The sequence below is a fragment of the Paenibacillus septentrionalis genome, assembly GCF_042659865.1.
Taxonomy (GTDB): domain Bacteria; phylum Bacillota; class Bacilli; order Paenibacillales; family Paenibacillaceae; genus Pristimantibacillus; species Pristimantibacillus septentrionalis.
Window position 1 is genome coordinate 1 of record NZ_JBHSTE010000002.1, and the last position, 57,671, is coordinate 57,671.

Below are 57,671 nucleotides of genomic sequence, written 5' to 3' on the forward strand. Positions count from 1 at the left end.
ACTGGGTTATCTAACACCCATTCAGTTCAAACAGATCCCCTCATAAAAAGTGTCCAACTTGCTGTTGACGATCCACTATGTATCTCAATCCGAATATATCTACAAGGTATCTTGATAGATCAACTTTCTTTTCGTCACTAATTTGTTCTGGAACTCCTCCGAGTACAGAATACCTATGATCAATCGCTTCAAATCCGTAGTTTATGTCTCGCATATTCCAATGAATCCAATCAAAGGATTTGTGATTTTTTACAAAATTATAGAAATCGCTCAACATCTCTTTCTCAAGTGAATTGTATTCCTTCTCAATGTCTTCGAACGGGACATTCTGTAATTCTGCTACCTTATGAATTGAGAATGATTTAGTTTGCCCAGTCGCCAAGTACCGGACAGCTATTGATGTTATTCTTGGTGTCCTACCATTTGGTATATTATAAAAACTTTCACATGAATAGTGGATTACAAGTGCATGTGATGCATTGTCTACCATAGCAATAATCTTTTCAAACGCTTTTTTTCGTCTTTTTGCTTTATTTAGTGTAGCCATACATCTACTCCTCATATTAGTTATTTTTTCATTATTGTTCTCGCTGATATTTAACCTAGCGTCTTATTTATGAATTTTGTGGTTTTTCATCACTAATGAGAGTTATTTGTATTATAACAAAAAATTCTATTTTTGGTTGGTAAACTAACTGAAATACTAATAGTATTTCAGTTAGTTTACCAACAGAGCTAACAATCCACGTTCTTGTCCCGAGCAAAAGACAAGTACTTCTATAATTAAAATAAAGGCTATGTTAAAATCCTAATGTTGATTTGTTAATTGAGCTATTGCTTCCCCATATCCCACAAATTTCCCCTACTATGCATCTAAGATCAGAGCACAAAAAAAGCTTTAACCTTTTAATAAGTTAAGGACCTGCACGTTTAGCCACATATGTCCTTTCCTGAAGGAAACAAAAAATCGGTACATTAGGTAAAGATTATTAAACGTTCTTTAATTCCAAATTGTGAGCCAAGATACGTAAGCCTCAACGTAATCACGCAGCTGATTATTTATCCATTATTCATTAAAGTCTCAACGTCCTTCCATCTGTCGGGAATGAGATATTGTTCTTGTCAAAATCGGGAATGGGATAAGGTTCTTGTCATTAGGTTTTGACAAGAACCTTATCCCATAAAACAAAAAAACCGCGATTTACGCGGCTCTTAAAGAGATAATGTTCTTGTCACCCGACATGTTTAGTGTCATACATTATATTCCCCTGTTTTTAGAATGCAAAATAATAAGTTGAAATATAAACTGACAAGGCTGCCGTTTTGTTAACGGCAGCCTTGTGATCGGATCTAGAATGTTTCTGGAGTGTGGTTGTAGTTTAATTTTTAACTGAATCCCAAGCATTTTTAAATTCATAAATAGTTTTATATCGTTGTTCTCGATCCTTACTAACTGCTCGTAAAGCTACTTCGTAAAGTGATCTGTTTACTTCCCATTTTGAAAACGAATGATCCATTTCGCCTCCAAGTAATCCAAAAGCGATAGCTCCCATCGTGAAAACATTCGTTCTTGCATCAATAGGCGCACCTAATATAAACTCTTCAGGAGATTTCGAACGTCTTGCTCCCCAAAAGTTCTCTCCCATGTCATTTACGGTAGGTGCCGACCTGTAGAAGTCGATGTCACAGATCCTGGTTAAATTCTTTGAAAAATCATATAGAATACTACCATCATAAAAGTCAACCGCAACGTAGCCTTTGGACTCCACATATCTATGGAACTCATATATAGTATCAAGTGACTGCAACCTTTTCTCTATGGTTAACTGTTTGAATCTGTAGAAAGGCGATTCAGGATGACTATGTTTTGGTTGAACGTCAAACAACCAATGTGAATGCAAGCATTCGCCATTAAACCATTTAAATATAGCAGCATACCCATCTTTTGTTTCAAAATGATCAATAAGTCTAATGAGATTTGGATGTTCTAATGTCTTATACAACGGCACGGCAACCTTTAACCTAGAAATTGCATCTCTAGGGTTTCCGGAGAACTCCATTGGTCTACAACCCGCGTATTTAACAAATAGCTTTTTACCGTTCTTTTCGATTCCGAAACTAATGTTACCAGAATCTTGCTGATCAAACACACAAAAAACGGTACCAATAGATTGAAGCCATGTGAAATCATGCTGATCCTGAAGTTCAAAAGATACGTTGTCAATCTTGAACTTAATCGGCTGTTGATTCATATAATCGTCCCCTCAACTTTGGGGATTCACGTAGTTTCCAGGGCTATCTATACGTTATCCCCTGATTTTTATTTGCCCTATTATCGATTAAATGTCTTCTCATAAGACATCACTCCTCTCATTTATATGAGGCTCAATATTATCCCTAGTTCAGGTGTATATAGAATACTCCAGCGCTTTGATCCGTCATTAAATTCCATAGTTATTTCAATCCAATTCCACTCTGTTGGATCATCCCTAACCTCAATTATCAAAATTTCCAAGTAACTAATTTGAGTTGATGAGTTTCTGGCATCTTTGATTAACCCAATTGCAAATAAATTATTAAATGCTCAGTAATGTCGCCGAACGTTCTAGCATTAACGAACCTGCGCTTAGCAGGTTGTCACGTGAATTAACCTCTCAGCCATATGCATCACCAGTGACCGAGGAGCGTATGCGACGATGCGCTAATGCGGTGTTAGGCGATGCCCTGTCATCTTTGATTTATCTTCAAAAATTTCTATTATTAACATTTGTTCTTATAAGGATTTAACATTATTCTTTTGATGTTCTGCCTTTTATACTCTTTACTAATCAACTAATTATTTCTTATCTTTCTCAAGATAATTAAGGAAAGTAGACATAGAATACATCCAATACTTATAAAAACTACCCACTGTTCATGTACCATCACAATAGTTAATTCCCAAAAACTATTTGGACCTGAATTAGCTTCATTATTGTAGGGATATTTATATATTAATCTTAAGAAACCCAGCAATAAAAAAGCTATTCCTAAAAACGAAAAAAGAAAGCAGATATTCTTTCTATACTTCATAATATTCTCCTCGCTTTTATCAAGAGATCATAAAAAATTCTTTCTGTCACTAAGCTGTTTTATCTTGCAGGGCTTTCGCCTAACGTTTTCGCATTAACGAACCTGCCTATAGCAGGTTGTCACATGAATCAACTTTTCTGTCAAAAGCTTCACCAGTGACAGAGGAGCGCATGCGACGATGCGCTAATGCTGTGTTAGGCGAAGTCATTACCCTCTATGATTAATCTTGCATACTTGTTCCATTCTTTTTCATCTGTATTGATTTCTATTGTTGGCACTTCTGATAGTTTTGATTGTTGTCTTAATACATTTTGTACATGTAGTAATTCTTTTATCGATGATTTTACTTCTTCATTCGTTTTATTTGTCCACTCATCAGGTTGCCGGCTTTTAATTCGTTCTTCAACGACCTCTGGCGAAATCGTTAGTAATATACATTTCGCCCCCAAAGAAACAAGTTGTTTTTCAATTTTTATTATTTCATTGTTATTCGTATTTGGGAAAGCAGCTCTGTGATTTAAGTGAAATCTTTCTAAAACGAAAAATAGTCCTCTCGCTCTTCTGGATGCTGAGCCTAATTGAATTGCCCAATTATTAAGATTCTTTAGGATTCCTACTCTTTCACTAAGCAGTTCTAGATGCTCTTCTTGATTTAAGCTCACATATTCTCCATTTTTATTGTGTAATACTTGAGAATAGTGTTCTCCTAGTATAACTACACTTCGTTCTGCATTTTCATCTTGGCATTGATATTGTTTGATTGCTTTTAACAAAGAGGTTTTTCCAGCATTTGAATATCCCTCAAGAATAATTCCTCTAATATGCATTTTACTACTCTCCTTAGTAATGATTTGCCTAACGTTTTTGCGTTAACGAACCTGAAAGGCAAGTGAGCGTAGCACAACGGGTCGTAGACTTAGCCTTGCAGGGTTGTCACATGAATCGACTTCTCTGCTAAATGCACTACCAGTGACCAAGGAGCGTATGCGACGATGCGTTAATGCGGTGTTATACGAAGCTGAATTGAATCAACTACAATATCTTCACTATTCATAAAAAATCATATGATCTTTTTCTTCTTTATAATATTTAAGCCGATCTTGTAAGCCTCCAGTGTGAAATTCAAACATATGTCCATCTGGATCTAAAAAATATATTGAATTCTTGTCTTTTTCATCTCTTGCCCGTCCAGGTAAAACTTTAACATTCAAGTTTCTCAGCTTTGTTTTAATTACTTCGAAGTCTTCTTTTTCTACCGTAAAAGCTATATGTGTGTAAGTTCTATTATCAAGATCTCGAAAAACATCTTCCTGATTTAATGCAATCCATAATCCGTTTAAATCAAAATAGGCTAGTTTCCTTCCTTTAACTAAAATTTTCGCTCCAAATACTTCTGAGTAGAAATTAATGGATTTTTCCAAGTCTGAAACCGAAAAACAAAAGTGATTTATTCCTTGAATAAACATCGTTTATAAAATCCTTTCGTCTAGTTTCCTATAACGTTTTATTTTCGAACTTCGTAACAACTTCATATTGTAGAATATTCTCGAAATAATTGAGCTATCCTGCATATTAGCTTAATAAAATGAGCAGGACACCGAAGCACCTGCTCATCAATGTTTATTATTGAACTAACGTTCTCCGTTAAAATTCCTGTAAAACGAATAATAAAATTCATTTAACGGTTGAACTTTCTGTAGGATTTTATAAGTAAGCCAGGTATGATTCTACCACTCCTCCTGCTTCGACACATCATCCGTTAAGAAGTTCCAACGACCACGCGATATCTGGAGGCCTGAAGGTTAAACATTTGAGCGTATTTCCCGTCGATTCTCATAAGCTCTTCGTGTGAGCCTTGCTCAATGATTTGACCATTTTCCATCATAAGAATGCGATCCGCCATTTTGGTAGTCGATAAGCGATGGGAAATGAAAATGACCGGTCTATCTTCTGCCTCCTCTAGCATGACTTGATTCAAATGGTATTCACTCATAGGGTCCAATGCACTGGAAGGCTCGTCTAATATAATAAGAAGAGTCGGCTTGGCGAATACTCTTGCGATTGCCACCTTCTGAGCCTCTCCGCCAGATAACTCGATCCCAGCATCGTCAAATTCCTTAGTAACGGAAGTCTCGGTCCCTAGTCGCAAAGATTGTAGCTTACTGCCAAAACCACTTTTCTCTAGCGCCTCTCTTATCAGATAGGTATCGCCTGCTGCAGCATGGTTCATGACGACGTTTTGAGAAAGCGTAGCAGCGAACAACTGATGATCCTGAAACACAGAGCTAATCTTCATTCGGTAATCGTCCAGCTTCAATTGATCGATGGGTATCCCATTTAAACGAATTTCTCCCGAGCTTGCATCGTATAGACGCATGATCAGCTTCGTCAATGTCGTTTTTCCTGAACCATTGTAGCCGACGATTGCAATTTTTTCTCCAGGCTTGATGCTTAAATTAACGTTTTGAAGGATCTGCGGTCCGGATTGACTATATTGAAATGTTAAATCTCTTAGAGTTAATCCAACAAACTTGTTTGGCACAGGTATAGAATCTTCAGCTTCTATTAGATCGTTCTTTTTATCCAGGAAGCTTCTTAACTTCTCAATATACAGGCTGTTTTCTTGCATCTGGCTGATAAGTGTCGTCATATATTGCAAATTGCCCTTTAAACGCCACGATGAATTAAGCAGCGTTACCGCGCTTCCAAAACTTAACGTTCCTTTCACTAACGTCATAAACACAACATAAATGACGTATAAGCCGCTCAAGATCAACTCATTAAAAAAATACTCAGAGGAGAAGTTTAACCAGAACTGCTTTTTCGAATGCTTTTGTACGATTCCGTTCATCTCTTTATGTGTATCAGAGAAATTTCTAAAAAATTTCTCCTTGATGGAATACATTCTTAATTCCTTTGCATAATCAGCCAAGTAAAATAACCGCTTCAAATAGATTCGTTTACGATCCTTTTCGTTAAGCTCCATCCTCATTTTGTACCCGATTTTATTCGTGATCATGCTGATAATTAGGGTTAAAATGAAGGACACGAGAACAAACAGCAAACCAACCTTGTCAACGAATAGGAAAAAGCTTACAGAGGTTATGATAACCGTAACGGATTTGCAAATTGTTCTGATGTTGTTTATTGTAGCATCTATTCGATTATGAGCATCATTGGCGCTCCACACATAATCATTATAGTAAACGGGATCGTCATAATTCGCCAAATCGGTACTAATCGCTTTTTCGTAGAGATCCATTCTTATCTTTTGATACAGCAATTCTTTTCCTTTAGGTTCAACGCTCTGGTAGTAAATACTGTCTAGTACAAAGCAGATTGCGATAAACAGTATTGTTAGTCCGATATATAAAGCAACCGTAGAAAAAGAAGTTCCATATTGAACACTATCGAACACAAACTTAATCAAAATGACATGCTCGATAAAAATTTCGATTTCCTGCAAGCATGCATACAAGCATGTAAAGATGATATATTTGCGCGAATAGCGCAGCCCGTATTTCAAAACAAACCAATTATTTTTAAGAACCCGAGTAAAACTATGCTTATTAGGCTTCATGCAGATTCACCACCCCAGCCAACTCTTCTTGTTCAACATACTTTTCTGCTTGCTTTAAGAATAGCTCTGCATATTTTCCTTGCAGCTGCATCAATTCCATGTGTGAACCAGACTCTTGAATTTCGCCATCCTCCATGTAATAAATGCGGTCTGCCAGCATAGCGGATGACATGCGGTGAGAAATAATGACAACGGCTTTATCCTTGCAGGCTTCCATCATACTTTCAAAAATTTCAAATTCCGCAATCGGGTCGAGTGCGCTTGTAGGCTCATCAAGAATAAGTAGTTCGGCCTCTTGCGCAAATATTCGGGCGATCGCAATCTTTTGAAATTCGCCGCCTGATAAAACCACTCCTTGTTCATCAAACTCCTTCGTAAGCATCGTATCTATTCCCTCTGGCAAAGTGGCTACCTTATCGTATACTCTGCTTTTCTTGAGCGCATTTATGACGAGCTGGCGGTCTTCTTCGGTTTCCACATCCCGCATAAGCACATTCTCTGCAATCGTCATCGAAAAAATCTTAAAATCCTGAAATACGGTCCCATACAGTGAGCGATAGGACATGAGATCGAACTCTTTTATATTGCGGCCATTTAACAGTATTTCTCCCTCAGTAGGATCGTACAATCGCATCATGAGCTTGATTAACGTTGATTTACCTGCTCCATTGTGGCCAACAAGCGCAATTTTCTCATTTTTATTCACTTCCATCGTAATATGGCGAATAGAGGGTTTTTCTGCTCCATCATACGTAAATCCAAGCTTCCGAAAAGTTAATTGCTGTATCGGCGGTGCTATTGGTTTGACTGGATCGGAATCCTCCTGAATTTCAGAAACATAGCTTAAAAAAGTTTTTAAATTTTCAATGTAAATGCCGTTCTTGTTAATCTCTACAAAACTGTCGGACAGCCGGATGAGCGACCAGGCGCCACCAACCATTGCGCTTCCAAGAACGATAAAGGAACTGATAGAAATCGATTGCTTAACAATTGCTAGATAAGCACCGTACAGCAAGACCCCTTGGAATATGAGCGTGAAGGTAGTAAAGATTTTTAAAAACGAAATGACGCCCGCCTTTACTCGATACTTATGAATGACAGAAATGACACCGTCATACCCTTCAAGATAAGTGTTTCTCAGTACTGAAAAAATGCGGGACAAACGAATTTCCTTGGCAAAGTGCGATAAATAAATGACACGATTTACATAGTCCATTTTTCTTTGGTAGGGTATCCGCTCATCATTTTGCTGGAACTGAAGTCGATTCAGCTTTTTTCCAAAATAAAAATTGCCGATAATCGGCAATAAAGCAAACCATACCACCCAAGGATCTATGGCGTACATCACGGCAAATATACTAATCGTTGCAAGCGAGACGAAAATAATTCTAGAGAGATTGGCAAGAACAGCGCTTACTCGTATATCCGCTTCTTGAATGGCTTTGGTATATTTATTATAAAACTCATGATCTTCAAAACACTTCAATTCTACGGAGGCAGCCTTACGAAAAAGAATGAAATATAGCTTCTCATATAACTTGAGATCGCTTAATGGTTTGAAGCGATAATCATACCAATTGTCCAGCAAGACTAATGCGAAAAGTAAAACCAATGTCAGGATTATGAAATAGATAATTTGCTGAAAATCTCTTCCGATTGATATGGACTCAATGATGTACTTCATGAAATATACGGTAAAAAATACATTAGCCAGCTGTCTACCGGCTTGGACTGCAAACTCAGCCACCACTCTCTGCGGATGTATACTCCATGCTAATTTGAATATAAATAAGTTGTTGGCGATATTGACTTTAATATGTTGGAATGTATGGCGTAGCCTCTTCAAGATCGTTCCTTCCCCCTCGTATCGTTAAGAGCATTTAATCAGCCTTTTGAAAAAGCTTCACCCAATAAATAATCAAAATTTACTACAAGGGATAATGGAAAACAACCCCAGAAATTATATGTATTGTAATTTGCAATCGAAAACATACAAAAAGGTGTGGACGTTAGGTAGTTAAGAATCCAACACTATAGGGATTGGAGATAGGCGAGCAGTTCCATAATCTCCTTATTGGCGTTTCGGAATATGCTCAGGAAGAAGTTTAGGAAAGTAGGAATGCAGCCTACGGATATGAGACGTGTCAATTTAGTCATGTACGGAGTCGATCCTGAATCATTATTCGATTAGTGTAAATTAAAGAAAAGCCGCCAGCGGCGACTTTTCTTATGCAAGCTTATCCATATCGTTTGTGCTAATAGGTAACTATAGGTAGGTATTGGCGGGTCTTACTGGTCAGCAGAGTATTTAATTAAGGTCTCCGGAACCTTCAGCGGGATAATGAGCTGATGCTCCGAGCTGCCGTCTTTGGCGCTGCTTACATACAGTATTAACATTATATTCGGCTGAGTTGCGTGCTCGAAACTTACATCAAACTTGAATTTTCCCCATTCAGGTGCACCCGCATCAGTCATTTCATGGCCTTCTGCAAGTATGTTGTGACCATCTTCCAACACCCAACTGAACGCTGCTTCGAAAACACGGGCTTCTCCTTCAACAGTAAACGTAGGACCTAATTCTTCATAAGCTTGAGGGCTATATAAACGGAATACATCATTCTCCGCTGCAACAATCGGAACGATTTCGCCTGATTTAGAATCGATGCGTACAGTTACCGGTTGATCCATATATTGAAAATTTACGATCTCCACCAGCCAAAACTCATTGCCTTCATCTAGCTTCGCTTGCTTAACTGCCCAAGGAGCATTCACCTCTGTTTGTGCGTTAAGTGCAATTCGAATGGCCTCTGCCCGATTAATCGCAGTATCCACTGAATTCTCATCATCAAGCAACACAATTTTCACTGCAGTAGCTTGAGCAGGATATGATTCCGCTACTACTCCAGTATGCCATGCTTCCACCTGTGCACCAACAGTCAGTTGGTCAAGGGTTACCACTTCTTCGTTCTTACTCAGTAGCTCAGTCTGATCATTAATTCGAAACGAAATAGCATCTACATAGGAATCAGCGCCCTTGTCTACGAAGGTTGTAATGAGCAAGCTATGATTACTGGTTTGAATAATTTCTCCCCTGTCCATCGCTTTCACTGGGTGAATGTCATCCTGAATTGGCGGGTTATCCCCTGTCCCCTGCTTATTGCTCGTATCTCCTCCCCCACAAGCTGTTATCAGCAGTATTGCACAAAGCATTGTTAGATGGAGAGCTCTTTTTTTAATTGTCATCATGATCAACTCCCACGATCAAGTATTGTTTTTCCTGTTATTCTTCTTATATCGGAGGTCCTTTTTGCTCGAAGCTCAAATTACTTCATTACAGGAATGGCTCCTTATCCTTCTGACGAAGCCCTGATAAAAAATGTTACATTAGGAGACCATTCAAACCTATCATTAGGCGTAATATGGGATGAGTATTGGGAGATTAATAATTTTCTGAAACTCCGTCAGTGTAAGGATTGCTTTTTATTGGTGATCATTACCTCGACCCATAAATGCCTACACATACTAACATTCCTCGTATGTTGAAAAACGGCAGCCTAACAACGGCTGCCGTCATGATATAGAGCGACTATCTCCTGGTGGTGTAATCTCCGCTGATAATCATATATTGCTATGCGGGCCATCGTAGCGCATTATTTCTTGCCCCAACTATCCTTTAGCGGAACAATTCGGTTAAACATCAGTTGATCATGGGTTCTATAGTTACGATCAACGCAAAAGTAGCCATGTCGGATGAATTGGAATTTCTTTTCCCGGGGGAAATCTTTAATGGAAGGCTCAATAAGCACGTCCTGTATCGTAACCAGTGAGTTAGGATTTATCTTTTCAGTCCACTCCCTGCCACCTTCCGTCGAAGTTTCTTCATCAAGCAGCATTTTTTCATAGAGATTAACATCAATCTTAACAGCCTGATCCGCTGGAACCCAATGAATCGTCCCCTTCACCTTTCGTCCTGTAAACCCAGTGCCACTCTTCGTAAGCGGGTCATAGGTGCAGTGAAGCTCCGTGATTTCTCCTGTTTCACGGTCCTTGATCACTTCTTCGCACCTGATGAAATAAGCTCCTTTAAGCCTAACTTCTGCATTCGGACTTAGCCTGTGAAACCCCTTTGGCGGCTGCTCCAAAAAGTCATTACGCTCAATATAAATCGTTTTGGAAAAAGGAACCACTCTCTTCCCCATTGCCTCGTTTTCACTATTATTTTCAATCGTAAGCATCTCCACGTAATCTTCAGGATAGTTTGTAATGACGACTTTCAGAGGGTGCAATACCGCCATTACGCTAACCGATTTTTCTTTCAAATCCTGTCTGAGGCAATGATCTAAGAGGGATATGTCCACCATACTTTCCGTTCGAATTCCGCCAATGGTCTCGATGAAGCTACGGATGCTTTCCGGCGTGAAGCCTCTTCTTCTAAGCCCTTGAATTGTTGGAAGCCTTGGATCATCCCACCCGTCAACGTAACCACCTTCAACCATTTGCCTTAAAAAACGTTTGCTTGTGACAACGCCTGTTAAATTTAGCCGCCCAAACTCCCTTTGCCGCGGAGGATCAGGGATATCAAGCTCTTGTAATACCCATTCGTATAAGGGACGGTGATCTTTAAATTCAATTGAGCATAAGGAGTAGGTGATCCCTTCAATTGCGTCCTGGATCGGATGAGCAAAATCGTACATAGGATAGATGCACCATTCACTTCCTGTCCTGTAATGCTCAGCAAAAATAATTCGATAAATAATAGGATCTCGCATATTTATATTGGGCGAAGCCATATCAATTTTGGCGCGAACAACCTTAGAAGCAGCCGGGAATTTTCCATCTTTCATTTTTTCAAACAGCTCCAGATTTTCCTCGACTGAACGGTTTCTATAAGGGCTGTTTTTACCTGGCTCAGTCAAAGTTCCACGATACTCTGTCACTTCGTTCGGTGACAAATCACATACGTAGGCCTTCCCCTTCTTGATCAATTTAACCGCGGCATGATAGATTTCGTGTGAGTAGTCCGATCCAAAGTAGATATGTTTACCCGGATCGTATCCTAGCCACTTTATGTCCTCAACGATCGCGTTAACGTACTCGATATCCTCTTTAAGGGGATTGGTATCATCAAAACGCAAATGAAATGTCCCATTAAATGTTTGAGCCACCGAATAGTTCGTGTGTATAGCATAGGCGCTCCCAATGTGAAGGTAACCATTAGGCTCGGGTGGAAAGCGTGTGCACATATTTCTGCCAAAAGGATTCTGGTCAAGCTCTTCCTTAATCCATCTAAACATAAAATTTTCAGTTTTGTGTTCCTTATCGTTAACCATGTCGACTCCTCCTAATGAACTGGATATGGAAAAATAAAAAAATTTCACCTCCAAGACGTTATGTCTTGGGGACGAAATTTTCGTGGTGCCACCCCAGCTTCATTAATATGTCGCCATATTAACCTCTTCAAGTACGGCATTGCATGCAATACGTATACTCTAGCTCTGTAACGGGAGCTCCCGTCATACCATCCCCAGATACGGTTCCGACATGCTGCTCAGAGGCTTGCTTCTTGGAAAAGTTCTTGACTCCTTTTCAGCTTCCGGAGCTCTCTGTACAAGAACATTTTCCCTTACTCTTCTCGTCATCGCGTTTGATTATGCTTAAATATTATCAAATCATTCCCTTTTTTGTAAACTGCAATTCTAAGTTTTTCAAGAACCATAATGGCATCGGAATTTCGTACGGTAGATAAACGGTGGGCGATCATAAACCGGTTCGGCCCTCCATCAGGTTATCCATACCCTTCTGGACCAGCGCTTCTGTTCGTGTATCGATGGATGATGTTGCTTCAGCCAGAATCATGACGGGCGGATTTGCAATCGCCGCTCTGGCAATCGCCAGCAGTGGATACCTCCTTCAATTGCTGCGTAAAAAACCATACTGCCGGCCCCTATGAACCGGCTGCGTGAGTTAGCACCTACCCTACTTTAGTGAATTATAAATGCTTTTAAATTCTTGAACTAAGTCAATCGGCAGCATAGGATCATTAGAAGCGGCTATTCGTTGAAGCTTTTTTAACCTGTTCATTGATTCTTCATCCAAGCTTGACACATCGTTTGCTTGATGAAAATAAACATACAACAATACATGACGAAGTTTAATTGCATCCTGCAAATATACGATTTCTTCTTCCTGGATTGTATTTTCCTTCAGATAACCTTTCATAAAATGGCGGAAAAACAATTTATAGTATTCTGTTTTATTCTCAATTTCCTTAAACGGATAAAAAAGTGCATAATACAACGTAATCCCAATATCGTATACGAAATACGTATAACTGCAATCATCAAAATCGAACAAATAAATGTCTCCGTTATGCAGATAAAAATTACTTTGATGAAAATCAGTATGAGTCAAACCGTATGTATCTTTGGACTTGGGCAAAGAAGTAAGTTTTGTTAAGCTTTCTTTTATAAGAGAAATCATTACATCATCAGGTCGCAAGTATTTCTCCGCCTTACATTGAACTTCTTGGTCCCAGGCTTGTCGTTTAAACGTCGGATAACTCGATTCATAACTCTTTGTGGCATGATGGATTTTCCCTAGAAATTCGCCCCATTTTTCGTATAGCGATTCATTCCAATCTTCAGCCGATACTTCTTTTCCAGGAGATATTTCGTATGAAATAGCTAGGAATGAACCATTTTTTGCAGCAATTTCCTCAACCATATTTCCCATGTCCGATGGAACAGCATTTGAAACTGCCAGTCCTTTATTCTTCAAAAAATTTATAAATTCAATTTCACCCCGTATATGATTTCTTGATCTTCTAATTGTATGTGAGATTTTTAATATGAAAAATGCGTTGTTTTTCTGGTATTCATAAACGAAGCTTTCATAACCGCCCAATAAGCGAACATGCTCTTTATTAATGTCATATCGCTTTATTGCTTCGGCAAGGATTTCTTCAGTGAATTGCGCTTCTATTTCTCGTATCAATTTCTATACCTTCTTTCATTCATAAAGTAAATTTCTGAAAAGGGAAGAAATTAATCTGCCCTTTTCTTTCTCGAAAACTCTGTCGCATAATACGCCATGGCGATAGCCGGTAAAGCGATTCCGATCAGCAGTGCCGCCTCCCAGCCGCCCATTGCGTAAGCCCAGCCCCCTGCCGCAGAGCCGATAGCGCCGCCTAAAAAGAAAATCGCCATATATAAACCGTTAAGCCTGCTGCGCAATTCCGCTCCTAAAGAGAAAATCACCCGCTGCCCGAGAACCATGTTGGCGGAAACCCCCATGTCAAGTAAAATCGCCGCAACTACGAGGATGGGAACTGCGAGTGCCGAACTTGATGGAACCAGCAAAGGAAGTAGCATGGAAAAGATGACGATGGCCAATGCCCATCCCGTAGCCGGACGAACCCATCCATGGTCTGCCATGCGGCCAGCAGCTGGAGCCACTATTGCACCCATTACCCCGACTAATGCGAATAGAGCGACCTCCTTCTGAGTGAAATGGAACGGCTCACTTGTCAATACCAACGGAACTGTAGTCCAAAACAAACTGAACGTTCCGAATACACAAGCATGATAAATTGCCCTCCGGCGCAATGCCGCAGTCGTCTTCAGCAGATGCAGCATGGAGTGCAGCAGCGCCGGGTAAGCTGTAGCGGTCGAAGGCTTCCTTGAAGGTAGTGCCTTTGCCAGTACAAGAGCCAACACAAACATTAATGCGGCGGAGATGAAATATATGGCGCGCCAGCCCATATACTCCGCCACCAAGCTTGAAATGGGACGAGCGAGCATAATCCCGAGAAGCAGCCCGCTCATGACGTTGCCCACATTGCGACCGCGCACGGCTTCAGGTGAAAGATGAGCCGCATACGGTACAAGAATTTGTGCTGCTACGGAACCTACTCCGATTACGAGTGAAGCGGTGAGGAATAGGATCGAGCTTTTAATTACAGCAGCAATTGTCAAAACGGCGGCTGTAAGGAGCAATAATGAAAGGATCAACTTACGATTTTCCAGGATATCTCCGAGCGGTACGATAAATAACAAGCCAATCCCATAGCCGACTTGAGTCAACGTAACGATAAGTGCGGTAGCCCCGGAGGAAAGCCCGATGGTCGAACCGATCGAGCCTATCAATGGTTGAGCATAATAAAGATTTGCCGCTATAATACCACAAGCGGCTGCCAGGATAAAAATCAGCGCTGGCGAAACCGATTTTTCGGTTGGAATGGAAGCTGCATGCATAGAAAGTCTCCTTTGCTTACAAGTTTTTTGGAACAATCGTTCCGAAATGTGTAAAAAAAATATGTTATAGCATTTCCATCACTGTGTCTATCATCTGCTGCATCTTGCTGCGGTCACCCTGCACCTTCGCAACGATATTTATACCATGATTCAGGTTTAAGAGCAGATGAGATAAGGTCTTGATATCTTTCTCAGGCATGATTTCTCCCGTCTCCTGACCTTTGCGCAGCAGCTCGTAGAACGACTTCTCCAAATCGTCAAAGCGCTCTCTGATCAACGCATTCAGTTGCTCATCTGGCGAATCCATGCCGACGGCTGCATTTGTAATGAGACAGCCCTTCGGTGACTCGCTATCGAGGGCGGAATCGATGTGTATCTCGAAGTACTGCAGGATTCCTGCTTTTGCAGATGTCGCATTGACGAGGATGTCCCTTTTGGCTTGCTTCCACTTCTTGTACCAGTTGATTGCCTCGATATAAAGCGTTTGTTTATCCCCGAACGTTTCGTACAGACTTGATCTGCTTAGACCCATAGCTTCCAGCAAATCGGGAATGCTTGCCGCTTCATAGCCCTTCTTCCAAAAAACGAGCATTGCTTTATGAAGCACCGCTTCTTTATCAAATTCTTTGTTGCGTCCCATGGTTCTCCCTCCGTTTCTGTAGGTACAGTATATACTTTTTTGGAACGATAAGTCCAGTATTTTTTGTAGACATTTAAGTGAAATATTTTCGATAACTGCGCACCACGTCATCCCTTGAATTAGTTACAGAATGAGTGGTCATTCAAACCAAATTCAAATAGACCGTGTAGAAGCTAATTCTACACGGTTCTGGAAAAATCCTATTTTAATGGATTACTATAATGGGCATATAATTGCTCGAAGGTTTTAAAACGTTCGACTTCTCTGCCGACCTTATCATAGTCGTCTTCATACTCATCCATCGTTTCAAGGAACTTCTCCTTCATTATTGGTAAATCATTTGCATCAAAGTACTGCATGAGATCAAATTTCCTAGTTCCTTTATGCTCAGCCATTTCATCAAGATATCCTTGCGCTCCAAAGGCCGAAAGAAAGGCATAGGAGGCATCGTTCGTTGTAACACTGTTTAAGATTTTGTTGCGGTAGTTGCACCACAATTCTTCGTAAGTTCCCCTCAGATTATCAAAAGTCGGAGCAGGTTTAACAGTGAGGTTATCATACATCTTGCTATGCAGCCTTATAACGCTGTTCAACATATTAAAAGAAGCACTTCGAATATCTTCAATGGTACGAGCCTCGATAATTGACATGTATAAGGATTCGAGATTGTCTGGAACATAGCGATACGAGCATATTTCTTCTAAATATCGCTTGATTCCTCGTTTGATGTACGTGTTATTCATGCTGACCAAGGCATTGACCAGATTGTACAGAACACCGGCAGATGCATATCTCACTGAACCGATATTATCACCTAGCATCGTATCACAGTATGCTTGCTTAGCTAGGTCGATCCATTTTTTTGCTCGATTAAGACATGCTTCTCCTATCGGCTCCGCAAGCGCATCAAGAGCTTTTTGCCTAAAGTCGTTTAATTTCTCCAAATCCTCAGGCCTTGCATAATAGAGAACTTTGAGGTCGATTAGGCACGCTACGTCGGGTCTTTCTAAGATGGATTGTTCGTATATTCTTGTATCCCATGGTGTGCAATAGATGTCATAGCCAACATCATCTAAGATGAAGCAATCGGATATACCCCAGCCCCTTTTTGTATTATTTATAATAATTAAATCAAGATCGCTTTTCTCGTGAAAGTCTCCGGTGCTAAACGAACCAGTAAGCCCAATAATTGCGATATCATCTAGAAAGTCTCTTCTTGCACGTTCGATCACCATGTTAATCAGCAGTTCATTTTTGTCCAGCAGCTTCTTCTTTATGATTTCATTCATTCGGTACACCCCTTCGTATGAGTCCGGCCGTTCTTCCTCCAATAGCCTCAATTAGAGTCTATCGATTTACAGGTGCGGTTGCTATGTATAAGTTGATTTAATTCATCTTTGCACAAAATCCGCTAAACCATCGACATGACGATTTAGCGGATTTCATTAGTTCTTTTTATATACAATTTTCTTTATGCTTTCGCAGGACAAGAAATATCGATCCGCCAACTCTCCTATGCTGACTCCATTGCGGAATAGCGATTGGATCTCGGCGTTTCGAGCAGAGACCATACTTTTGCTACGTGTTTTCTCGCCCCACTTTAAGTGTGCCTCTTTAGGTTTAGGGATATATACTAATTCGCCTTGAACGTATTCTTGAATGATGCGAAGCAGTTCTTCCGGAAAAATAACCTCAGCTTTTGAATATTTCACGAGCCTCACTCCTTATTTAATAAATCAATAAGGTGCAAAGCCAGTTTGAAGAATATTATGATTCGTTGCTGGCAACGTGATTGTTCCTAATCTCTATGCAAAGCATTGCCTTATCCTTCACCGGCTTTGCATAGAGCCATGCATGTAAGAATCCTACCCCTATTGTTTTCAATAGTCTCACCTCCATAAAAATAGATAGCTGTTATCTGCAATTATAACAGAGTACCCCGCTACATCCTGCTCTTGCTTCATCTGGCGCCTGGCCTGGTGCCTATTGAGCAGCGACTTTCTCCTTGCGCAAGCGCGGCAGCTCAATCGTAAAGCGAATTTGATTGTCGGAGCTGACAGCTGTTATGCGGCCATGATGCAATTCTACGATTTGCTTGGCGATCGCAAGGCCCAGCCCCGCTCCCCCATATTGCGTTGAACGAGAAGAGTCCAGGCGATAAAACTGCTCGAATATGCGTTCCAGCTTTTCAGGGGGGATCGTAAACCCGCTGTTTTGAAAATGAAGCTTCAGCGTTGAATCAGAGACTTCCGCAGTAATCGTAATTTCACTAGCTTCAAAGCTGTAATAGACCGCATTGCGCAGCAGGTTATCGAATACGCGCTGCATCTTATCAACGTCGCAGGTCAATTCCAGCTCATCCGGCAGCTCCAGGCGATAGCTGAGCTGCTTGTCAGCAAGCAGCGGATGCAATTCAAACAGCATTTGCTCCAGCATTCGATTTAACGGAACTGTGCTATATTGCAGCGAGACATGCGCCAAATTAAAGCGCGTAATTTCGAAAAATTCGTTGATCAAATCATCAAGACGCTCAGCATTATTTAGCGCCACCTGTACATAACGATCATGCAGCTCCTGCGAAATTTGCTTTTCATCGCGCAGCAGCGTCAAATAACCTATAATCGAGGAAATCGGTGTTTTCAGGTCATGGGCCAGATAAACGACCAAATCATTTTTTCGCTGCTCGGCTTGTTTAGCTAGCAGCTCTTTTTCCTTCAGCCTCGATTTCATCAGGTCAATATGAACTTCCGTATCCTTTAAAATGGCGGGCAGCGCGACCTTTTCGTTGCTCGAAAGCTCGATGGTTTCCACTCTGGCGGCAAGCGCAGACAAATAAGAGATCAGCTGTCTCCATTGCACGATCAGGATTAGAACAGGAAATGCGACGATCGCGAAGACAGCTACAGACTCGATTCGGTTGCTCAGCCAAGCTACGCCTCTGTAAAGAATATAAAATCGATCGAGCGGCAAGTAGCTGTTGATCAGCAGCAAGGCGAAAGTACCGCCTACAATGAGCGCAACTCCGATCGATATCATTATTAAAAATCGGAGCAGCATTTGCTTCAGAATATGTTGTTTAATCCGTCTCTCATTCAATTTTGTACCCGACTCCCCATACCGTTTTGACGAATTTCGGCTTTCTTACGGGCTCCTTCAGCTTTTCCCGCAATCTTGCGATATGCGCCATAACCGTATTGTTATTATCTAAAAATTTCTCGCCCCACACTTCCTCAAACAGCTGCTCCGACGATACGACCTTGCCCTGATTTTCACATAAATACCATAGAATCGAAAATTCAATAGGCGTGAGTGTCAGCTCTTCACCGTATAAGGTGCACGTATGCGTCTCCTTATTAATGACAAGCCCTCGAATATCGTGCTCGGTGCGTTCTTTGGCGGTCGCCGGACTTTTCTCGTTATAATTTTTATACCTGCGCAGCTGCGTTTTTACTCTCGCCATTACCTCCATAGGGTTGAACGGCTTCGTAATATAATCGTCGGCCCCGATCGTTAGCCCAGTTATTTTATCCATATCCTCGATTTTTGCGGTTAGCATAATAATCGGGTAAAAATATCGCTCGCGAATTTTACCACATAGCTTAAAGCCGTCGATATCAGGAAGCATCACGTCAAGAATCGCCAAGTCGAATTCCATTTGCTCGATTTTCTTCAACGCCTCAGTTCCATTATCGAATTTATGCACGGTATATCCGTCATTCTTCAGATATACCTCTAATAGATCCGCTATATTTTGCTCATCCTCGACCACTAAAATGTTAACATTCACTTGCGCTGTCACAATCCTTTATACTCTATTTGCACAGTATTTCCATGATCTACCGTTGATGCGATCATTATACACCAAGGGAAAGGCTCGTGCCATCATCTTTAAGCGGAAGTTCAAAAAGCACGGCTTTGATGACGATGTGATTGCGTTGTAGTGGAGTCGACGTCGAATATGTCACGCTACCGAAAGGATTATGCTTCCGATGTATGTTTTCTACGAAAACATTTGAGATGCTCACGTAGGTCTATCTACGCTGCGCTCCTCGCCTTCTAGTATCGAGCCATCTTCTTGGTCCTGAAAGCCCTGCTTTTTGAACCTTTAATGAAGCGGAAGTTCAAAAAACACGACTTTGATGACGATGTAATGGCGTTGTAGTGGAGTCGACGGCGAATATGTCACGCTACCGAAAGGATTATGCTTCCGATGTATGTTTTCTACGAAAACATTTGAGATGCTCACGTAGCTTTTTGCCTACGCTGTGCTCCTTGCCTTCTGGTATCGAGCCTGACTATGATGACCGAGGCAATAGTGGACAGCAGCAGAACGGATATAAAGTGACCGATGCTGTTCGTTTGCAGCAGCCAGCTAAGATCAGTAGCCTTGCCGATGCCGCGCACAAGCACGATCATGAGCGGATGAATGATATAAAGCCATGTGCTGATTTGTCGTAAATGCCGATTGCTCTTGCCCTTCAGCGCCAGCAGCCATTGGAACAGGCAATAAACAGCTGGAACTAGGAAGATATACATGCTGTCATGTCGCGGCCAACCTAAATGCTCAAGCAGCATGCCTTCGGCAAGCATCAAGCCCAGACAGACGACAAAACCGATTGCGCTTTGGCTTTGCTGTGAGAGGTTCAGTTTCTTTGCTTCCAGTGCCTTCGATCGCAGCGCAAGATTCGCGCCTAGAGCGAGAAAGATCGGCGCAAAAAACAGCCCGTTTCTCGTATAGTCGAACAGCAAAAACATTTGCTTATAGAGCGCATGCAGCGGAGCACTCATCTGAGCTAATCCGAAGTAGCTGTCGCCAAGCAGCCCAATCATGTACAGCAAGCTGCTGATTATTAGCAGCAGCGAAAAGGAAAGCTTCTTGTACAAAAATACCGTAATATAAATGCCCAGAATCAACGCCGGAAAATACCATAGATGATACAACGTGCCGTCGAACACAATATCTTGCAGCAGTCCGAGCAAGCCAAGCTCCTTAAAATCACCGGCGTACACGTTGATCGGCACATATATAATGATCGACAGCAGATAAAGAAGCACAATTCGGGACACATACCGATTGACCACAGACCAGCTCAAACGACCAGCTTCATCCGACTTGCAAAACAGAAAGAAGCCAGCGGCCATAAAAAAGAAAGGTACAGCAAGCCGCGCAATGATGCCGGTAAGCAGAAAGTCTCCATATTCGGTATAGGTTGCCAAAGGGCGCGTATGAATCATAATAACGAGGACTGCCGCAATGATTCTGAAGTAATCAACCGCTCCGTAGCTTGTTTTCGATGTCATTCAGGCAGCCGCCCTTCCCCTTCGCAAATATGCATAATGCTCATGCGCAAGCCCACTCCTTGGCGGCGAGCTCGATCAGCCTGTCGAGAATTTGTCCATAAGCAAGCCCGCTTGCCTGCAGCATGTTAGGATAGCGGGAGCTTGCGGTGAAGCCCGGTATCGTATTTACTTCGTTGAATACAATCCGTCCATCAGCAGTGATAAACATATCGACACGCGCAAAGCCTTTGCAGCCCAATACTTCATAAATCGCTCGCGCCGTCTCTTTTACTTTGCTTGCTGTATGGTCGTCAATGCGAGCTGGCAGGTGGATCGTGGAATGGGCCAACGTATACTTTTCAGCGTAATCGAAAAAATCTGCCTGCAGCTCGATTTCGTCAATTACGCCGATCAAAGGATCGGAATTGCCGAGCACTGCGCACGCTACCTCAAATCCGTCGATATTTTGCTCAACAACGACCTTGCTGTCATGGGCAAAGGCGTTTTCGATGCCGGCAGCGAGCTGCTCCATGCTGTACACCTTGGCAATGCCGAGCGATGAACCGGATCTTGCCGGCTTGACAAACAGCGGAAAGCCCAGCTGCTGTGCGACTGACAAGCTCTCCTCCATGCTCTCGCCCTTATGAATGGTAAGTGAGCGCGGCGTTTCAATGCCCGCTGTCTGCACCAACTTATGCGCCAGCTCCTTGTCCATGCACAGCGCAGAGGACAGCATGCCGCAGCCTACGAACGGGATTCCTGCAAGCTCAAGCAGCCCCTGCAAGGTTCCATCCTCACCATATTTGCCATGCAGCACCGGGAATACAACATCGACCGACGTAATGCGAAACTCTGTTCCTGCAAGCTCCACCAAGCCCTTAACGTCCCTGCTTGGCGAGAAAAAGGACGGTGTGCAGCTCGGATGCTCATGCCAGCGATCAAGACGAATGTCCTCGATGCTTCCGCCATAGCGCAGCCAATTTCCTTCCCGGGTAATTCCAATTAAAACAAGCTCATACTTAGCTGTGTCCAAATGCTCGATTACCGCAGCAGCAGAGTTTAAAGATACGTCGTACTCACCAGAGCGGCCGCCGAACAAAATGGCAATGGTTTGTTTATTCATCACATATTCCCCCTTACGCCTGGCAGTTTCTCCTGATGCTTGGTCATCACAGTTACGATAAAGCCGTCACGATTGTTTCCGGAGACGCGGTAAATGTCGCTTTGCAGGATAGGAATCTCGGTATGACTCCCTTCCTCTGCCGGCACATAATAAATGCTCGTTGTAGCATGCTTTTCTTGCACCACAAGCTGCTCTCCGTCATAGCGATAATGTTGCACAAAGTCGATATACTCCTCCAGACAAAGATCATGCTGCTCCATCAATTTTGCATGAGGATAGCCTACGTAACGAAAATGCCATGGTTCATAGGCAATACGAGTAATCGACTGTTTTTCCCGCTTATAGCGGAGAATAAAGCCGTAATCTGCGGCATGCTGCCTGAAGGACTTGTATATTCCCGTATCCGGAAATGCTGGTGCGATAAAATCGAGCGTTGCTTTCAATCTGCCAACGTCGATCGCAAGACCCGTTTGATGCTCACTGTGACCGGGCCACGCGACATATTTGGACGTATAAGCTGCCCCTCGTTCAATAAGCGAATCATTATAAATTTGCGTTTGCTCCTTCTTGGTTCGATAGCCGCTGACGGCAACAATGTCGTCGATCCCTCCGCAAGCCTGCAGCAGCAAATGCAATTGCTCCAGACATGTTTTCTCCAGCTTCATGCCTTTATCGATTTGCTTTATGGAAGGAAAGGTGTCAACAGCGATAAGCTGCTTCGCTTTTTTTCTAACAGGATGCTGTTGGTTGACCAACACTAAATGCCCGTTGAATTGTTCATCATTGCTTACTTGAATGCTATAATGCGCTTGCTTTACTTGGGATGCGTTCATTTGTTTTTCCTCCACTTCTTTTATATGTTCTTGTAACGCGGTTAGTAATGGAGCTCGAGATTTCCTGCGGCACGCTGCCGATATGTTCGGCCAATTCTTGTATGGAGATGCTTTCCTCTCCCGCACCGCCAATTAGCGTAACCTTCTCCCCTGGCGGCACATATGCCGGCAGCTGCACCATTAACTGATCCATCGAAATTTTCCCGATCACCTTGGCGCGGCAGCCCCCAACGAGCACGTCGGTAAGCTGCATTCTTTGCGTCCAGCCATCGGCGTAACCGATCGGCACCGTACCAATCCATTGCTCTGTTTGCGCCTGATAGGCGTTGTCGTAGCCAATATAGTCCCCTTTGTTTACCCTTTTCGTCTGGAGCAACCGACTATGCAGACTCATTGCCGGCTTTAGCTCGAGACTTTGTTTATGCTGCTTCGGATAAAAGCCATACATCGCAGCTCCGATGCGCACCATGTCCATAGACAGCTCAGGGAAACGAAGTGCTGCTACGCTTCCCGCACAATGATAATGGTTGATCGGCATAGGGAGCTCGCTGCTCCATCGTTTCATGTCCTGAAAACGTTGAATTTGCTGCTCTAGATAGCTGGTATCTGCATGACCGGCCGTGGCAAAATGTGTATAAAATCCGTCCACAAGGATATCTGGCGCAAGCAGCCACGGAACGAGCTCTTGCCAATCCTGTCTGGTGCGAATTCCGATGCGCCCAAGGCCCGTATCCATTTTGAGATGAACCTGCAGTTTATGCTTGGTATGAATGGGCTTGTAGGCTCGCATTTCCTGAAACCAGGAGGCTTGTGTGACGGTAAGCATTAAATCGTACTCCAAAGCCAGCGGAGTGAGTTCCGGGCGAATCGGCGTTAATATAAGAATGGGCAGCGTCAAGCCGGCATGTCTTAACCGGATCGCTTCCTCGATAAAGGCAACCGCCAAATAATCTGCTCCAGCCAGAGCAGCCTCCTTTGCCGTTTGCACATCGCCATGACCGTACGCATTTGCTTTTACAACCGCCATCAGCTTGGTCGATGCGGGCAAATAATTGCGGATAGCCAGAAGGTTCTCGCGAATTTGCATCAAATCAATTTCGGCCCAGGTGTCAGGTTCTATCGCTGTATGGCTGTATATTTTGAAGCGCGACTGGCTCATCGTAATTCCTCCCGTGCATGTACATGTAAGTTGTTCTGGATTCATTTCAGCTTGTTCGCTAATACCATCTTACCGAGCCCAACGCTACGATTTATTCGCTGCTTATCACGGCAATCTCATTTTTCTATGCGGATTTTCTTACGAAATTCTTACAGCCCGACTTTTTTGACACAACAAAAAAGCGGCAAATCCTGGACCTTAAGTCCATGACTGCCGCTGTTATTAAGCAACTGCTGTGTTCGTTTCATTGCTTAGTAATATAAAATCCGCTCTAGTAAAACGCTTAGTTTCTTTGCCATTTCCTTCGTGGAATACGGCATTCATTTTTAATCCACCATTCCACAACGTCAACTTATGCATTGGCAACGAATTCTGCAATGCTCTCCTCGCTTTGGGCAATATTTTTACCCTTTGTCACATCGATATCCTTTTTGAATTGCGTTTGTTCATGCCTTAATATTATCAAATCATTCCCATTGTTGTTGCATTGCTTGATGCTTAAGTGTGTCCGTTACTCCCACTCAAAGGCACCTGTGTACAATTGATAATAGTTCCCTTTAATCGCCAGCAACTGCTCGTGATCCCCGCGTTCCTTGATTTGGCCTTTTTCAAGAACCATAATGGCATCGGAATTTCGTACGGTAGATAAACGGTGGGCGATCACAAACACGGTTCGGCCCTCCATGAGGTTATCCATCCCCTTCTGGACCAGCGCTTCTGTTCGTGTATCGATGGATGATGTTGCTTCATCCAGAATCATGACAGGCGGATTGGCAATCGTCGCTCTAGCAATCGCCAGCAGTTGACTCTGTCCCTGTGACAGTCCATTGCCGCTGCCATCAAGCCGGGTCTCATACCCGTCAGGCAAACGTTCAATAAAACTCGCGGCATACGACAGCTTCGCAGCCTGGATCACCTCATCGTCACTGGCCTCCAGCCTTCCGTATCGAATGTTCTCAGCTACCGTACCGGAGAACAGATGGGTATCCTGCAGTACAATTCCCAGAGAACGCCGCAAATCTGCTTTTCGAATACGCTGAATATTAATGCCATCATAGACGATCTCTCCTTCTGTAATATCGTAAAAACGATTCAACAGATTGGCTACGGTCGTCTTGCCCGCACCCGTTGCACCTACGAACGCGAGTTTCTGTCCAGGCATGGCATATAACGTAATATTCTGAAGCACTTGTTTCTTGCCGTCATACGTAAAGCTGACGTCTTTGAACTCCACTTTGCCTTTCAGAACAACGCTTGTTCCGTCCTCCAGTTTCCAGATCCATCCGACCCGATCCTGATTTTTCTCCAAGGTCACACGGCCTTCATCTGCTTCAGGCTGTTCATCCATCAGGTTAAAGATCCGCTGTGCCCCTGCAAGAGCCACGACAAACATGTTGACCTGCGAGGAGATTTCGGCAATCGGCATCGTAAAATTACGGGACAAGCTCAGAAAAGCTGCGATACTTCCCAGAGTCAGACCGGCATTCCAGCCCGATATCGCCATAGCTCCGCCCGCAATAGCCACAAGCACGTAGATTAATGTGGCAAGATTTGCATTGATTGGCATGAGGATATTCGAATACTTGTTAGCTGTTACCGAGTTGTCAAATAATTCATCATTCAGGCGGGCAAATTGTTCCATCGCTTTTTGTTCGCGACCGAACACCTGCACCACTTTTTGCCCATGAATAATCTCCTCGATATATCCATCCACCACACCGATCGATTCCTGCTGCCGGAAAAAGTGCTGGGTTGCCTTAGTACCGACGGTTTTAGTAATCCAGAGCATGGCAAGTGCACCTAGCACAACCACGATCGTCAACGGCACATCCAGATACAACATCGTACCGAGAACGACCATCACTGTCACCGCAGTGGACAACAGCTGGGGCAATCCATCGGTTAGCATCATGTTGAGCGTGTCCACATCGTTCGTGTAATGACTCATAATATCCCCGTTGGCTTTACGGTCAAAATATCTAATCGGCAGCTTCTGCATGTGTTCGAATAAGCGGTCACGAATCCTTTTCATAATCTGCTGTGAGACGGTAATCATCAGCCGTTTCGAGACAAACGTACTAATGACTCCAGCAGCGTAGATTACAGCCAGGATGATTAAAGCCTGTAACAAGGCGTCAAACACTGGATTCTGATTTCCGAGCAACGGCGTAATAAAATCGTCGATCAGCAATCGCAGAAATGCGGCTGAAACGACAGAGACGGCGGAACTAACCAGAACCAGGATCAGCGCCAATGCCGTTCTGAATTTGTAATATTTAAAGTAGGATAGCAGACGTTTTATCGTCTGACCGTAATTCATGTTATCCATCCAGTACTTCACCGCCTTTCGTCTGTGTATAATAAGCTTCTTGATAAATTGTATTTCTGCCCAGCAGTTCCTGATGGGTTCCGATATCTACCATCTTGCCTTCATCCATTACGACAATCTGATCAGCATCTTCAACAGATGCAATACGCTGGGCAATAATAATTTTGGTTGTATCTGGTATGCTTTCCTTGAAAACGTTGCGGATTAACGCGTCGGTCCGCGTATCTACAGCGCTGGTGGAATCATCCAGAATCAAAATCTTCGGTTTTTTGAGCAAAGCTCTGGCAATACACAGTCTCTGCTTCTGACCTCCCGAAACATTAGTACCGCCTTGTGCCAAGTGAGTGTCATATCCATCCGGGAACATGGAAATAAACTCATGTGCCTGCGCTGCTTTGCACGCTTCAATCAGCTCTTCATCGGTCGCATTTTCATTGCCCCAACGCAGGTTCTCCTTAATCGTGCCTTCAAACAGGACATTTTTTTGCAATACCATCGCGACCTGACTGCGAAGCACACTTAGATCATATTCCTTCACATTGACTCCACTAACAAGGACTTCACCCTCACTGGCATCATATAGACGTGGAATCAGTTGCACCAAGGTGGACTTTGCACTGCCCGCAGCTCCAATAATACCGATCGTCTGTCCCGAAGCAATTCGCAGATTAATACCAGACAGGGCATAATTCTCGGCTTTGTCGGAGTAACGGAAGGACACCTTACGGAATTCAATCTCTCCACTGTGCAGCTCTGTAACTGGCGAATCCGGACTGGTAATGTCCGGCTGCTCACTTAACAGGTCATTAATCCGTCCAGCCGAAGCGCGAGCAATGGCAACCATAATAACTACGATGCCCAGGGTCATCAAGCTCATTAGAATTTGCATGGAATACGCGAATACACTCGTAAGCTCGCCGGTAGTCATGCTTCCACCCACAACCAGTTTGGCTCCAATCCATGAGATGATCAGCATCACGGCATACAGCACAATTTGCATTAGGGGAAGCTCGTACGATAGAATGCGTTCTGCCTTAACCATTTGTGCAAATATCCGCTGGGATACGGCCTGAAACTTGGATACCTCACGCTCTTCTCGCACATAGGATTTTACGACCCGAATGCCGCGTACATTTTCCTGAACAACTTTATTCAGATCATCGTAACTGCCAAAAGCACGCTCAAAAATCGGAAAAGAATACTTCATGATGATGATCATGCCAATGGCCAGCACAGGGATAACAATCATGAACCAAGAAGCAATGGAAGGGCTGATGCGATACGTCATAATCGTCGCAAAAATCATCATCACCGGACTGCGAAAGGCAATCCGGATAATCATCAGAAATGCATTTTGCACATGCGTAATATCCGTTGTCAGCCTGGTGACGATACCTGAGGTTGAGAATTTATCCATATTGGAATACGACAGCTGCTGCACATGACGGAACAGGTCGTAACGCAAATTTTTACCAAACCCCGACATGGCAATCGCGGAATGCTTTCCCGCCAGCGCCCCAAAGACCAGAGAAACAAGGGCAAACAGCAGCAGAATCAAGCCGTATTTCATCACCTGATTCATCTGCCCCCCCGTGATCCCCTGATCAATTAATTCAGCCATAAACAGCGGGATAATGACTTCCATGGCCACTTCACCAAGTAAAAACAAAGGCGTCAGCAACGTATCCTTTTTATATTCCCGCACACTTTGCAGTAATTTCCTTACCATAAGCATTCTCCTCATCTAGAAATAAACACACTGATCTGCGATCTAAAAGTAGACTAGCGATCAGAACAGATGTATTATAAACTGTATAGCAACTATACAGTCAATCTACTTTTCTTGATCTGGGGGTACTTATGCATCCAAGTGAAATGTTGTCCATTAGTGCTTTTTCCAAGCTGTCCGAGGTTTCGCGTAAAACCCTCATTTACTACGACCGCATCGGTTTGTTCAAACCTGCCTTTGTGGCGGATAACGGTTATCGCTATTACAGCCGCAGCCAGTTTGAAACAATCGGCGTTATTCATATTTTTAAAGAGCTGGGCATGTCCCTGGAGGAAATTCAGCAGCATCTCGGTGAGCGTTCTCCGGAAACTACCCTTAATTTGCTGCGTAAACAGGAGGAAAATCTGCAGCTGCAGATCGCTAAACTGACTCGCGCGAAAGAAATGATTATACAGCGTGCGGAAAATATAGAGCAATCCATGCATCTAGACACCAGCCAAATGCATGTCATCTGGCAGCCTAAAACCCCTTTGCTGCTGAGCCGCCGCATCTACTCATCCAAAAAGGAGTTCTCAGATGAGCTCTGGGAGGATTTTCGGGCGCGGCTGAACAAGGAGCATGCGCCACTTGGATACCCTAGTGGGGTCATCATTCCCAAGGATGATCTGCTGAAGGCGGATGGCGACATGATCTCCCATATGTACAGCTTCATGACGACAACGCATCACAAACAGGCCTATATGCCGGAGGGATTCTATCTCGTGTCTTATGCCAGAGCAGATTATGGGGATACCGATAAGATCTATACACAAATCTTTGAATATATCAAGAAGAAACAGTACGTCATTAAGGGCGATGCTTACGAGGATTACATGCAGGATGAGATCGTATTGCAACATGCAGAGGATTATCTGGTACGGGTTATGGTGCACATTGAGGAACCGGTAGACGGTTATCATGTTTGGGAATAGGTTCTATAAAAATATACCCGTAGCGAAAACCAACAAGATGATTGATTCAAGGTAACGTCCTACTTTATCCTAGTTAAGTGAATATTGGTACTACCTCCCCTCCAGTTGAAACGAGGCAGCCAATCATATAGATTAGCTGCCTCGTTGATTTTATTGAGCTATCGTACCATTCGTTGTACATCAAACTAAAAGTCTATCCAATCCAATTGCACTGATTAGTAATCTCTCTTTTTTCGTTCCGAGCATTTTTTGAGTCCAGTTCACAAATCCTCCATCACCAATATAATACTCTTCATCCCCGATAACTGTCTTTATCGTGAATTGGAGACCTTGATAGTACTGATTTTCCTTTTGAGGAGAACCTATGCTTATGACTACATCTTTTAATTCCAAACTTTCCCCATATTCAGTGATTCTTGTTACTAAACCCGCGCTGTCTTTATATCCACCTCGTTCACTAATAATGACCTCGATTTTTGAATTGAAGAGTGATTTGAAAATATTTCGATAAATCTCTATATGTTCCCACAGCGACTGTTTCTCGAAATCGTATGATCCTCGGTCAACTCCAGCGGCCACCATACAGAATAAGTGAAAATGAGCAAGCATTCCTGGTGCATCACCAAAATACTGTGCTCGTACATGTCTATGGGTAGTACAATATCGCAAGTAATCTTCTCTAAGAGGCTTATGGTGTTTGATTAGTTCAGCGATATGTAATGCGATAAGATTTGTCGCATCTGATACAACCTCGGTCCCCCGTAGTGCCGAAATAACCTTATTTTGATCAACCGTACCTACGATCGAGGTACAGCCTATTGGTGCGACAGGCGACAGCTGAATTGGAGATACTCCCTTACCTAGTGCTATTTTCAGTATATCCATTTCCAATTGCTTCAGCTGAAGCAGATTCACCTTTGAAGGATGGACAAAACGATTTTCTGCGTATCGTTTTAGTAGGTCATTTGGAGATGACTTTCTAACTTTCTCATTAAAAACCTTCAAAAGAAGCGTATTTAGATCACTGCTTGAAATTTGTTCCGTAAGGAGAGTTATCAAATCAGGTTTCTCAAGTTTATTCAGTATTCTTTCGAGGTCTGCTGAAAGTATCGGTTTCAATCTATTCACTCCTTCTCTTGTCTGAGATATGTGGAAAGTTATACTAGAAGCATATGGTATGGTCAACAATTACTATAAGCATCACTTAATCCTGTCCTGTTTATTGGAGCTTTAACTTACTGATATTATCACAAATAACCACCTAATGGTGTTTTATAGTTATCCGATGTTTTTGGAACAATCGACAATGTATCTTGTCCATAAACAGCAAGAGAAAAACTATACACCACACCATCCTTCTAATAGAAACAGCGGCAGCCTAAGACGAATAATAATAAAAGTCATAGACTACCGCTGTTTTATGTTCCATTATCTGTTAGCAGAAATTACTTCTAGAACACCATATCGCTGATCCAATTTTGCATAGCGGCTATAACTGATTCTAGCTGCTCTTGCTCTTCAATTCCAGCTTCCTTATCACCCTTCTGCATCCCATAGGACCCAAACTGTCCATGATTTCCTCCATCTATACTAACAAAGACAGTTTCTGTTGTGGGCAAGTTAGTTTTGCTTTCTTCCCAAACCTCTTGATTCAGTACTCCGTCATCAGTACCTGTAATTTGGAGAATTGGTAGCCCTGAATCTTTCAAAGAACCGCCCTCATCAGCGTAAGAAGCCATAAAATATACGCCTTTCAAGGCATCAGCATTTTCGGATGCAAATCGTGCAGCAAACGCTCCACCCAAGGAATGTCCACCGATTACGAATGCTTCATCTGGATACTCATTTATAAACGATTGTGCTTTATTTTGACCGAAGATTGCCAGATTGAATGGCATTTCGGCAATGTATACGCGATGTCCTAACTCGGCTAAAGCTCTTGCAAACGTAGAATAACTTTCTGGTTCTACAAGTCCGCCAGGATAAAAAATAATATTAGGCTGAACAACATTACCGTCTTCAGGCTCAAATTTGAAACCATCCTTTACTTCAGTTACGGTTACTTTATTATCACTTTGAAATGCGGCCTCTGCTGCAGCAGACGGAGCATACGTAGCTGAGTTCAAGTATACCAACACAGCCACTACTATTATTACAAGAATAATACCTACCCATGCCACGATTTTTGGCCATTTTCTTTTTTTCACTGTTTCTGTCATTGCTGTTGCCTCCTAATATGAACCTAATTCTATTGATGACTTGTTATGCTCTTGTAGACTTGGTATGTCGCCATACGATGTAACTCATATAAGTAAGGAGTCCGAATAGAACAGCAATGCTTGTCATGTGTGCAAGTACGACAAACATATAAACCTCTGGACGACCCATCGTTAACATTAGAAATGCTCCACTAAGTACCTGGAACACAATTAGCAGCACGGAAGTAAAGCCAAGTATGTTAAGCTCTCGATTCTCTCTGTATCTTCTGTAGATCCACACAAACAGTATGACAATTAAAGCTACAAGTAAAAATCCAGCAATACGATGGATAAAGGCAATTTCTACACCACCAGATAATTCAGGTATAAGTTTACCATTACATAATGGGAATCCAGCACATGCCCCTGCTGAATCTGTGTGACTAACAAAAGCACCTGTATATACAACTATGTAGGAGTATATCATGACAACCCATACATAATTACGGAATGCTTTATTTGTTCTAGGCATTTTATCGAAAACAGCTAGTCCGCCAAGCTTCTCCTCTTGCCTTGCTCCCAAGCTTGTCATCAAGGAGCTTGCAAGTGAAATAAATGCAAAGCCAAGGTGCAACGCCATTATAGGTGGAGATTGTGAGAAAACAACTGCCAATGCTCCCATCGCTCCTTGAATGCTTACAAAGATAAAGGTTAGAAATGCAAAAAATTGCAGGTCCTTTCGATTCTTGCTATACATCAGAAATAAAACTAATACAATTACTGCCAATATGCCAGCTGTCGTACTTACCAATCTATGTGTGTATTCAATGACAGATGCAAGTGTGTGAGCGGGAACGAATTTTCCATGACACAATGGCCATTCTGTTCCACATCCAAGTCCTGACTCCGTACGAGTAACAACACCTCCACCAAATGTTGCAAAAAACATAAAAACGGTTGTCAAATAGCTTAACCGTTTCAATAAAGTAATCCGATTCAAATCCTGTTCACCTACCCGCTTCTGTTGTTGTATATATTGCAGCTTATAATGATTTCTAATAAATTATATTTACCGGTGAGTAAAATTACAAGTTCATTTTGATAAATTTGCACATTTGTCATAGAATATTCATGGAGGCGATTACGATTAACAAACACACTCAACGATCCCGTGGTAGACCAAAGCAGGCCAAGGATGATCTTTCCATACAAGAAGTAATTATTGCAACGGCTTCAAAATTATTTCTAGAAATGGGATATGAGACTTTGTCCCTTCATGAAATCGCAAAAGCATGTAATGTATCGAAACCGACCATTTATTATTACTTCACTAGCAAATCTGAGCTTTTGAAAGTTGCGATAATTACGATGTTAAAAAACGTGCATCGGAATACAATGCGTTTATTGAACGAAACTGACAATGTGGAAGCTGGCTTAATTCTAGTAGCTGAAGCTCGTATTGCCAGTCCTCATATTAAAGTAGAGATGCTATTGAAAGAAGCTGAAAGCTCGTTGAGTGAAGAACAACTGCAACAAATTAGAGACGCCGAACAACGCGTCTATCTTCTTCTTTCTGATTTCTTTCAAGCAGCTATGGATAAAGGCTTACTTCGCAAGGATGATCCACTATTCCTTGCCTATACCTTTTCAACAATGCTACTGATTAGTAATCGAGAAGATACCATGCATCTACATGCTTCTCATTTGGAGCTTGCTAAGAAGGTTGTCGGATTATTTTTGAAGGGAACGCTTGCGTAATAGCAAGCTTAATCATTGACAAGATAACAAAGAACAGCACTTTCGGTTGGAGGTAACCTAGTGCTGTTCTTTTTTTCCTTTTCCCCCGTATGTAACAACAAAATATCTAGCTGGCACAATATAGCCTACCTGTGCATTTCCTGGTTCTGCATACGAAGCAACGTGGTATACACTTGATTACGAGCGATAAGCTCCTCGTGAGTGCCGGATTCGGAAATTTTCCCAGACTCCATCACATGGATCACATCGGCATTTTGTACTGTAGATAACCGATGTGCGATTATAATGGTGATGCGATTTTTTCCCTGCTCATCAAGCGAAGCCATTACTTGTCGCTCCGTCTCTAGGTCAAGTGCCGATGTTGCCTCATCAAGGATGAGTAGCTCGGGATCTCCTAATAGAGCCCTTGCAATGGCTAGTCGTTGTCGTTGCCCCCCAGACAGCGTAATGCCTCGTTCTCCAAGCAACGTACGATATCCATTCGGTAATGCTATAATATCTTCATGAATACATGCTGCTTTACATACCTCGACCAGCTGCTGCTGACTGAAACCGACTCTTCCAAGCGTCAAATTAGAGATAATCGTCTCTGGGTACATATACGAGTCTTGAAATACAATCGCCACTCTCTTGCTCCAATCATCTAAGGTCAACTCTTGAAGTGAAATACCATCGACCTCGATCCTTCCTCGGTCCGGTTTGTAAAATCGAATAAGCAGCTGGGCGATTGTTGATTTTCCACCTCCACTTAATCCTACAAAAGCAAGCTTCTCTCCACGGCGTGCTCGAAAGGTTACCCCGTTTAGCACATTTCCTGCCTCTGCAGAATATTGAAACTCCACCTGGCTCCAGTTCATCGTCTGTATGCGATGCTTTAACTGCTTATGACCATCTAATTCCTTCTCCTGCCCCAATACCTCTCGAAAACGATCGACAGAGGCGATTACTGCTGGAACACTCATCGTTGTCTGATACAAACCATTAATCGCATCCATCAAATCTCTAGAAAATTGAAACACTATAACAAACATGCCGATGCTGAGATCCCCTGTCATCACAGCATAACCACCATAACCAAGCACTAGGAACTGCGTACCGAGACGCAACGACTCACTGAATAATAATTGCTTATTTTGCAAATTCACTTCCTGTAGCGAGCCGCCTAGTATCGCATTCAATATCCGATTCAACTTGCTTTGTTCCTGCTCCTGACGATTAAACGCCAATACCTCCTTCGTAGAAGAAATTCCCTCTACGAGATGAACGCTTAGATTCGCCCGTTTTTCCTGCAATGCTTTGGACGCAGCACGCAGGCGAGGCGCAAAGTATCGGCCGAGCGGGATAAACAATCCACCAATCACGAACAATCCTAATAGAATCGGCAAACTAGCATAGCCAATAATAACGGTTAAAATGATAAATGATAGCAAATTGTAAAAGACATCGAAGAAAATACTGCTATATATACGCGTGATGCTATTAATCTCCTGATTGTAATAATTCGTTAAGCGACCTGTTCGTTCATTATGAAAAAAACGGGTAGGCAGCTTCTGCATTGTTTTCATATAATGTTCCAATAAATTTACATTGATTCTACGACTAGTAATGTTAAGTCTCATGCCTGCCAGCATATGAAATAGGTTGTACAGCAACACTGAGCCGATAAATACAATAAGCAAGGATGTGATCAAATGATAGTGCTTGTCGATAAAAACATCATCAATAATAAGCTTTTGCACATATACCATCGAGATGCTGAATACAACTTCAAGCGCTAGCAAAATAAGGCCTACGAGCAACCCAGCCTTTAACGGCTTCGCCCACTTCCATAACCAAATAAAATTATTCATGCTCACTTTCCCCTTTTAGCAGTTGATAAAACAATCCGCCTCGAGCGATTAACTCTTCATACGTTCCCTGCTCCGCATTTCTTCCTTGATCGACGACAACGATCTGATCGTAATCCTGCACCGTTGAGAGCCGATGAGCTACTGTAATCGTAGTACAATTTTCCATTAATGCCTCAAGTGCCTTCTTCACCTCGTATTCGCTTACATTATCTAAAGCTGAGGTAGCCTCATCCAGCACCAATACTTTCGGCATTCTCAAAAATAATCGAGCAATAGCAATCCTTTGCTTCTGACCACCTGATAATTTGATGCCACGTTCGCCGACAACGGTATCATACCCCTGCGGAAGTTCCATAATAAAATCATGTGCATACGCTGCCTTTGCAGCCTCAACGATCTGCTCCTCTGTCGGATCATCGCATGCAAAGGCAATGTTGGCACGAACCGTATCCCCATATAAAAATGCCTCTTGAAATACAAAACCGACATGATCTCGTAAATTCGTTAGATCAAACTGACGTAATGCAATGCCATCCAAATAAATCTCACCATCCTGTGGATCATAAAATCGTCCAATCAACTTCGTTAATGTCGACTTTCCATTGCCGCTTTTTCCTACTAAAGCAACTTTCATCCCAGAGGTCACTTCTAGGTTAAATTGCTCAATAATCGGATCGCGACCTGGATAAGCGAACGTTACATTGTAAAATGAAAGCTCCCCCTTTACCTCATGTAGCTTAATCGGAGCAGTGGGTTGCTTCACTTCTGCTTGTTCCTTCATAAAAAGATACAGCTTCTCCGTCTGAATGATCGTCAGCCGTTGTTCTGTCGTTAACGTCACCATACTCGTTAATAATCGAATAACACGAGTGTAAAGCAACGAGAAGGCAATAAAGGCACCAACCGTAAGCTCTCCGCTCTGCACCATGCCAATCCCGAACCAGAACATCGCTAATGCACCGAGCCCTATCGTTACTCGACGAACCGTTCCACGCGAGTAAGCAAACCAGTTTTGAATATTATTGGCACGTTGCATAAAGGTAAATTGCTCTATAAGTCGCTGTGTATCCCATTTCTGGGCACCAAACGCTCGTAGCTCTAAAAATGCGGAGAAGCTATTGTATAGTTGTTGATTCGCTTGTGTGCGACGACTTTGACTTTCTCTCGCCCATATGGTTGCTTTTTTCTCGAAGTAGGGACCGACAAGATAATAGGATAGAAAACAGGGGATAATAATTAAGCTAAGGTAAGCGTTCGTTTGAACGAGTAATGAAGTAGAAATCAATAACATTATGCCTTGATGAATCAGGCTAGGAAAATATCTTCTATAGATGTGCTGGAGTTGGTTAACTTCTTCTTTAAATAGAGATAACGTGGAGCCTGCTGCATTCTTTTCATAATAAGAAAGTCCGAGATAACGAAGCTGCTCTAGCATTGCACGCAAAACATCCATCGCAGGCTTCTCCTGCAAAATACGCTCTACACGCTTCCGTGCAGCAGCTAATATAATGCTGATTACGAATAGCGCTGCGAGAATCAATAATAATATTCCGAACTGCTCATAATCACGAGCTGGTAAAACATCATCAATAAAATACTGAATGAATTTCGGAATCGACATCTCAATCGCAGATACAATCTATGCAAATAAAATAAATAACAGAAAATACCCCTTATACGGCTTCAAAAATGATAGTATCCACAGATATACTTTAAGCTGCTTCATCTCCTATCCCCCTTATTGTGTATAGTCTTTCTCCTACTTTAAAGATTACGAAAATGCTTTCAATCATCTATAACGCATACGCTCCGGTATTCCCCATGACGTGATCGTTGATTTTTTTCCGTTGCTCTAGCAATGAATAGGTGACTTGACAATCGGAAATTGTGATTCACCAAAATTTTGGACATTAATCTGCCTCCCTTATTCGAACAAATCGATTAATCATACACGTGGACAAGAACGTAGTAAAAATAAAAAAGCCGTGCTGAGCACGGATTGTTATCGGTGTCCTCCGACAGATATTTCACATATTAAAGTTACTTAGCCAATAAATTAATTATGAGCTACTTTCTTTTAAGCTGTAACCTTATTAATTATTGATAAAAAGCAACGACATACGAATTGGCCGTTGCTTTAATAACTAGCTCGTTCATTCACGTGCTATTCATTCGGTGTTTTTAGATGGCTATTGTGAGCAAAGAAGACTTATTTTCAATCACAGCTTTTATTGTTGACGCACTTTGTTCGATGGATTGATTTGTTGTGTCGATAACATGTGATTCATAGTGATCTAAATTGTTAAACTGCTCCCACATGATTTCTACCAATTCAATGTTGGTTTCTTCGTCCAATTTGGAACGATTAATTGCTCGTCTCATTGTTTCTTCCTTAGTCGCTCTTAAGATAATGTAGTGTACCTCATAATTATCTTGTATGGCTTTTATCCACGGCTCTAAGAACCATGGACCAACAATTCCATCAATAATCACATCGAACCCACCACGTGCAAAACGTTTTGCAGCTTCCAAAAAGGCTTCTATAACAATCGTGTTTTGTTCTTGTGATTCCGGTAAAAATGGAGCGATTGCCCCCTTTTGAATGTACTGATAGAAATCATCAGTGTGCATATGTACCGACTTTGATAAATTAGACTCTTTCGAAACAATGGATGCGGTTGTACTTTTCCCAGTTCCTGGTGTACCAGTTATAATAATCATTCTGCCTTTCATCATAAATATTCTCCTCAATAGTATTCACGCTGGCTTAATATCTTATTGTCGACCGTTTGTGTAGGTACGAGTTCTTTTTTAGTTAATCCGTTCACAACTAATATACCATCAAGTCATATATAATTGATTGGAGCATTTCAACGTTTGGATTTCTCTTCTGGTTTGAACGCTAAGTCTTGCGACTGTAACGCCTCCTTCAGTATCGGCATTGAGCGTGGTCCCATACCGTGTAGTTGCAAGATCTCGCGTTCGGTAAATGTCGATAATTTATGTAATGTCGTGATACCTTTATGTTCTAAAGCATGTCGTGCAGGATTTGAAAGTCGTGATAGAAAGCCAATGTCCGGCTTCTTTTCTTGTTCACACTTCGGGCAATTTGGACAATCACTGCTCTTATAATATTTGTGTCCATTGCTACATATCCTCATTTTATTTTCACGTGCCACTCGGAATGCCTCCCTTAATGCTTTGATCCGTATCCTAACTACTCCAAGTTTCTTCAACTAAGCTGTCACTTATAGAGAAATCAAACAATTAATAGGCCACTTTTGATCAAAAATATCTCAAAGTTCCCGATTAATCATATTTATCCTTTTTACTTATATGTAATATTTTCACACAAATAACGCCGACAATGATATATATCAAAGTAACCCAAAATGAAAACGAGTTTGGATTTTCAGTTGCTGTAATCCAAAGTGGCGGTGAATTAGTATTCCGAGAATTAGTCATATTCGGGTCAAGATTACTCTCAAGATATACAATTGCCCATATTTGATAAATCTTTGATATTACATAACCTATAACCAGACCAATCAATGCCCCTAAATAATAGTGTGGGTGAATCTTTTCCATTAAAGTCCCTCTCTTTCTCAAAGGCGATTTATTACATATTCTCAGTTTCTTCTAACGTTTTGAAGAAATGAGTTCTAGACTGAGCCTTATAGGATTGTCATGTGAATCTGCTTCTCTTCCAGATGCATCACCAGTGACAGAGGAACTCATGCGACGATGCGTTAATGCTGTGTTATATGATTTTTCCCTTCGGACTTCTGTGATTAATCTTATCCGTATGTTATTTCATTATTTTTCAATGCATTCACTAACCAGTATCCATACCCTTTCCACGTTGATTGTTTATCTGGTTTTTCTTCTCGTAATTTCAAGTAAATTTCCTCAGCAAATCGCATACCTCCATTTTGACTCCTTAAGTAATTAATACACTGCTCATAGGATCTAAGACCGAGTACTTCTGTTAGATATGCCTCAGCCCCCGTAACAAAATTCTCTTCTGATCCACTTTTCCATTTTTCTAGTAATTCCGTATACTTATTTTTAAACAGGATATTCTTTTCTAAAATAATATCCTGTTCAGCCTGAGCATCTTGTGACCCCTGGAATCCATGAATAGATTCATGAACAAAAATGTTTAGAAAACTTGATAGTAATGGCATATAACCTGGACTACCTTGATGAATAGCCATAGAACTTTTACTTAGTTGTACTGCAATCGGTTTTATATAGGTGCACATATATATCGAATAATTATCACTTAGAGGAGATTCTCCAAGGAAATGTGAAACCAATAGTTGTAAGGAATGTAAGGGATATAGTTTATTAAGGATACTCATATACTCTTCGGCAACAATATCAATTTGCGGTTTAATCTTTTGTCTCCATAGGAAATGAATCTCGTGTTTTAGAATTATCTGAAAACCTTCAAGAAGTATCTGTCGATTATTACATATAATATCAGTCAAATTTATTACCCTATTAACATTGGCTATATTATCAATAGTGGGAACATTTTTATCGACCAATGAAAGAAATTGAATAATATCCTCAATTGTATTCATTTTAAATGCATTGTAAACAGTGCATAAACTTGATATAGACAAAATCTCTCTTATCTTAATTACTCTTATATATTCATCATTACTTAATATATTTAGCCATCGTGATCGGACATCATAATAGTGAATATTATAAAACTCATCATTCGAAATAGCATTAATGAAAAAAGTCATATCTAAGGCTTCACTCGATTTAACATTCCACTTTTGATTTGACATAATCACTCTCCGTCCAAATTAGCGTAAATGATTTTCCAAGGGGGAATTTAATACAACATTTTCGCATTAACGAACTCCTGCAGGGAGTTGTCGCAGCATCCGCCACACGAACCCCGTCTGCGACCGAGGGCGAATGCTCGATGCGTGAATATGGTGTTATCAGAAGTTACCCTTCTTCATTAATTAATCTTAAAGTTAGCTTTTCTGATTCTTCATTTTGTTTGATAATTAATTTAAATTCTTTATTATGCTCTTCTAAATTCATTAATTCTTTATTATATTCTGAAGAGATCTGTATGCTTCTTACTCCTTGTAGTTTTAAAGGATATTGGCTTGCCTTCTTTATCCCTTCGCCTTCAAGTATATATTCAATTGGTTCTTGTTCCTCTTCTCTATTACCAATGTGTTGAATATATAAAGAATCAAAAGTAGTCTCTCCTCCATCGAAAATAGTGTATGTGGCTGCCCAAGTTTCACCTTTAGAAAAATAAACTAATATATTTTCTTTTGTTGTTACGATATCTCCTGATCCTGATTTACAACCGGTAACTAATATTACAATAATGATTATAATAAAATGCATCTTTTTCAATTTAATTTACTCGCTTTCTTATGTATTGGGTAATTTCTGATAACGTTCTTGCATTAACGAACCTGAGAGCCTTAAGTGGAGTAAAGCGTAACGGGTCGGCAGACTTAGGCTCACAGGGTTGTCAGCAGCAACTACTTCCCTGCCAATAACTTCTGCTGAACAAGAGGCGAATGCCCTGATGCGTTAATACGGTGTTGGTATTACGAATTGCCCAGGTTTTCTACTTGGAGAATAGCTCTCCGATTCAGATACCTGACTCTGTAGTATCCGAGCTGCGTGCCTTATGTAGACAATATTATCAATTCAACTCTCTCTATGGTGACGTGCAACGACACTTCCGTTCGGTTCTAGATCTTTTATTCCCTGGATATGATCGTGTATTTCAAAACATTTGTAATCCTACTTCTCTGGAGCTCTTGAGCCATTATCCTTCTCCTAAAGATGTACTAGCCGCGGATCAAGAGCATGTGCTTAGCATTCTTCTTCATAACCGCCGTGGTCGGAGTTGGAATGGATTAAAGCTTGCTCTCATCAACACCATTGCTCGTGAGAGCTTACCCGATTCTGAAGCGACTGTTTCCCATCAGATTGCAGTACGCAACTATATTTCCTTACTGAGAACTTATCGAGCTGCAATCGATGATATTCAGCAGCATATGCTACAGTTAGCTTCATCCCGACCAGAGCATGCTTTACTTCGTTCGATACCAGGCGTTGGTCCTCTCACTTCTGCGGCGATCCAAGCAGAGATTGGAGATATAAAAAGGTTCCCTTCCGTTAAACAGTTAATCGCTTTTGCAGGGCTGGATTCTTCTGTTTACGAGTCGGGAACCTTTAGGGCCAATAAGAATCAAATTTCAAAGAGAGGCTCTTCGTATCTCCGTACCGCTTTGTATCAAGCTACTGTGGCTGGCATCTCGAAACAAGTAAACGGCCCAAGAAATGAAATTCTATCGACATATTATCAGTTAAAACGTTCTCAAGGCAAGCAGCCCAAGGTCGCTATTGTGGCTACTTCTAATAAGCTTTTGCGCATATTTTATGGTGTATTGAGCACTCGGATGCCTTTTTGTAAAGATTAAACTATATTTCCAAGGAATATTTTAACATATCCTTACTTCAGAGAGGTAGGTTTAATTGAGTACGTTCTTTTAAAGCGACTCAATCTTTTTTTCATGCTGCTATTGACTTTGATTAGCTGGTTTATGTGAAGGTTCTTTGCTGCTTTGAATTGCTATCAAGGTAATATTCCTTCAATTTTTTTATTCTTTTATTATCTCTATTATTCTCTGAATTTCTTTATGATCGTCTAATTCTTTAATTGGTGTCCATCTCACTTCTTTTAATTCTTGTGGTTGATTTATTATTTCAGGATCAATTCCCAATTGTAATTTTCCTCCGATAATTGAACCCAGATAGCAATAATACATTCCATTTATTCTTTCGTTATACGTTTCTAATAATAGTTTTCTTATTTCAATTTGTAGTCCTGTTTCTTCTAATACCTCTCTAACAGCTGCCTGTTCACTTGTCTCATTCTCTTCAATTCTTCCACCAGGTAAGGTCCAAATCTCATTACCTCGATAGAATTGTCTAATCATTAAAATTGAATCATTTTCAAATAATGCGACACAACTACGAGTAGTAATTATAAAAACATCCTTTCGGGTTGATAATAGATATTTATTATATTTTGAGGTTTTTAGGATTTCAGAACTTTCACATACGTTTTTGATTAACGAACCTGCGTATAGCAGGTTGTCACGTGAATCAGCTTCCCTGCCAAAAGCATCACCAGTGACCGAGGAGAGCATACGACGATGCGTTAATGCGGTGTTATACGAGCCCTTCGGCGAAAACCTCCGACCTTCAAAACGCCCAAGAACCCATATGTATCAAGGGATTCCAGCAATTTAGGAGGAACACGAATATCCTTCAAATAACCCGGTTTTTCGTCAAAGTTATACGAAACCGTATATCCCATTGTTATACGAATCCCTCCCCTCTACTTCGTATATCCGCTTTGGTTCGCATAACTCCATAGGGAGGATATGCGAAGTGCAAAACCAAGATCACTTCACAACGAATGTTGATTGGAACCATGCTGTGCAGCTCTTTCTTCAAGACTGCAAATCTCGTAACTTAGCCAAGGAGACCATCCGTCGCTACCGCAACGGTCTGGAAAAGTTCCATCAGCACCTGGCCATTCAAAAACTGCAATGGTTCGACCTGACCCCTGCGCTCCTTACCCATCACATCATACCGAGTATGCTTGAAGAAGGTCTCTCACTTCGGACAGTCAATTGCAACCTGTGCATTTACAAGGAATTTTTCAAGTTTCTCTACGGAGAAGGACTGGCGGCATCCGATATTGGAATGGGGTTAAAGCCGTTTAAGCTTCAACCTTCTATGGCTCATACCTTCACAGACGAGCATTTGCAACACTTGTTTGCCTTACCGAACCGCGCCACCTTTACCGGATTTCGCAATTACGTGATCATGTTGACGCTGCTTGATACCGGCATCCGGCTGAAAGAATTGGCCAACCTGCAAATTCCAGATGTCTTGATGGAGGAAGGTTCCCTTCGGATTCTGCAAGGGAAAGGAAGAAAGAGCCGGCTTGTCCCGATTCAACTTTTTGCCATAAACGCATTGAAACGTTATATTCAAGAACGCGGGGCGCTCGGACACAATTCACTGTGGGTCACTTTGGAAAATGAACCCTTTCAAACAGGCGGCATCCGAATGATGATTTCCCGCTATTGCGCCGCGGCCAACATTCAAGGCGTTCAATGCTCCTGCCATACATTCCGGCATACGTTCGCCAAGAAATATGTGATGAATGGCGGCGACATTTTCACGCTGAAAAGCATTTTGGGCCATGAGCGGATCGAGACCACGGAAATGTATGTGGAACTGTTTGCGCGTGACTTGAACATCCAGCACGAGAAGTTTAGCCCGATCGAACATCTTGCCGAGGAACTCCCCTTTTATCGTGCAGAGGAAAGTGAGGTGCAGATCTAATGAGCACCAAGCGCCGACAAAATACGCTCACCAGCATCGAAAATCCAAGCGCCGTGAAGCAGCAATTAAGCTTCGACGAACTGCTTCAATCTTTTATTCTCGATTGCAAGGCGAAAAACCTTTCGCCGCTGACTCTTCGTTTTTATCAAGACAGTGTCCGGCAAATGAAAGAGGCTTTTCGGGAACAACAAGTCCCTCTGGATATGTATACGATAGCGGTCCGCGACATTAAAAATCACTTTATTGCCTATCTCTTCGATAAGGGAAAATCGGACAATACGGTGAATGGTCGAATTAAAGCGGTGAAACAGTTTTTGAGGTATTTGTTCGAGGAAGGCTGGCTCACTAAAAACATTTCCGAAGAGCTGCATGTGGTCAAAGCGGAAAAGCTGATGCTGCAAACCTTCACCAAAGAGCAGGTTGTCTCGTTGCTGGAACAACCAGATCGAAAAACGTTTACCGGCTACCGTGATTTTACGATGATGACAGTGCTTCTGGAAACCGGAATGCGGATCAGCGAGCTATGTCATTTGAAAACGAGTGATCTATTCTTTCGCGAACAGGAAATTCGGATTGCGAGAGGAAAAGGCGGGAGAGCAAGAAGAGTGCCCTTTCAACAAACGTGCGCCAAAATCATTCGCCGTTATTTGGACATTCGAGGCGATCTGGAAACGGATGCATTGTTCGTCAACATCAATAATGAGCCGATCAGTACGCGAGCATTGCAGGATAAGATGCAAACTTACGGTCTCGCGGCAAACATCACGGGAGTGAGAGTCTCTCCCCAACCTTCCGGCACACGATGGCGAAGTTTTACATTCTGAACGGAGGCGACCCGTTTACCCTTCGGCGTATTTTGGGACATGCCACCCTGGACATGGTCGATTATTATGTCGAGTTATTCAGCAGCGATATTAAGCAGCAGCATAAAAAATTCAGCCCAGTGGAAAACATGAAACGGATTATTTAAACCGTGAAAAGATAAGGCACTTGCAAGGTGTCTTCTCTTTCTGAGTTACAGTAACCTTCCCTTGTACAAATGCCGCATCGGTGAAGATTTCGTATGCTTCGACCGCATCTCCGGCCGCCACAGATTGACATAGCGTTTCACCATATCCTGTGAAGTATGGCCCAGTATGTCCTGTAAACTGTACGGATCGCCCTCATTGAGAATATACATCTTGGCAAACGTATGCCTGAGTGTATGCGGACTTACTCGCACATCCGTAATGCCGGCTTCCTCACCATATTTGCGAAGCGAGGATTGAAATGCGCGAACGCCCATCGAACGCCCATCAAGTGTTACGAAAAAATACTGTGTTGGCAGTTCTCCTCTTGCTTTGATATACCGGATCAGCAGTTTACGCACGTCATCGCAGAATGGAATATCCCTCGGCTTCTTGCTTTTCCCGATAACTCCGAGGAGTTGGCTTTCCTTGAGGTCCACTTGATTCATTTTCAGCTTGGTCAGTTCGCCAACGCGCAAGCCACTGTCGAGAATGAGGGATAACATAACAAAGTCCCGAAAGCCGGTAAACGTATGTTGATCCGGTTGCTGGAGCAACGTCACCACTTGCTCCTCGGTAAACGATGGTATCGTGGGCTGATGACCTTTACGCAGTTTCAAGTGTTCTGCGGGATTGTACGGAATCCAACCTTCGTCGAACAAAAACTGAAAGAATCGCTTCATCGCTTTAATTCGGTTATTGATGGTGTTGAGTTTATAGCCTTTTTCCTCCACCATAAACATAATAAAATAGTTCCGCAAGAAATCCGATGTTACTTCGTAGATGTCTGCTTCAATTTCTTGTTCCTGCAAAATACGGCGATAACATGCCAAACTGCTTTGCTCGAATTTTATAGTATCATCGCTTGATGTTTCCGCTCGGCGAGCTTGAAGGAATAGTTTCACGGCCTCTTCCCACGTCAATCGGTAACCAGAACTTGAGAATGATGCTACATCATACAATTCGTTATTGCGTCTTTTGTGCACACTATCGTTCCTTTGAAACAGGTTAACCACATTCCCATTCATCCTTTATCCCTCCAATCCGTTTATCCATGACCTTGTTCCAATAAACTTTCTATTATTCATTTCATTTTTTGGTTTTAATCGGACCTAATACGCCTCACGAAGGGGAAGAATTGCCGTAAAGCCGAAGCCAAATTGGACCTAAGGAAAACCGCCCCACTGAAAGGGCGGTCAACAGGATTGAATATCGTTTTTCCGTTAGTAATGATGAATTTTTTCATTATTCTTGTGAGTAGCATCAATCCAGCATTTGTTGAAGCGGAACCAAACCAGTTTATGCACTAAGTACTTAGTCATTACGCCATCACAATGTCCCATCCACATTTTAGGAAACTGCATCAGCAAATATGGTTTAACCTAGCCAAAACTAAGTAAACCAAGGCTTCGAAACCTTGGTTTACTTTAACCATGTGACATTATCCTTATTGTGATTAAAACTCCAGTTTAATCACTACAAGAAACACTCTCTCGTGTGAGCATGAGATAATCTGAACCTCTATGAAGCCTAATACGAAATTTCAATGACGCCATGCAGCGAAGCAGAATTGTTTAACTGCGATACGATACAGTCGGCAACATCCGCTCTGGAAACACCTCGTATCATTTTAGGTTTAACCATTGGTTCATTCACCGATATTCTATAGTTATGCGTTACCGGCCCGTTCGTCAGTCTGGGAGGACGAATAACGCTCCAATCCAGATCAGATCGGCGCACAGCATGTTCCATGCGTTCCATATCCGCATAGAGGTTTTTCAACAAACGCTTTAAAAATTGTTCAAGAAAAAATCGGCTCAAAAAGGGGGTTTGTGGTGGGAGCTCTAAAGCACTCGACGATACACAAATCAATCGCTTTACACCATACTTATACATCCCCTCCATAATGTTGCGGGTTCCCTGTGAATAAACCGTTGTCGGTTTGCGCTGCTGAACCCCCAACGCGGACACCACCGCGTCCTTTCCCTCCATAACCGGATGGAAGGTCCCAGAATCAAACACATCCCCTTTTACGATTCGAAGACCGAAGTGGGTGGTGCCCGGGTAACGTCGAAACTGATCCATGAATGTTGTTTACATCTGAGAAGTGGCCGACGGTCAGCACCGATCCAAGCCAGTTAATCCTGTTAATTGTTTGTTTACATATTATGTAGCCACATGCTTCAGCCACATACTAAAAAAAGTGCCTTCGCCGCGGGAACGGCCGTCCATTTGCTTCCAAACACCCAAGGCGCACAAATGTTGTCGCCCTGGGCATTTTTCATATGTTCCATGCGCCCGCTCCGGGTACAGACCGGGGACTACGTGAACGGCATCTGGCCTATGCAGGGTGCGAGCAAGCCATCTTCTCGGACGGCGCGATTGATGACATCTACCGCTATGCCAGCGGCAGTTATAACTAAACCAATGTCTTTAGAACTTCTCTTGAAAAGGGCAAAATTTCATGAATACGATTGTCTCGAATTTTGACAGTCCACGCAGGATCAGCCAACAGAGCACGACCCACTGCAACCAGGTCAAATTCTCCTTGTTCCAGTCTCGTAATTAGATTTTGGATATTGGTGTTTTTTGTCTCTTTTCCTTGGAATAATGAACTAATAAGGTCTTGATCCAGGCCTATTGAGCCAACTGCAATGGTTGATTTTCCCGATAGTTTCTTGACCCATCCTGCTAGAGTTAGAGAAGAGTTCTCAAATTCAGGTTCCCAAAATCGACGAGCAGAGCAATGAAAGATATCGACACCCGCTTTTACTAAAGGTGTTAAAAAATCTGCAAGCTGCTCAGGAGTTTCTACTAATTTTGCTGTATAATCTCCTTGCTTCCATTGAGACAAACGAAACGAGATAGGAAAATCGGTTCCTACTGCACGTCGACAAGCCTCAATCACCTCTACCGCAAAACGGGTACGACGAATGAGGTTACCCCCATACTCATCTGTACGCTGATTCGTCTTTTTCCAGAAGAATTGATCAATTAAATAACCATGTCCACCATGTATTTCAATTCCATCAAACCCTAGCCGCTTTGCGTTGAAAGCAGCTTGTGCATAAGCTTTAATCACGGTATGAATTTCTGATTTTGTCATCGGTTCCGTTACTTTCACACCAGATACGGCAAGCCCTGAAGGTCCAATCGGCGGCACGTGTGAATTCGGTTGATCTCCTACATTACGCTGCATTCCAACATGCCAGAGTTGCAAAATGATTCGGCCGCCTACCCCGTGAACCTCATCGACTACCTTTGCCCATCCGTTAAGCGCGTCTTCATCATGAATATTAGGAACATTAGAATCGTTTCCAGCAGCTGGATGATTGATAAAAGTGCCTTCTGTCACAATTAACCCGACATCATTTTCAGCTCGACGCCGATAATAATCTGCTACATTCTGTCCAGGTATACCTCCCGGAGAAAAACTGCGAGTCATCGGAGCCATTACGATTCGATTTGATAGCGTTACATTACCGAACCTGAAGGGTTGAAACAATGACTCCACAGAACCAGCGGGTTGAATTTCTTTATTATTTTCCACAATAACAGTCCTCCTAAAAGAAATGAATTAATTTTTTGCTCCCAAAAACGGTTTATATTTCTCCAGATAAGCAAAAAGAAGATAGCTATTCAGGCAAACGATAACCAATGCAGGGAAAATGGAAGCAGTGTCCAGGAATAAATGAAATAAAAACATATTCACGGAGATGGGCATAAACAGAACTAAAGCAAGTGGAACGAAGCGATTGATCAGTAAGCTTGTTCCCACTAGCAATTTCATTATAAGTACGACCACCATGATATAACCGGTCTTGATCAGCGCATCCATAAAGTTAGTTGCTGGTTCTGCATAATGTGACTCTGGCGCGAGATTTAGCAATCCAACAACTCCAAATGCCAATAACATCAATCCAAATAAAATACGAATAACGGTTATAGATTTCTTCTTCATTCGATTCACTCCTTGTGTATTAACCTATTGTTTGCTTTCTATGAAATAAAATATGTTGAAATACTTCTGCTAACATTTCCGCTTTATTTTCGATCTGTTCATTTGTACGCCAAGCGACAAAACCATCGGGTCTTATTAGTACGACACCTTCACTGCGTATCCCATACGCTTCATTCCAATTATTGTCTATATCCGCTAACTCTCCATAAGCACTTATTTGGTATGCTTGTATTGGAATTTCTAAACGTAAGGAAACATTTGATGCTGCAATTAGCCATTCTTTTCCTTTATCTCCTGTAAACAACACGAAGTTTTTCCCTAATAAATCAATTGTTGAGGTACGTTTCCCTCGATAGCTGCACCAAACATGTGGAGCTCGTTTACCAGGTACGCCATCTAATCGCAGTTCATCTAATCGAATCTCTATATTTTCTTCTGAGACAATGGCATCCGATTGGTATAAATAACCGATAGCAGGGATAAGGGGATGCACACGCCCCTCTCCATCTGCAAGATTCAGAACAGATTGATTCGTAGCAAATTGAGCTACTGGTTTGCGTTCCTGCTCATAAGTGGTCAACAAATCAGGATTGGCTTCATCGCGTAAAACAGCAGCTAGTTTCCAAGCTAAGTTGTGAGCATCTTGTATTCCTGTATTTGCGCCATATGCTCCTTTTGGCGGCGTGACATGAGCTGCGTCTCCTGCTAAAAAAACAGATCCCACTTTTGATAAAGCTCCGCAATTCGTGAGGCGGCTTCCCATGGAAGAAGGCTTAGTATTGTAACGTCTAGATTGGGTAAACCGATTGCTTTACGTATGAGATCAATGCAACGATCCTGTGGAAAATCATCGGATGATTCTCCTTTTTCAGGATGGTAAGCAACATGAAAACACCATCGATCTTTGTTATTAACAGATAGCAATACTCCCGGTGATTCAGGATTCGTAATGTTGCATAGAATAAATTCGTTGCCTTCTACCAACTCCCTCAGATCGGCTTGAAAATAAATGTTGATATGATGCCCAAAAGAGCCCCCATCTGTAAACTCAATTCCTAAAGCTTGACGCACTTGACTTTTGGCTCCATCAGCGGCAATCATGTATTCGGCATATAAGGTTTCTGTTTGTCCCGTTTTCCGATCTCTTATCACCGCTTGAACACCAGCTTTTGTTTGTTCAAAAGCAATAAGCTCTGTATAAAATCGGATATCACCACCTCGTTGTTGGGCTTCCTTGAGCAAAACGGGTTCTGACTGATCTTGAGAACATGCACAACCTGTAACTGGACTGATGTTTTTTACTTGTTCTCCGATTAATGTTTTTAATTGATGTCCATTAGGCGCTATTCGTTTGAGCCCGTTTAGATCTGTCTCCGCCAGCACCTTCACTTCAATAGCGCCATTGCTTTTTCCCAGTACCTCTCCGGCAGCTCGAATCTCTTTTTCAATTCCGAGCTCTCGAAAAATCTCCATCGTACGGACGTTCATACCATTTGCACGAGGATGAATAGAGGTGCCAGCATGTCGTTCAATAAGCAAATAAGAAATGTTTTGGTTTGCTAGACAAAGTGCTGTGGATAAACCTGTCAAACCACCACCTACAATAAAAACGGGGATCTGTTTTTTAGACATCTTTGTTGAACTCCTTTTCAACATTTGTACTGTTCAAAGACGATAAGAAAGCCTAAAATATAGTTAGCGGTATAGTTATAGTGTGCATGTTAATAGTGTGTATACTCACCAAATGAATGTAAAGTGAGTATACACACTAAAAAGCAGGGCGTCAAGGAGGATTTTATGGATACGTCAAAAGTTTATTTTCCAACAGAACCACCCACACCTGAGTTTCTGTTAGAAATATTGTTCAAAACGACTCACTCTGTTCATTCTCAGTTTGAGGCTCATCTGTCTGCACAGGATGTGCCTGCTTATTTGACTGGGCCAAGGATGCGATTTTTGAAATGTATTGAAGAAGCAGGAAAGATCAAAATGAGTGACTTGGCGACAAAATTAGGAATCAAAAAGCGTACCGTAACTCAATTTGTTGATGCTTTAGAAAAAGAAAATGTCATCGTACGTATACCTGATCCGAATGACCGTCGTGCTACACTGATACAGATTACGGAAACTGCTGAACCTCTTATAAAAAAAACCGGGGAAGCCATGATCGAAGCAGCTGCAAAGGTATTGGCTTCCTTTCCTTCAGAAAGCCGCAGCCATTTGCTTTGTCTTTTGTACCAACTTGCAGATGTTAAGGAATCGAACGATGATATGAACTGACGACCGTTTGCCTTGGTTAATTCGGACTTGCCGGCGGCCGGACAATAATCTCATTCGCGTCGACCTCGACAGGCTGCTTTGTGGCATACATAATGGAACGGGCAATCGCAGATGCCGGAATGGCAATCTGGCGGTACTCTTTCATGAATTGGCGGAATTGCTCATCCGAGACGCTGTCGGCAAGTTCGGATTCCGTTACGCCCGGAGAAATCAGTGTCACGCGGATATCGCCGCCCATCTCGAGACGGAGTCCTTCCGTGATGGCCGTACGGCGTATTTCGTGGCGCAGTAACACCGCAGCGGTAGGCGTTATGCCGCCCATCTTGTCCAATGGGGCGATATTTGAAACACGCCCATTAAGATTTCTATGTCATTCGCATAACTGAACAAATTTTAAAAAATAAGGATCCTCTGACTGCCGCTACAGCCGGAGAATCCCTATTAAAGTAACGTGCCCTTTAGGCCGCTGGGTCAACCGCACAACTAAGCTGGAACGTAGGTCAACCTGATCACCTGCCCGCCAATTCGATCGCTTGCCACGAGGCGCAGCGGCGGCCGCGGACCGGCGAAGAACGGCTTGCCGTGACCCAGTGTAATGTCCCCGCCTGTCAAGACACCAAATTCATAAACTTAAGATATACTCTTGCCTCCTCGATTTTAGATTAGTTTGCCATTTCTTGCAGGTTGTCTTTGGCATAGTAGACACTCGCAGGTGTCTGATCGTCAAGCGATTGATGGCCCCTGTTCCAGTTGTACTTGTTGATGTATTTTTTGGTCATCTGCTTTAATTCTAATACCGTTTCAGGGTATTCCAAATAGAGCCTCTCCCATTTGTAGCTGCGGAAGAAACGTTCTGTCTTGGCATTGTCTGTTGCCCGCCCTTTGCCATCCATACTGATCTTAATGGTCTCATAGCTCTTGATGCAGTCGATATAGTCCTTTGATGTGAATTGGCTTCCCTGATCACTGTTGATGATTTCCGGTGCTCCGTGGACTTTGATGGCATCTTTCACAGCCCTGACCACAAAGTCAGACTGCATCGTATTACTCAGTGCGTATCCAATGATGAACCTGGAATACCAGTCAATGATGGCTACGAGGTAGATGAAGCCTGTCGGGGTTCCACAGTACGTGATGTCGATGCCCCAAACTTGATTAACTCGTGTGACTGGCACGCCTCTGAGTAGGTAAGGATACGTTCTCGCCTTTGCGTCTCGCTTGCTTAGATTAGGGCCAGGGTAGAATGCGATGACTCCCATTTCTTCCATGTAGCGGCGGGTACGCTTTCTACCAATCTCGAAGCCCAGCTTGTTCAACTCAGTGCGAATCCGCCTGCAGCCATAGGATGGCTCGTCGTAGTGGATTCGGTCAATCGCATTCTTGATCTCGATCTCTTCTTGGGACGGCCTCGTAGGCATCTTGCTCTGATAGTAGGCTGTAGATCTAGGAAGATCCAATAGCTCAAATTGATGCTTAACGGACAGCTTAGGGTGGTGTAGATCAATCAGCGCTTTCTTTTCTTCAGTTCCAAGGCCTGTTGCTGTTTTTTTTTGAGCCAGTTCACATCCACAGTCAGCTGCCCGATTTGATTGATTAGCTCCTCCTTTTCAGCAGCATGTTCTTGTTTAATCTTTTCGACCTCTGTGTTCTTCTTATTGAAGACCGCCGGCATGTTCTCTATGAACTCTGCTTTCCACCGGCTAATCAACTGTGGACTGACTTCGTACTTCTGGGCAATCTCATTCAGGGTGCTCTCCTCCCGAAGTACTTCTAAAACAATCATGGCCTTCTCTTCAGGATTATAGGACTTCCGCTTATTCTTCATAGATTCATTTTATCTTATTTTCATAGATTTGTGTCCAACCCTATGGGTCCATTATACGATGCGGTTAGGCAGTGCAGGGTTGTCCGCCTGATCCAGCTTCCTCGAAATCCTTCGGGCGGACCAAGGGACGCGACAGCGGCCCGCAGCGTGAATGCGGTGTTATCTGCAGTAGACCGGCTTCTTCGAATCAACCGACTACGCTCGTCTTGTTGATCTAATCATTTTAGAAAACAGTAGAGGTTTATCTTCTTCGAAGGAACTTAAAAGTTGTTCACCAAAGACACAGATTGATTGTTCCCAAGGATGTCCCAAATAACCCCAGGAGAAATCTCTACTAATAAAAAAATAATAATCTCCATCTGGGTATAACTTAATCGGCCAATTATCATCCCCGACTGGCTGTGTATGAGGCTTAAATGAATATGAGGAATGCTGCCAATCTAGTGCATACACAGATTCTCCAATGTCCGTACATTTAACAAACGCTTTCAAAACCGACCGTTCTAAATCATTATAAGTTTCATTAAACTGTGCCCCGTATAAGTTGGAAATATCGTAAACTACATGAGGAGAAGGAGCAATAAAACTAGGCCAGTCCTTCGCATGTATACTAGGTTTAAATCTAAATTCAGTATAGATCTTATTCCATATAGAATTATCGAGATTGTCGTCTAGTTCTTGCCAATACATCGTTGCTCTCACCTCACTTGGATTTCGGTCTATTGCAGATAACGTTCTTGCATTAACGAACCTGCGAAAGCAGGTTGTCACGTGAATCTACTTCTCTGTCAAAAGCACCACCAGTGACCGAGGAGCGCATGCGACGATGCGCTAATGCTGTGTTATATGCTGGTGCAATCCCGACTTCTTCGAGTTAAGCCATGGACGGCGTCCCTCATGCTTTTTAATCAAATTCTTAAATACAATTATGTTTTTTTATTTTTGGGGTTAGCTTCTAAGGTAGGATTTGGCTTCTAAACTACAGCCTCTTTGTGGACTCTTACAGTGAAAACAAAAAACTTGTTCTTTTTAAGTTTTCAGATTTGAATTAATAACAACCTTGCTTCTCGAATACAGCTTTCAATTCGCGCCTGCGAACGCCACCGAGTCTGCTTCGTAATTAAGTCTTTAACCCGCGCCTGCGAACGTCACCGAGTCCGCTTCGTAATCAAATCTTTTCAATCCGCGCCTGCGAACATCACCGAGTTCACTTCGTAACTACGTCTTTCTATTCCACACTCAAGTTCAATCGTATTAATCATTGATTATTATATTTTAACATGTGTTTCCAGTTTTTGATGCCTTTAACTAACTAATCTTTAATCGAATTTTCTTCAACAACAGGACGTTGTGGACGTTATACGTTTTAAACCATTTCGGGGTTGTCACTGGCATATAACTACCTTATTTACGTAGTTCGTAATTGCGTTAAATATCAGATTATTGACGAACCGCGTTTATTAAACATGGAATTCCTTCACATTATAACAAATATTTGCTTGTATGGAATTTAATTAATTCTACTTGTGGTTGTATTCACAATGATAGCGTCACTCCTGATAACCTCCTCTATTCATGTATTTCCTATAACTACCTTATTCACGTACTAAGGAAAAAACAAACTTGAAGCTATTTTTTTGAAGCATAATGGAACATTCATCTTAATAGCTGTTAAAGGATTCATTCCATATTGACCTCACTTTGGTTGTATATATAACACTATTACGTATTAGAAAATTATACCATATAATATGGCGATAAGATTGTATATACATCGGACCAATTACTAAATAAAGTATACGATTTATAGCTCAAACGCAAAAACAGCGATGGATTGGCTCCATCGCTGTTTAGCATAATCAGCCCTACCTACTGACTTATATGCTGTATTCGATACCTTTGCATGGTTAGTAGTTTCTATGAGTCTTTTCATAAGTAAAAAAGAAATATAAAGATTGAAAAAAAAGCCAAATGAAAAACCCAAGTGATCATCCCCTTGTTTGGTGTTAAATTTCCTATCCTACTTATCAGTTCTCAATTCTTCCAGTTTCCACAAAATGATCTACGGCTGCTTGCTCAATCGGCAGCCCTTTTTTATAACGCTCCATAAACAACAGAAAGCCGTTTACATCCTTGCTGTCAGGATGTATCTCTTGTCCTTTTGTGCCATCCTTGAATACTTTTGTGGCTAGATAATGAGTCAATTCCTCTTGTTGCTCCTTATTAACCATATAAGAAGCTAGAACTGACATCCCCCATGCGCCTCCCTCACCAGCTGTAGACAAAACGGAAACGGGAACATTCAATGCTGCTGCACACATTTTTTGGCCGACTAGCGGAGTCTTGAGCAATCCCCCATGTGCAAAAACACGGTCGATCGTGATCTGTTCTTTCTGTGTCAAAATATCCAACCCGAGTCTTAATGCAGCAAACGCAGAAAATAGATGGATTCTCATAAAGTTAGCCAGATTGAAGCGACTTTCTGGAGAACGAACGAATAATGGACGCCCCTTGGCTATCCCGGTTATGTTTTCGCCTGAATAGTATCCGTAGCTAAGCAATCCACCACCGTCGGGGTCTGCCTCCAGCGCTTTGTTAAACAGGACATGATATAGCTGACTACTATCGGCATGTAATCCCATTGCCTCATAAAATTCACGGAATAAGCCAAGCCATGCATTAATATCGCTGGAGCAGTTGTTAGCAAGAACCATTCCTACAGGGCTGCCATCAGGTGTGGTTACGATGTCGATCTCAGGGTACACAGCAGACAGATCTTTCTCCAGTACAAGCATGGCAAAAATCGACGTGCCTATCGAAATGTTTCCAGTACGCTTTTTTACACTATTAGTAGCAACCATTCCTGTTCCGGCATCACCTTCTGGAGGACATAGCGGAATACCTGCTTGTAGAGCTCCTGATGGATCTAATAGTCGGGCGCCAGCTTCACTAAGATTTCCAGCATGTTCACCTGCGACATAAACTTCAGGTAAAATATTTTGTAGTTTCCACGGGTAATTTTTATCAGCAATTAAATGGCTAAACTTGCTGACCATATCTTTATTATATTGGCGTGTAGATCTATCAATCGGGAACATACCAGAAGCATCCCCTACTCCAAGAGCCTTGGTACCAGTCAGCATCCAATGAATGTAACCTGACAATGTGGTCATATAATCTATCTTATTGACATGCTCTTCATTATTCAAAATCGCTTGATATAAATGCGCAATGCTCCAACGTTGAGGAATTTTGAAATTGAATAGTTCGGTTAGTTCTGATGCAGCAGTACCCGTTGTGGCGTTTCGCCATGTACGAAATGGAACCAATAGATCTCCTGATTGATCAAGTACGATATATCCCTGCATCATGGCAGAACATCCGATTGATCCGACTTTTTGCAAAGTTACACCATATTTATTCTCAATATCTTGTTTTAGTTGGCGATAGGTTTCTTGCAACCCCTTAATCATTTCAGTGAGATCGTAGGTCCAATAACCATCGATCAATTGATTTTCCCATTCATAGCTGCTAGAGCCTATTGTATTAAAATGATAATCAATCAACACTGCTTTGATTCTTGTTGAGCCAAATTCAATGCCAAGCGAGGTTTCTCCTCTAACTATCGCATTTTTTATAGTTGGAACCAAGATCTCATTACTCCTCTCTATAGTTAACATTACATCGAAACAGTTTCCTTCACATGTCCAGATCAAACATCCAATCCGACATTTCCTAATCTACTTAGACACCTTGATCAACTGCACTTCAATTTATGGTTTCCATTAGACAGTTGCTCAGTCATAGTATAACAAATATTTGCTTTATTGGAATTAAAATAGTTATCTGAAAGTAAAAACTAAAAGCCCTACTAACACATGCACAGGAGATTTTTTATAAAAAAGCTTGCTTCGGACGTTACGTCACAATCTATGATTAGATCTATATTAAGTAATTTGAATTTGAGAGGAAGGTCATGTATGGAGCAACAGCTAGCATTAATTAGAAATCGTCCGTTTATATTTCTATTTCTCGGAAGTTTTTTAGCGATTATTGGTTTCACTATGTTTTTCATGACGACAACGTGGTTTGTTATATCTGATTTAGGTTCAGCAAGTTCTTTGGGCATAATCCTTATAGCCATTACTGTCCCACGTATTCTCATGATGGCATTTGGTGGAGTTCTCGCTGATAAACTCAAGAAGACGACAATTATGTTCAGTACGAGTTTAATCCAAGGGATAATCCTAATTTTCATTTTTTTATTGAACAATGCTAATCAATTATCATTTGTATATCTTGTCATTCTTGGATTGATTTTTGGAACATTAGACGCGTTTTCTGGACCAGCAGGCACATCATTAATCCCAAAAATAGTAGAGAAAAACCAAATAAAACAAGCAAATGCCGTTATTCAGGGATTGGGCCAGATTGGTTTTATTGTCGGCCCCATTATATCTGGAAGTGTCATGGAATACGCTGGCGTAACAACTGGTTATTTAGTCTCGGCTATTATCGTCTTATTGTCTGCCTTGTTTATGTTTCCACCTTTATTAAAAGAAGGTTCTGTGGACAATACAGTCAAACAAACACCCTTTAAAGATCTAATGGAAGGCTTTTCCTATGTCAAAGCAAGTAAATTTTTACTTACAGGTATTTTGATCTTAATTACGTTAAACTTCTTTGCCTTTGGAGCAATAACTATTGCAATTCCAATTCTAGTGGAAACGTATGGAGGCTCACCGATAAATCTTAGTTACATTGATGCTGCTTTAGGGGTTGGAATGCTAGTAAGTACAGCTATAATTGGTATAGTCAAAATACGTCGCAGAGGATTGACCTCTATTACCGGATTAATTGCAACACTACTCGTTGCTATAGCATTTAGTCAAATTCCTACTTTATATATTCTGACTGCATTAGCTTTCTTAATTGGATTCACCATGACATTTGTGTCAATCCCATTCTTTACCACAGCGCAAGAAGATACTGATCCTCGTATTATGGGGAGGGTCATGAGTATTGTCTTCTTAGCAATGAATGGCTTTGATCCGCTTGCCTATGCAAGTGTAACAGTACTTGTGTCTAGAGGTATTGATGTTCAACAAGTGATTTTGTCCTTTTCGATTGTTGGTTTAATGATTGCGATTACCATTTTGTGGAGAGGTCGTACATTTAGAAGCTATAAGTCTAATTATTAATCTACCTAAGAAAAAACCACTTTCACAAGTGGTTTTTTTTCTTAAGGACTATAGAACGGAACATTGCATCTTTGTAACTAAATTATTTATGAAGGGGACCTATCCCTAGATTTTGTAAGCTTTATCTTATACAATTCGGGTATCGTAACACCAAGTAAAACAAGGATGACTCCGAACCATTGAACGCCGCTGACATGTTCAT

The 57,671-nt window shown here is 42.0% G+C and carries 48 protein-coding genes, 3 pseudogenes and 1 other annotated feature (1 of these 52 running past the window's edge); of the genes and pseudogenes, 7 read left to right on the forward strand and 44 right to left on the reverse strand.

What is annotated here, in order from left to right:
* Positions 1 to 40: 40 nt before the first annotated feature.
* The 22 genes and pseudogenes from ACFP56_RS04905 to ACFP56_RS05010 form a co-directional block, all read right to left on the reverse strand.
* On the reverse strand, positions 41 to 547 hold the full coding sequence (locus ACFP56_RS04905) for a hypothetical protein (RefSeq protein WP_379231811.1): 507 nt from the start codon (positions 545 to 547) through the stop codon (positions 41 to 43).
* A gap of 832 nt (positions 548 to 1,379) precedes the next feature.
* The gene (locus tag ACFP56_RS04910; RefSeq protein ID WP_379231813.1) at positions 1,380 to 2,252 is read right to left on the reverse strand and encodes a serine/threonine protein kinase; all 873 of its coding nucleotides are present in this window, start codon (positions 2,250 to 2,252) and stop codon (positions 1,380 to 1,382) included.
* Between the two features lie 1,014 nt (positions 2,253 to 3,266).
* Positions 3,267 to 3,899 (reverse strand): hypothetical protein, encoded by a 633-nt coding sequence (locus ACFP56_RS04915; RefSeq protein ID WP_379231815.1) that lies wholly within the window; start codon positions 3,897 to 3,899, stop codon positions 3,267 to 3,269.
* A 219-nt stretch (positions 3,900 to 4,118) separates the two neighbouring features.
* Complete coding sequence (gene fosB, locus ACFP56_RS04920; RefSeq protein ID WP_379231817.1) at positions 4,119 to 4,538, reverse strand: metallothiol transferase FosB; 420 nt, start codon at positions 4,536 to 4,538, stop codon at positions 4,119 to 4,121.
* 293 nt (positions 4,539 to 4,831) lie between these two features.
* Positions 4,832 to 6,652 carry an ABC transporter ATP-binding protein gene (locus ACFP56_RS04925; protein WP_379231819.1) on the reverse strand — a complete coding sequence of 607 codons (1,821 nt, stop codon included), beginning with the start codon at positions 6,650 to 6,652 and terminating at the stop codon, positions 4,832 to 4,834.
* Complete coding sequence (locus ACFP56_RS04930) at positions 6,642 to 8,498, reverse strand: ABC transporter ATP-binding protein (RefSeq protein WP_379231821.1); 1,857 nt, start codon at positions 8,496 to 8,498, stop codon at positions 6,642 to 6,644. Before ACFP56_RS04930 ends, ACFP56_RS04925 begins: the two co-directional genes overlap by 11 nt.
* 443 nt (positions 8,499 to 8,941) lie before the next feature.
* Positions 8,942 to 9,895, reverse strand: a complete 954-nt coding sequence (locus tag ACFP56_RS04935; protein WP_379231824.1) for a Gmad2 immunoglobulin-like domain-containing protein — start codon at positions 9,893 to 9,895, stop codon at positions 8,942 to 8,944.
* 407 nt (positions 9,896 to 10,302) lie between these two features.
* Complete coding sequence (locus ACFP56_RS04940) at positions 10,303 to 11,982, reverse strand: glutamine--tRNA ligase/YqeY domain fusion protein (protein ID WP_379231826.1); 1,680 nt, start codon at positions 11,980 to 11,982, stop codon at positions 10,303 to 10,305.
* Positions 11,983 to 12,046: 64 nt separating this feature from the next.
* Positions 12,047 to 12,300: a binding site (T-box leader), on the reverse strand.
* 56 nt (positions 12,301 to 12,356) lie between these two features.
* Positions 12,357 to 12,550, reverse strand: a pseudogene (locus ACFP56_RS04945) (ABC transporter ATP-binding protein); the annotation flags it as partial.
* A 78-nt stretch (positions 12,551 to 12,628) separates the two neighbouring features.
* Positions 12,629 to 13,645 carry a phosphotransferase enzyme family protein gene (locus tag ACFP56_RS04950; protein WP_379231828.1) on the reverse strand — a complete coding sequence of 339 codons (1,017 nt, stop codon included), beginning with the start codon at positions 13,643 to 13,645 and terminating at the stop codon, positions 12,629 to 12,631.
* A 50-nt stretch (positions 13,646 to 13,695) separates the two neighbouring features.
* A complete protein-coding gene (locus ACFP56_RS04955; RefSeq protein WP_379231830.1) occupies positions 13,696 to 14,904 on the reverse strand; it encodes an MFS transporter in 1,209 nt (402 codons plus the stop codon).
* Between the two features lie 64 nt (positions 14,905 to 14,968).
* A complete protein-coding gene (locus ACFP56_RS04960; RefSeq protein WP_379231832.1) occupies positions 14,969 to 15,544 on the reverse strand; it encodes a TetR/AcrR family transcriptional regulator in 576 nt (191 codons plus the stop codon).
* A gap of 200 nt (positions 15,545 to 15,744) precedes the next feature.
* Entirely contained in the window at positions 15,745 to 16,833 is a 1,089-nt protein-coding gene (locus ACFP56_RS04965) for a nucleotidyltransferase domain-containing protein (protein WP_379231834.1), read from the reverse strand.
* Positions 16,834 to 16,989: 156 nt separating this feature from the next.
* The gene (locus ACFP56_RS04970) at positions 16,990 to 17,256 is read right to left on the reverse strand and encodes a CD3324 family protein (RefSeq protein ID WP_379231836.1); all 267 of its coding nucleotides are present in this window, start codon (positions 17,254 to 17,256) and stop codon (positions 16,990 to 16,992) included.
* Between the two features lie 271 nt (positions 17,257 to 17,527).
* On the reverse strand, positions 17,528 to 18,601 hold the full coding sequence (locus ACFP56_RS04975) for a sensor histidine kinase (protein ID WP_379233254.1): 1,074 nt from the start codon (positions 18,599 to 18,601) through the stop codon (positions 17,528 to 17,530).
* Between the two features lie 31 nt (positions 18,602 to 18,632).
* Positions 18,633 to 19,331 carry a VanR-ABDEGLN family response regulator transcription factor gene (gene vanR / locus ACFP56_RS04980; protein ID WP_379233256.1) on the reverse strand — a complete coding sequence of 233 codons (699 nt, stop codon included), beginning with the start codon at positions 19,329 to 19,331 and terminating at the stop codon, positions 18,633 to 18,635.
* A 455-nt stretch (positions 19,332 to 19,786) separates the two neighbouring features.
* Positions 19,787 to 20,845, reverse strand: a complete 1,059-nt coding sequence (locus ACFP56_RS04985) for an acyltransferase family protein (protein WP_379231838.1) — start codon at positions 20,843 to 20,845, stop codon at positions 19,787 to 19,789.
* A gap of 40 nt (positions 20,846 to 20,885) precedes the next feature.
* On the reverse strand, positions 20,886 to 21,947 hold the full coding sequence (vanG, locus tag ACFP56_RS04990; RefSeq protein WP_379231840.1) for a D-alanine--D-serine ligase VanG: 1,062 nt from the start codon (positions 21,945 to 21,947) through the stop codon (positions 20,886 to 20,888).
* Positions 21,947 to 22,780, reverse strand: coding sequence for a D-alanyl-D-alanine carboxypeptidase family protein (locus ACFP56_RS04995; protein WP_379231842.1), 834 nt, complete (start codon positions 22,778 to 22,780; stop codon positions 21,947 to 21,949). The genes vanG and ACFP56_RS04995 overlap by 1 nt, the downstream gene beginning before the upstream one ends.
* A complete protein-coding gene (alr, locus tag ACFP56_RS05000) occupies positions 22,746 to 23,939 on the reverse strand; it encodes an alanine racemase (RefSeq protein ID WP_379231844.1) in 1,194 nt (397 codons plus the stop codon). Before alr ends, ACFP56_RS04995 begins: the two co-directional genes overlap by 35 nt.
* 511 nt (positions 23,940 to 24,450) lie before the next feature.
* Complete coding sequence (locus ACFP56_RS05005; protein WP_379231846.1) at positions 24,451 to 26,268, reverse strand: ABC transporter ATP-binding protein; 1,818 nt, start codon at positions 26,266 to 26,268, stop codon at positions 24,451 to 24,453.
* A complete protein-coding gene (locus ACFP56_RS05010) occupies positions 26,261 to 27,997 on the reverse strand; it encodes an ABC transporter ATP-binding protein (protein WP_379231848.1) in 1,737 nt (578 codons plus the stop codon). Before ACFP56_RS05010 ends, ACFP56_RS05005 begins: the two co-directional genes overlap by 8 nt.
* A gap of 131 nt (positions 27,998 to 28,128) precedes the next feature.
* Here ACFP56_RS05010 and ACFP56_RS05015 point away from each other — a divergent pair, with 131 nt between their 5' ends.
* Positions 28,129 to 28,968: a MerR family transcriptional regulator gene (locus ACFP56_RS05015; RefSeq protein ID WP_379231850.1), complete on the forward strand. Its 840-nt coding sequence runs from the start codon at positions 28,129 to 28,131 to the stop codon at positions 28,966 to 28,968.
* Between the two features lie 180 nt (positions 28,969 to 29,148).
* Here ACFP56_RS05015 and ACFP56_RS05020 read toward each other — a convergent pair whose 3' ends face one another.
* The 3 genes from ACFP56_RS05020 to ACFP56_RS05030 form a co-directional block, all read right to left on the reverse strand.
* Entirely contained in the window at positions 29,149 to 30,087 is a 939-nt protein-coding gene (locus tag ACFP56_RS05020; RefSeq protein WP_379231852.1) for a hypothetical protein, read from the reverse strand.
* A 332-nt stretch (positions 30,088 to 30,419) separates the two neighbouring features.
* Complete coding sequence (locus ACFP56_RS05025; protein ID WP_379231854.1) at positions 30,420 to 31,187, reverse strand: alpha/beta hydrolase; 768 nt, start codon at positions 31,185 to 31,187, stop codon at positions 30,420 to 30,422.
* Between the two features lie 43 nt (positions 31,188 to 31,230).
* Positions 31,231 to 32,166 carry a COX15/CtaA family protein gene (locus ACFP56_RS05030; RefSeq protein WP_379231856.1) on the reverse strand — a complete coding sequence of 312 codons (936 nt, stop codon included), beginning with the start codon at positions 32,164 to 32,166 and terminating at the stop codon, positions 31,231 to 31,233.
* A gap of 131 nt (positions 32,167 to 32,297) precedes the next feature.
* Between ACFP56_RS05030 and ACFP56_RS05035 the strand changes: the two genes are divergently transcribed.
* Complete coding sequence (locus tag ACFP56_RS05035) at positions 32,298 to 32,924, forward strand: TetR/AcrR family transcriptional regulator (protein ID WP_379231858.1); 627 nt, start codon at positions 32,298 to 32,300, stop codon at positions 32,922 to 32,924.
* Between the two features lie 125 nt (positions 32,925 to 33,049).
* On the opposite strand, the gene ACFP56_RS05040 is transcribed toward ACFP56_RS05035, so the two are convergent.
* The 7 genes from ACFP56_RS05040 to ACFP56_RS05070 all read right to left on the reverse strand — a co-directional run bounded on the left by ACFP56_RS05040 (position 33,050) and on the right by ACFP56_RS05070 (position 40,171).
* Positions 33,050 to 34,774, reverse strand: a complete 1,725-nt coding sequence (locus ACFP56_RS05040; protein ID WP_379231861.1) for an ABC transporter ATP-binding protein — start codon at positions 34,772 to 34,774, stop codon at positions 33,050 to 33,052.
* A complete protein-coding gene (locus ACFP56_RS05045) occupies positions 34,767 to 36,413 on the reverse strand; it encodes an ABC transporter ATP-binding protein (RefSeq protein ID WP_379233258.1) in 1,647 nt (548 codons plus the stop codon). Before ACFP56_RS05045 ends, ACFP56_RS05040 begins: the two co-directional genes overlap by 8 nt.
* Before the next feature lie 542 nt (positions 36,414 to 36,955).
* A complete protein-coding gene (locus tag ACFP56_RS05050; protein WP_379231863.1) occupies positions 36,956 to 37,510 on the reverse strand; it encodes an AAA family ATPase in 555 nt (184 codons plus the stop codon).
* A 134-nt stretch (positions 37,511 to 37,644) separates the two neighbouring features.
* A complete protein-coding gene (locus tag ACFP56_RS05055) occupies positions 37,645 to 37,953 on the reverse strand; it encodes an RNA polymerase alpha subunit C-terminal domain-containing protein (protein ID WP_379231865.1) in 309 nt (102 codons plus the stop codon).
* A 130-nt stretch (positions 37,954 to 38,083) separates the two neighbouring features.
* On the reverse strand, positions 38,084 to 38,362 hold the full coding sequence (locus ACFP56_RS05060; protein ID WP_379231867.1) for a hypothetical protein: 279 nt from the start codon (positions 38,360 to 38,362) through the stop codon (positions 38,084 to 38,086).
* A 209-nt stretch (positions 38,363 to 38,571) separates the two neighbouring features.
* Positions 38,572 to 39,579, reverse strand: coding sequence for a hypothetical protein (locus tag ACFP56_RS05065; RefSeq protein WP_379231869.1), 1,008 nt, complete (start codon positions 39,577 to 39,579; stop codon positions 38,572 to 38,574).
* Positions 39,580 to 39,745: 166 nt separating this feature from the next.
* Entirely contained in the window at positions 39,746 to 40,171 is a 426-nt protein-coding gene (locus tag ACFP56_RS05070; RefSeq protein ID WP_379231871.1) for a hypothetical protein, read from the reverse strand.
* Between the two features lie 191 nt (positions 40,172 to 40,362).
* On the opposite strand from ACFP56_RS05070, the gene ACFP56_RS05075 reads away from it, so the two are divergent.
* On the forward strand, positions 40,363 to 41,253 hold the full coding sequence (locus ACFP56_RS05075) for an IS110 family transposase (protein ID WP_379231873.1): 891 nt from the start codon (positions 40,363 to 40,365) through the stop codon (positions 41,251 to 41,253).
* Between the two features lie 180 nt (positions 41,254 to 41,433).
* On the opposite strand, the gene ACFP56_RS05080 is transcribed toward ACFP56_RS05075, so the two are convergent.
* The gene (locus tag ACFP56_RS05080) at positions 41,434 to 41,985 is read right to left on the reverse strand and encodes an NUDIX hydrolase (RefSeq protein ID WP_379231875.1); all 552 of its coding nucleotides are present in this window, start codon (positions 41,983 to 41,985) and stop codon (positions 41,434 to 41,436) included.
* Positions 41,986 to 42,229: 244 nt separating this feature from the next.
* On the opposite strand from ACFP56_RS05080, the gene ACFP56_RS05085 reads away from it, so the two are divergent.
* Both ACFP56_RS05085 and ACFP56_RS05090 read left to right on the forward strand, forming a co-directional pair.
* Entirely contained in the window at positions 42,230 to 43,195 is a 966-nt protein-coding gene (locus ACFP56_RS05085; RefSeq protein ID WP_379231877.1) for a tyrosine-type recombinase/integrase, read from the forward strand.
* Positions 43,195 to 44,019, forward strand: coding sequence for a tyrosine-type recombinase/integrase (locus ACFP56_RS05090; protein WP_379231879.1), 825 nt, complete (start codon positions 43,195 to 43,197; stop codon positions 44,017 to 44,019). The genes ACFP56_RS05085 and ACFP56_RS05090 overlap by 1 nt, the downstream gene beginning before the upstream one ends.
* A gap of 191 nt (positions 44,020 to 44,210) precedes the next feature.
* Here ACFP56_RS05090 and ACFP56_RS05095 read toward each other — a convergent pair whose 3' ends face one another.
* From ACFP56_RS05095 to ACFP56_RS05120, 6 genes are all read right to left on the reverse strand, one after another.
* The gene (locus ACFP56_RS05095; protein WP_379231881.1) at positions 44,211 to 45,230 is read right to left on the reverse strand and encodes a tyrosine-type recombinase/integrase; all 1,020 of its coding nucleotides are present in this window, start codon (positions 45,228 to 45,230) and stop codon (positions 44,211 to 44,213) included.
* A gap of 502 nt (positions 45,231 to 45,732) precedes the next feature.
* Positions 45,733 to 46,287 (reverse strand): NAD(P)-dependent oxidoreductase, encoded by a 555-nt coding sequence (locus tag ACFP56_RS05100; protein WP_379231883.1) that lies wholly within the window; start codon positions 46,285 to 46,287, stop codon positions 45,733 to 45,735.
* A gap of 334 nt (positions 46,288 to 46,621) precedes the next feature.
* A complete protein-coding gene (locus ACFP56_RS05105) occupies positions 46,622 to 47,752 on the reverse strand; it encodes an NADH:flavin oxidoreductase (RefSeq protein WP_379231886.1) in 1,131 nt (376 codons plus the stop codon).
* A 27-nt stretch (positions 47,753 to 47,779) separates the two neighbouring features.
* Positions 47,780 to 48,163, reverse strand: a complete 384-nt coding sequence (locus tag ACFP56_RS05110; protein ID WP_379231888.1) for a hypothetical protein — start codon at positions 48,161 to 48,163, stop codon at positions 47,780 to 47,782.
* A 19-nt stretch (positions 48,164 to 48,182) separates the two neighbouring features.
* Positions 48,183 to 48,887, reverse strand: a complete 705-nt coding sequence (locus tag ACFP56_RS05115; RefSeq protein WP_379231890.1) for an FAD-dependent monooxygenase — start codon at positions 48,885 to 48,887, stop codon at positions 48,183 to 48,185.
* Positions 48,869 to 49,795: an FAD-dependent oxidoreductase gene (locus ACFP56_RS05120; protein ID WP_379231892.1), complete on the reverse strand. Its 927-nt coding sequence runs from the start codon at positions 49,793 to 49,795 to the stop codon at positions 48,869 to 48,871. Before ACFP56_RS05120 ends, ACFP56_RS05115 begins: the two co-directional genes overlap by 19 nt.
* A gap of 165 nt (positions 49,796 to 49,960) precedes the next feature.
* Between ACFP56_RS05120 and ACFP56_RS05125 the strand changes: the two genes are divergently transcribed.
* A complete protein-coding gene (locus tag ACFP56_RS05125) occupies positions 49,961 to 50,443 on the forward strand; it encodes a MarR family winged helix-turn-helix transcriptional regulator (RefSeq protein ID WP_379231894.1) in 483 nt (160 codons plus the stop codon).
* A 16-nt stretch (positions 50,444 to 50,459) separates the two neighbouring features.
* Here ACFP56_RS05125 and ACFP56_RS05130 read toward each other — a convergent pair.
* The 4 genes and pseudogenes from ACFP56_RS05130 to ACFP56_RS05145 all read right to left on the reverse strand — a co-directional run.
* Positions 50,460 to 50,798: pseudogene (locus tag ACFP56_RS05130) on the reverse strand (SDR family oxidoreductase); the annotation flags it as partial.
* 307 nt (positions 50,799 to 51,105) lie between these two features.
* A pseudogene (locus ACFP56_RS05135) lies at positions 51,106 to 52,268 on the reverse strand (IS3 family transposase).
* A gap of 195 nt (positions 52,269 to 52,463) precedes the next feature.
* Entirely contained in the window at positions 52,464 to 52,958 is a 495-nt protein-coding gene (locus ACFP56_RS05140) for a DUF2716 domain-containing protein (protein WP_379231899.1), read from the reverse strand.
* A 1,337-nt stretch (positions 52,959 to 54,295) separates the two neighbouring features.
* Complete coding sequence (locus ACFP56_RS05145) at positions 54,296 to 55,918, reverse strand: xylulokinase (RefSeq protein ID WP_379231901.1); 1,623 nt, start codon at positions 55,916 to 55,918, stop codon at positions 54,296 to 54,298.
* Positions 55,919 to 56,248: 330 nt separating this feature from the next.
* Between ACFP56_RS05145 and ACFP56_RS05150 the strand changes: the two genes are divergently transcribed.
* Positions 56,249 to 57,469, forward strand: a complete 1,221-nt coding sequence (locus tag ACFP56_RS05150) for an MFS transporter (protein ID WP_379231903.1) — start codon at positions 56,249 to 56,251, stop codon at positions 57,467 to 57,469.
* A gap of 86 nt (positions 57,470 to 57,555) precedes the next feature.
* Here the strand turns inward: ACFP56_RS05150 and ACFP56_RS05155 are convergent, their stop codons facing one another.
* Positions 57,556 to 57,671 carry the final stretch of an EamA family transporter gene (locus ACFP56_RS05155; RefSeq protein WP_379231905.1) on the reverse strand. It continues 604 nt past the right edge of the window, so the window shows 116 of its 720 coding nt (coding positions 605-720); its start codon lies beyond the right edge, outside the window; the stop codon is at positions 57,556 to 57,558.

Excerpts from the sequence above, each read along its gene's own strand:
- ACFP56_RS05110 (WP_379231888.1), bottom strand. The coding sequence starts at position 48,163 with ATGAAGAAGAAATCTATAACCGTTATTCGTATTTTATTTGGATTGATG.
- fosB (WP_379231817.1), bottom strand. The coding sequence starts at position 4,538 with ATGTTTATTCAAGGAATAAATCACTTTTGTTTTTCGGTTTCAGACTTG.
- ACFP56_RS04915 (WP_379231815.1), bottom strand. The coding sequence starts at position 3,899 with ATGCATATTAGAGGAATTATTCTTGAGGGATATTCAAATGCTGGAAAA.
- ACFP56_RS05015 (WP_379231850.1), top strand. The coding sequence starts at position 28,129 with ATGCATCCAAGTGAAATGTTGTCCATTAGTGCTTTTTCCAAGCTGTCC.
- ACFP56_RS05005 (WP_379231846.1), bottom strand. The coding sequence starts at position 26,268 with ATGGATAACATGAATTACGGTCAGACGATAAAACGTCTGCTATCCTAC.
- ACFP56_RS05060 (WP_379231867.1), bottom strand. The coding sequence starts at position 38,362 with ATGGAAAAGATTCACCCACACTATTATTTAGGGGCATTGATTGGTCTG.
- ACFP56_RS05040 (WP_379231861.1), bottom strand. The coding sequence starts at position 34,774 with ATGAATAATTTTATTTGGTTATGGAAGTGGGCGAAGCCGTTAAAGGCT.
- ACFP56_RS04985 (WP_379231838.1), bottom strand. The coding sequence starts at position 20,845 with ATGACATCGAAAACAAGCTACGGAGCGGTTGATTACTTCAGAATCATT.
- ACFP56_RS04935 (WP_379231824.1), bottom strand. The coding sequence starts at position 9,895 with ATGACAATTAAAAAAAGAGCTCTCCATCTAACAATGCTTTGTGCAATA.
- ACFP56_RS05010 (WP_379231848.1), bottom strand. The coding sequence starts at position 27,997 with ATGGTAAGGAAATTACTGCAAAGTGTGCGGGAATATAAAAAGGATACG.
- ACFP56_RS05125 (WP_379231894.1), top strand. The coding sequence starts at position 49,961 with ATGGATACGTCAAAAGTTTATTTTCCAACAGAACCACCCACACCTGAG.
- ACFP56_RS04910 (WP_379231813.1), bottom strand. The coding sequence starts at position 2,252 with ATGAATCAACAGCCGATTAAGTTCAAGATTGACAACGTATCTTTTGAA.
- ACFP56_RS04975 (WP_379233254.1), bottom strand. The coding sequence starts at position 18,601 with ATGCTGCTCCGATTTTTAATAATGATATCGATCGGAGTTGCGCTCATT.
- ACFP56_RS05120 (WP_379231892.1), bottom strand. The coding sequence starts at position 49,795 with ATGTCTAAAAAACAGATCCCCGTTTTTATTGTAGGTGGTGGTTTGACA.
- ACFP56_RS05100 (WP_379231883.1), bottom strand. The coding sequence starts at position 46,287 with ATGGATCAGTTTCGACGTTACCCGGGCACCACCCACTTCGGTCTTCGA.
- ACFP56_RS05095 (WP_379231881.1), bottom strand. The coding sequence starts at position 45,230 with ATGAATGGGAATGTGGTTAACCTGTTTCAAAGGAACGATAGTGTGCAC.
- ACFP56_RS05035 (WP_379231858.1), top strand. The coding sequence starts at position 32,298 with ATGGAGGCGATTACGATTAACAAACACACTCAACGATCCCGTGGTAGA.
- ACFP56_RS05025 (WP_379231854.1), bottom strand. The coding sequence starts at position 31,187 with ATGACAGAAACAGTGAAAAAAAGAAAATGGCCAAAAATCGTGGCATGG.
- ACFP56_RS05140 (WP_379231899.1), bottom strand. The coding sequence starts at position 52,958 with ATGTATTGGCAAGAACTAGACGACAATCTCGATAATTCTATATGGAAT.
- ACFP56_RS04905 (WP_379231811.1), bottom strand. The coding sequence starts at position 547 with ATGGCTACACTAAATAAAGCAAAAAGACGAAAAAAAGCGTTTGAAAAG.
- ACFP56_RS05050 (WP_379231863.1), bottom strand. The coding sequence starts at position 37,510 with ATGATGAAAGGCAGAATGATTATTATAACTGGTACACCAGGAACTGGG.
- ACFP56_RS05080 (WP_379231875.1), bottom strand. The coding sequence starts at position 41,985 with ATGCTCTCCTCGGTCACTGGTGATGCTTTTGGCAGGGAAGCTGATTCA.
- ACFP56_RS05090 (WP_379231879.1), top strand. The coding sequence starts at position 43,195 with ATGAGCACCAAGCGCCGACAAAATACGCTCACCAGCATCGAAAATCCA.
- ACFP56_RS04955 (WP_379231830.1), bottom strand. The coding sequence starts at position 14,904 with ATGCATGCAGCTTCCATTCCAACCGAAAAATCGGTTTCGCCAGCGCTG.
- ACFP56_RS05065 (WP_379231869.1), bottom strand. The coding sequence starts at position 39,579 with ATGTCAAATCAAAAGTGGAATGTTAAATCGAGTGAAGCCTTAGATATG.
- ACFP56_RS04940 (WP_379231826.1), bottom strand. The coding sequence starts at position 11,982 with ATGGTTAACGATAAGGAACACAAAACTGAAAATTTTATGTTTAGATGG.
- ACFP56_RS04995 (WP_379231842.1), bottom strand. The coding sequence starts at position 22,780 with ATGAACGCATCCCAAGTAAAGCAAGCGCATTATAGCATTCAAGTAAGC.
- ACFP56_RS04960 (WP_379231832.1), bottom strand. The coding sequence starts at position 15,544 with ATGGGACGCAACAAAGAATTTGATAAAGAAGCGGTGCTTCATAAAGCA.
- ACFP56_RS04925 (WP_379231819.1), bottom strand. The coding sequence starts at position 6,652 with ATGAAGCCTAATAAGCATAGTTTTACTCGGGTTCTTAAAAATAATTGG.
- alr (WP_379231844.1), bottom strand. The coding sequence starts at position 23,939 with ATGAGCCAGTCGCGCTTCAAAATATACAGCCATACAGCGATAGAACCT.
- vanG (WP_379231840.1), bottom strand. The coding sequence starts at position 21,947 with ATGAATAAACAAACCATTGCCATTTTGTTCGGCGGCCGCTCTGGTGAG.
- ACFP56_RS05150 (WP_379231903.1), top strand. The coding sequence starts at position 56,249 with ATGGAGCAACAGCTAGCATTAATTAGAAATCGTCCGTTTATATTTCTA.
- ACFP56_RS04965 (WP_379231834.1), bottom strand. The coding sequence starts at position 16,833 with ATGAATGAAATCATAAAGAAGAAGCTGCTGGACAAAAATGAACTGCTG.